At 42.9% G+C, this 57671-nt stretch carries 61 protein-coding genes and 1 pseudogene (1 of these 62 running past the window's edge); 48 read left to right on the top strand and 14 right to left on the bottom strand.

Annotation, left to right across the window (positions count from 1 at the left end; translation table 11 throughout):
* From rpsQ to rplQ, 18 genes are all read left to right on the top strand, one after another.
* Window positions 1-85: the end of a 30S ribosomal protein S17 gene (gene rpsQ / locus RCH20_RS10490; protein ID WP_209958606.1), read on the top strand. 191 nt of this gene lie to the left of the window's left edge; only the last 85 of its 276 coding nucleotides appear in the window; its start codon lies beyond the left edge, outside the window; it ends in the stop codon at window positions 83-85.
* Window positions 86-264: 179 nt separating this feature from the next.
* The gene (gene rplN, locus RCH20_RS10485; protein WP_010196702.1) at window positions 265-633 is read left to right on the top strand and encodes a 50S ribosomal protein L14; all 369 of its coding nucleotides are present in this window, start codon (window positions 265-267) and stop codon (window positions 631-633) included.
* Between the two features lie 8 nt (window positions 634-641).
* Window positions 642-959 carry a 50S ribosomal protein L24 gene (gene rplX, locus RCH20_RS10480; RefSeq protein ID WP_209958604.1) on the top strand — a complete coding sequence of 106 codons (318 nt, stop codon included), beginning with the start codon at window positions 642-644 and terminating at the stop codon, window positions 957-959.
* Window positions 960-980: 21 nt separating this feature from the next.
* Window positions 981-1517 (top strand): 50S ribosomal protein L5, encoded by a 537-nt coding sequence (rplE, locus tag RCH20_RS10475; RefSeq protein ID WP_209958602.1) that lies wholly within the window; start codon window positions 981-983, stop codon window positions 1515-1517.
* A 12-nt stretch (window positions 1518-1529) separates the two neighbouring features.
* A complete protein-coding gene (gene rpsN, locus RCH20_RS10470; protein ID WP_209958599.1) occupies window positions 1530-1835 on the top strand; it encodes a 30S ribosomal protein S14 in 306 nt (101 codons plus the stop codon).
* Between the two features lie 11 nt (window positions 1836-1846).
* Complete coding sequence (rpsH, locus tag RCH20_RS10465) at window positions 1847-2245, top strand: 30S ribosomal protein S8 (RefSeq protein ID WP_209958597.1); 399 nt, start codon at window positions 1847-1849, stop codon at window positions 2243-2245.
* 220 nt (window positions 2246-2465) lie between these two features.
* Window positions 2466-2999, top strand: coding sequence for a 50S ribosomal protein L6 (rplF, locus tag RCH20_RS10460; protein ID WP_209958595.1), 534 nt, complete (start codon window positions 2466-2468; stop codon window positions 2997-2999).
* Window positions 3000-3010: 11 nt separating this feature from the next.
* Window positions 3011-3361 carry a 50S ribosomal protein L18 gene (gene rplR / locus RCH20_RS10455; protein ID WP_209958592.1) on the top strand — a complete coding sequence of 117 codons (351 nt, stop codon included), beginning with the start codon at window positions 3011-3013 and terminating at the stop codon, window positions 3359-3361.
* 2 nt (window positions 3362-3363) lie between these two features.
* Window positions 3364-3879, top strand: coding sequence for a 30S ribosomal protein S5 (gene rpsE / locus RCH20_RS10450; RefSeq protein WP_010196711.1), 516 nt, complete (start codon window positions 3364-3366; stop codon window positions 3877-3879).
* Between the two features lie 20 nt (window positions 3880-3899).
* On the top strand, window positions 3900-4079 hold the full coding sequence (rpmD, locus tag RCH20_RS10445) for a 50S ribosomal protein L30 (protein ID WP_209958590.1): 180 nt from the start codon (window positions 3900-3902) through the stop codon (window positions 4077-4079).
* Entirely contained in the window at window positions 4079-4519 is a 441-nt protein-coding gene (gene rplO / locus RCH20_RS10440; protein WP_209958588.1) for a 50S ribosomal protein L15, read from the top strand. The genes rpmD and rplO overlap by 1 nt, the downstream gene beginning before the upstream one ends.
* A gap of 19 nt (window positions 4520-4538) precedes the next feature.
* Window positions 4539-5870: a preprotein translocase subunit SecY gene (gene secY, locus RCH20_RS10435; RefSeq protein ID WP_209959234.1), complete on the top strand. Its 1332-nt coding sequence runs from the start codon at window positions 4539-4541 to the stop codon at window positions 5868-5870.
* Between the two features lie 45 nt (window positions 5871-5915).
* The gene (rpmJ, locus tag RCH20_RS10430) at window positions 5916-6032 is read left to right on the top strand and encodes a 50S ribosomal protein L36 (RefSeq protein WP_010196721.1); all 117 of its coding nucleotides are present in this window, start codon (window positions 5916-5918) and stop codon (window positions 6030-6032) included.
* A gap of 262 nt (window positions 6033-6294) precedes the next feature.
* Window positions 6295-6651, top strand: a complete 357-nt coding sequence (rpsM, locus tag RCH20_RS10425) for a 30S ribosomal protein S13 (RefSeq protein WP_209958586.1) — start codon at window positions 6295-6297, stop codon at window positions 6649-6651.
* Window positions 6652-6671: 20 nt separating this feature from the next.
* The gene (rpsK, locus tag RCH20_RS10420) at window positions 6672-7061 is read left to right on the top strand and encodes a 30S ribosomal protein S11 (RefSeq protein ID WP_192518015.1); all 390 of its coding nucleotides are present in this window, start codon (window positions 6672-6674) and stop codon (window positions 7059-7061) included.
* Between the two features lie 48 nt (window positions 7062-7109).
* Complete coding sequence (gene rpsD, locus RCH20_RS10415) at window positions 7110-7751, top strand: 30S ribosomal protein S4 (RefSeq protein ID WP_058025563.1); 642 nt, start codon at window positions 7110-7112, stop codon at window positions 7749-7751.
* Between the two features lie 113 nt (window positions 7752-7864).
* Window positions 7865-8872, top strand: a complete 1008-nt coding sequence (locus RCH20_RS10410; RefSeq protein ID WP_087040762.1) for a DNA-directed RNA polymerase subunit alpha — start codon at window positions 7865-7867, stop codon at window positions 8870-8872.
* Between the two features lie 19 nt (window positions 8873-8891).
* Complete coding sequence (gene rplQ, locus RCH20_RS10405) at window positions 8892-9251, top strand: 50S ribosomal protein L17 (RefSeq protein WP_209958584.1); 360 nt, start codon at window positions 8892-8894, stop codon at window positions 9249-9251.
* 116 nt (window positions 9252-9367) lie between these two features.
* Here the strand turns inward: rplQ and RCH20_RS10400 are convergent, their stop codons facing one another.
* The gene (locus RCH20_RS10400) at window positions 9368-9988 is read right to left on the bottom strand and encodes an L-threonylcarbamoyladenylate synthase (RefSeq protein ID WP_209958582.1); all 621 of its coding nucleotides are present in this window, start codon (window positions 9986-9988) and stop codon (window positions 9368-9370) included.
* Window positions 9989-10313: 325 nt separating this feature from the next.
* A complete protein-coding gene (locus RCH20_RS10395) occupies window positions 10314-11075 on the bottom strand; it encodes an elongation factor P hydroxylase (protein WP_327193547.1) in 762 nt (253 codons plus the stop codon).
* A gap of 180 nt (window positions 11076-11255) precedes the next feature.
* Here RCH20_RS10395 and RCH20_RS10390 point away from each other — a divergent pair, with 180 nt between their 5' ends.
* From RCH20_RS10390 to lysM, 6 genes and pseudogenes are all read left to right on the top strand, one after another.
* Window positions 11256-11846, top strand: coding sequence for a YceD family protein (locus RCH20_RS10390; protein WP_327193546.1), 591 nt, complete (start codon window positions 11256-11258; stop codon window positions 11844-11846).
* A gap of 336 nt (window positions 11847-12182) precedes the next feature.
* Window positions 12183-12365 (top strand): 50S ribosomal protein L32, encoded by a 183-nt coding sequence (gene rpmF, locus RCH20_RS10385; protein ID WP_209958576.1) that lies wholly within the window; start codon window positions 12183-12185, stop codon window positions 12363-12365.
* Window positions 12366-12808: 443 nt separating this feature from the next.
* A complete protein-coding gene (gene fabD / locus RCH20_RS10380; protein WP_327193545.1) occupies window positions 12809-13777 on the top strand; it encodes an ACP S-malonyltransferase in 969 nt (322 codons plus the stop codon).
* Window positions 13774-14502, top strand: a complete 729-nt coding sequence (fabG, locus tag RCH20_RS10375; protein WP_209958572.1) for a 3-oxoacyl-ACP reductase FabG — start codon at window positions 13774-13776, stop codon at window positions 14500-14502. Before fabD ends, fabG begins: the two co-directional genes overlap by 4 nt.
* A 274-nt stretch (window positions 14503-14776) precedes the next feature.
* Window positions 14777-15013 carry an acyl carrier protein gene (gene acpP / locus RCH20_RS10370; RefSeq protein ID WP_025652201.1) on the top strand — a complete coding sequence of 79 codons (237 nt, stop codon included), beginning with the start codon at window positions 14777-14779 and terminating at the stop codon, window positions 15011-15013.
* A 304-nt stretch (window positions 15014-15317) separates the two neighbouring features.
* Window positions 15318-15822: pseudogene (gene lysM, locus RCH20_RS10365) on the top strand (peptidoglycan-binding protein LysM).
* A gap of 166 nt (window positions 15823-15988) precedes the next feature.
* Here the strand turns inward: lysM and queG are convergent.
* Window positions 15989-17203 (bottom strand): tRNA epoxyqueuosine(34) reductase QueG, encoded by a 1215-nt coding sequence (queG, locus tag RCH20_RS10360; RefSeq protein ID WP_327193544.1) that lies wholly within the window; start codon window positions 17201-17203, stop codon window positions 15989-15991.
* 210 nt (window positions 17204-17413) lie between these two features.
* On the opposite strand from queG, the gene RCH20_RS10355 reads away from it, so the two are divergent.
* Window positions 17414-19258: an NAD(P)H-hydrate dehydratase gene (locus RCH20_RS10355; protein ID WP_327193543.1), complete on the top strand. Its 1845-nt coding sequence runs from the start codon at window positions 17414-17416 to the stop codon at window positions 19256-19258.
* Between the two features lie 177 nt (window positions 19259-19435).
* On the opposite strand, the gene RCH20_RS10350 is transcribed toward RCH20_RS10355, so the two are convergent.
* Window positions 19436-19954 carry a DUF4124 domain-containing protein gene (locus RCH20_RS10350; protein WP_327193542.1) on the bottom strand — a complete coding sequence of 173 codons (519 nt, stop codon included), beginning with the start codon at window positions 19952-19954 and terminating at the stop codon, window positions 19436-19438.
* A gap of 967 nt (window positions 19955-20921) precedes the next feature.
* Here RCH20_RS10350 and RCH20_RS10345 point away from each other — a divergent pair.
* From RCH20_RS10345 to RCH20_RS10315, 7 genes are all read left to right on the top strand, one after another.
* Complete coding sequence (locus tag RCH20_RS10345; RefSeq protein WP_209959232.1) at window positions 20922-22634, top strand: acetolactate synthase 3 large subunit; 1713 nt, start codon at window positions 20922-20924, stop codon at window positions 22632-22634.
* Window positions 22634-23131 (top strand): acetolactate synthase small subunit, encoded by a 498-nt coding sequence (ilvN, locus tag RCH20_RS10340; protein WP_209958560.1) that lies wholly within the window; start codon window positions 22634-22636, stop codon window positions 23129-23131. The genes RCH20_RS10345 and ilvN overlap by 1 nt, the downstream gene beginning before the upstream one ends.
* A 179-nt stretch (window positions 23132-23310) precedes the next feature.
* Window positions 23311-24327: a ketol-acid reductoisomerase gene (ilvC, locus tag RCH20_RS10335; RefSeq protein ID WP_327193541.1), complete on the top strand. Its 1017-nt coding sequence runs from the start codon at window positions 23311-23313 to the stop codon at window positions 24325-24327.
* A gap of 258 nt (window positions 24328-24585) precedes the next feature.
* Window positions 24586-25011: a hypothetical protein gene (locus tag RCH20_RS10330; protein WP_209958556.1), complete on the top strand. Its 426-nt coding sequence runs from the start codon at window positions 24586-24588 to the stop codon at window positions 25009-25011.
* Between the two features lie 416 nt (window positions 25012-25427).
* Entirely contained in the window at window positions 25428-25640 is a 213-nt protein-coding gene (locus RCH20_RS10325; protein ID WP_010196799.1) for a cold-shock protein, read from the top strand.
* 640 nt (window positions 25641-26280) lie between these two features.
* A complete protein-coding gene (locus RCH20_RS10320; protein WP_327193540.1) occupies window positions 26281-27030 on the top strand; it encodes an electron transfer flavoprotein subunit beta/FixA family protein in 750 nt (249 codons plus the stop codon).
* Window positions 27031-27157: 127 nt separating this feature from the next.
* The gene (locus tag RCH20_RS10315) at window positions 27158-28090 is read left to right on the top strand and encodes an electron transfer flavoprotein subunit alpha/FixB family protein (RefSeq protein WP_327193539.1); all 933 of its coding nucleotides are present in this window, start codon (window positions 27158-27160) and stop codon (window positions 28088-28090) included.
* Between the two features lie 188 nt (window positions 28091-28278).
* Here the strand turns inward: RCH20_RS10315 and RCH20_RS10310 are convergent, their stop codons facing one another.
* Complete coding sequence (locus RCH20_RS10310; protein WP_327193538.1) at window positions 28279-29082, bottom strand: TrmH family RNA methyltransferase; 804 nt, start codon at window positions 29080-29082, stop codon at window positions 28279-28281.
* Window positions 29083-29137: 55 nt separating this feature from the next.
* Entirely contained in the window at window positions 29138-30121 is a 984-nt protein-coding gene (locus RCH20_RS10305; protein ID WP_327193537.1) for a class 1 fructose-bisphosphatase, read from the bottom strand.
* Window positions 30122-30535: 414 nt separating this feature from the next.
* On the opposite strand from RCH20_RS10305, the gene RCH20_RS10300 reads away from it, so the two are divergent.
* The 3 genes from RCH20_RS10300 (at window position 30536) to RCH20_RS10290 (ending at window position 33516) form a co-directional block, all read left to right on the top strand.
* Window positions 30536-31612 (top strand): aspartate carbamoyltransferase catalytic subunit, encoded by a 1077-nt coding sequence (locus tag RCH20_RS10300; protein ID WP_327193536.1) that lies wholly within the window; start codon window positions 30536-30538, stop codon window positions 31610-31612.
* 133 nt (window positions 31613-31745) lie between these two features.
* The gene (locus tag RCH20_RS10295; protein ID WP_327193535.1) at window positions 31746-32957 is read left to right on the top strand and encodes a dihydroorotase; all 1212 of its coding nucleotides are present in this window, start codon (window positions 31746-31748) and stop codon (window positions 32955-32957) included.
* Window positions 32950-33516, top strand: coding sequence for a DUF2127 domain-containing protein (locus RCH20_RS10290; RefSeq protein ID WP_327193534.1), 567 nt, complete (start codon window positions 32950-32952; stop codon window positions 33514-33516). The genes RCH20_RS10295 and RCH20_RS10290 overlap by 8 nt, the downstream gene beginning before the upstream one ends.
* 174 nt (window positions 33517-33690) lie before the next feature.
* On the opposite strand, the gene RCH20_RS10285 is transcribed toward RCH20_RS10290, so the two are convergent.
* The 3 genes from RCH20_RS10285 to RCH20_RS10275 form a co-directional block, all read right to left on the bottom strand.
* Window positions 33691-34974, bottom strand: coding sequence for a cation:proton antiporter (locus tag RCH20_RS10285; RefSeq protein WP_327193533.1), 1284 nt, complete (start codon window positions 34972-34974; stop codon window positions 33691-33693).
* A 118-nt stretch (window positions 34975-35092) separates the two neighbouring features.
* Window positions 35093-36703 carry a DUF2254 domain-containing protein gene (locus RCH20_RS10280; RefSeq protein WP_327193532.1) on the bottom strand — a complete coding sequence of 537 codons (1611 nt, stop codon included), beginning with the start codon at window positions 36701-36703 and terminating at the stop codon, window positions 35093-35095.
* Between the two features lie 75 nt (window positions 36704-36778).
* Window positions 36779-38332: a YihY/virulence factor BrkB family protein gene (locus RCH20_RS10275; RefSeq protein ID WP_327193531.1), complete on the bottom strand. Its 1554-nt coding sequence runs from the start codon at window positions 38330-38332 to the stop codon at window positions 36779-36781.
* 269 nt (window positions 38333-38601) lie between these two features.
* On the opposite strand from RCH20_RS10275, the gene wrbA reads away from it, so the two are divergent.
* A complete protein-coding gene (gene wrbA / locus RCH20_RS10270; RefSeq protein WP_209958535.1) occupies window positions 38602-39219 on the top strand; it encodes an NAD(P)H:quinone oxidoreductase in 618 nt (205 codons plus the stop codon).
* Between the two features lie 258 nt (window positions 39220-39477).
* Window positions 39478-39951, top strand: a complete 474-nt coding sequence (locus RCH20_RS10265) for a hypothetical protein (protein WP_327193530.1) — start codon at window positions 39478-39480, stop codon at window positions 39949-39951.
* 163 nt (window positions 39952-40114) lie between these two features.
* Here the strand turns inward: RCH20_RS10265 and RCH20_RS10260 are convergent, their stop codons facing one another.
* Window positions 40115-40885 carry a DUF3108 domain-containing protein gene (locus RCH20_RS10260; protein WP_442793132.1) on the bottom strand — a complete coding sequence of 257 codons (771 nt, stop codon included), beginning with the start codon at window positions 40883-40885 and terminating at the stop codon, window positions 40115-40117.
* A 570-nt stretch (window positions 40886-41455) separates the two neighbouring features.
* On the opposite strand from RCH20_RS10260, the gene RCH20_RS10255 reads away from it, so the two are divergent.
* Window positions 41456-41746, top strand: a complete 291-nt coding sequence (locus RCH20_RS10255) for a co-chaperone GroES (RefSeq protein WP_021812726.1) — start codon at window positions 41456-41458, stop codon at window positions 41744-41746.
* Window positions 41747-41885: 139 nt separating this feature from the next.
* Window positions 41886-43526 carry a chaperonin GroEL gene (gene groL, locus RCH20_RS10250; RefSeq protein ID WP_209958527.1) on the top strand — a complete coding sequence of 547 codons (1641 nt, stop codon included), beginning with the start codon at window positions 41886-41888 and terminating at the stop codon, window positions 43524-43526.
* 194 nt (window positions 43527-43720) lie between these two features.
* Here the strand turns inward: groL and yaaA are convergent, their stop codons facing one another.
* Entirely contained in the window at window positions 43721-44521 is an 801-nt protein-coding gene (gene yaaA / locus RCH20_RS10245; RefSeq protein ID WP_209958520.1) for a peroxide stress protein YaaA, read from the bottom strand.
* 412 nt (window positions 44522-44933) lie between these two features.
* Here yaaA and RCH20_RS10240 point away from each other — a divergent pair, with 412 nt between their 5' ends.
* The 6 genes from RCH20_RS10240 to RCH20_RS10215 all read left to right on the top strand — a co-directional run bounded on the left by RCH20_RS10240 (window position 44934) and on the right by RCH20_RS10215 (window position 49736).
* Window positions 44934-46121, top strand: a complete 1188-nt coding sequence (locus RCH20_RS10240) for an NAD(P) transhydrogenase subunit alpha (RefSeq protein WP_327193529.1) — start codon at window positions 44934-44936, stop codon at window positions 46119-46121.
* A 117-nt stretch (window positions 46122-46238) separates the two neighbouring features.
* Window positions 46239-46574, top strand: a complete 336-nt coding sequence (locus RCH20_RS10235; protein ID WP_209959228.1) for a proton-translocating transhydrogenase family protein — start codon at window positions 46239-46241, stop codon at window positions 46572-46574.
* Entirely contained in the window at window positions 46571-47971 is a 1401-nt protein-coding gene (locus tag RCH20_RS10230; protein WP_209958515.1) for an NAD(P)(+) transhydrogenase (Re/Si-specific) subunit beta, read from the top strand. Before RCH20_RS10235 ends, RCH20_RS10230 begins: the two co-directional genes overlap by 4 nt.
* A gap of 260 nt (window positions 47972-48231) precedes the next feature.
* Entirely contained in the window at window positions 48232-48783 is a 552-nt protein-coding gene (locus RCH20_RS10225; RefSeq protein ID WP_327193528.1) for an acyl-CoA thioesterase, read from the top strand.
* Window positions 48784-48941: 158 nt separating this feature from the next.
* Entirely contained in the window at window positions 48942-49154 is a 213-nt protein-coding gene (gene iscX, locus RCH20_RS10220) for a Fe-S cluster assembly protein IscX (RefSeq protein WP_209958510.1), read from the top strand.
* Window positions 49155-49226: 72 nt separating this feature from the next.
* Complete coding sequence (locus RCH20_RS10215; RefSeq protein WP_209958498.1) at window positions 49227-49736, top strand: GyrI-like domain-containing protein; 510 nt, start codon at window positions 49227-49229, stop codon at window positions 49734-49736.
* A 166-nt stretch (window positions 49737-49902) separates the two neighbouring features.
* Here RCH20_RS10215 and RCH20_RS10210 read toward each other — a convergent pair whose 3' ends face one another.
* Complete coding sequence (locus RCH20_RS10210; RefSeq protein WP_327193527.1) at window positions 49903-52080, bottom strand: TonB-dependent receptor family protein; 2178 nt, start codon at window positions 52078-52080, stop codon at window positions 49903-49905.
* A 380-nt stretch (window positions 52081-52460) separates the two neighbouring features.
* Here RCH20_RS10210 and RCH20_RS10205 point away from each other — a divergent pair, with 380 nt between their 5' ends.
* Window positions 52461-52925 (top strand): GNAT family N-acetyltransferase, encoded by a 465-nt coding sequence (locus RCH20_RS10205; RefSeq protein ID WP_327193526.1) that lies wholly within the window; start codon window positions 52461-52463, stop codon window positions 52923-52925.
* Between the two features lie 219 nt (window positions 52926-53144).
* On the opposite strand, the gene dapE is transcribed toward RCH20_RS10205, so the two are convergent.
* Together dapE and RCH20_RS10195 are read right to left on the bottom strand one after the other, a co-directional pair.
* Window positions 53145-54341 carry a succinyl-diaminopimelate desuccinylase gene (gene dapE, locus RCH20_RS10200; RefSeq protein WP_327193555.1) on the bottom strand — a complete coding sequence of 399 codons (1197 nt, stop codon included), beginning with the start codon at window positions 54339-54341 and terminating at the stop codon, window positions 53145-53147.
* Between the two features lie 91 nt (window positions 54342-54432).
* A complete protein-coding gene (locus tag RCH20_RS10195) occupies window positions 54433-55200 on the bottom strand; it encodes a 2OG-Fe(II) oxygenase (protein ID WP_209958484.1) in 768 nt (255 codons plus the stop codon).
* Window positions 55201-55319: 119 nt separating this feature from the next.
* On the opposite strand from RCH20_RS10195, the gene RCH20_RS10190 reads away from it, so the two are divergent.
* Both RCH20_RS10190 and pssA read left to right on the top strand, forming a co-directional pair.
* Complete coding sequence (locus RCH20_RS10190) at window positions 55320-56195, top strand: 23S rRNA (adenine(2030)-N(6))-methyltransferase RlmJ (RefSeq protein ID WP_209958481.1); 876 nt, start codon at window positions 55320-55322, stop codon at window positions 56193-56195.
* Window positions 56196-56205: 10 nt separating this feature from the next.
* Window positions 56206-57147 (top strand): CDP-diacylglycerol--serine O-phosphatidyltransferase, encoded by a 942-nt coding sequence (gene pssA / locus RCH20_RS10185; protein WP_209958479.1) that lies wholly within the window; start codon window positions 56206-56208, stop codon window positions 57145-57147.
* The last annotated feature ends 524 nt before the right edge of the window (window positions 57148-57671 follow it).

Raw genomic sequence — 57671 nt, 5'->3', positions numbered from 1 at the left:
TGTCCAAATCAAAGAAACGCGTCCAATCTCAAAAACTAAGTCGTGGACTTTAGTAAATGTGGTTGAAAAAGTAGAGAAAATCTAAGTAAATTGCATTATTAACCAGAAGCTGTTAAAATGTCCGCCTTTTTAAGGATGCTGATTGCGCCGAGCGTATATCACTCATATTAAGAGTAATGCGGTCATTTACATTAAATGCCGTCTACTCATACTGTGCTAGCGGCAGCAACTGGTTTTTATTGCTCATACGTGCGGAGTAACGCTATGATTCAGGTTGAGTCAATGCTGGAAGTTGCAGATAATAGCGGTGCAAGACGAGTTCAGTGCATTAAAGTACTGGGTGGCTCTCATCGTCGTTATGCATCAGTCGGCGATATCATCAAAGTAACGGTTAAAGAAGCCATTCCTCGCGGTCGTGTTAAAAAAGGCGATGTGATGAATGCGGTAGTTGTACGTACCAAAAAAGGCGTTCGTCGCCCCGATGGTTCTGTGCTACGTTTTGACGACAATGCTGCGGTATTGTTGAACCAAAACAAAGCGCCGATTGCAACTCGTATTTTTGGACCGGTAACTCGTGAACTACGTGGTGATCAGTTTATGAAAATTGTATCCCTAGCACCAGAAGTATTGTGAGGTAACCCATGGCTAAATTACGAAAAGGCGATACAGTTATTGTTATTGCTGGTAAAGACAAAGGCAAACAAGGTACTGTACAAGCTGTAAAAAACGATCGTATTAAAGTTGAAGGCATTAATATTGTCACTAAACATCAGAAGCCAAATCAGGCAACTGGCGTTGAAGGCGGTATCATTAAGCAAGAAGCTTTTCTGCATCTCTCAAATGTCGCAATTTTAAATGCGCAAACCCAAAAAGCAGACCGTATTACTTACCAATTTAACGAAGACGGCAAAAAACAGCGCGTTTATCGTTCAAATGGTGAAGTCGTGGCGACTGCGTAAGACACTAAGGGTGTAATGGTAATGGCAAGATTAAAAGCTTTATATAACAATGAACTAAAGCAGCAGATCAAAGAAGATCTTGGTTTAGCTAACGTGATGCAAGTGCCTAAAATCACTAAAATCACACTTAATATGGGTGTAGGCGGCGCGTCTCAAGACAAGAAATTGCTTGAAGGTGCAGTAGCTGATATGACGGCGATTGCTGGTCAAAAACCTGTAGTCACCAAAGCGCGTAAATCAATCGCTGGCTTCAAAATTCGTGAAGAATGGCCAATTGGTTGTAAAGTAACGCTACGCGGTGAGCAAATGTACGAATTTTTAGATCGTCTCATTGCCGTTGCAATTCCTCGTGTTCGTGACTTCCGCGGTTTTTCACCTAAAGCTTTCGATGGTCGTGGTAACTACTCATTGGGTATCAAAGAACAAATCGTATTCCCAGAAGTAGACTTTGACAAGATTGATCGTATCCGTGGTATGGATGTGACAATTACCACGTCAGCTGCTACTGATGATGAAGGTCGTGCGCTGCTTAAAGCATTCGGCTTCCCATTTAAATAAGGTAAAGACGTTATGGCAAAGAAGAGCATGATCAACCGCGAATTAAAGCGCGAAAAAATGGTTGCTAAGTACGCTGATAAGCGTATCAAGCTAAAAGAGACTATCGGTGATATCAACGCAAGTGATGAACAGCGTATGGAAGCAATGCTAGAGCTACAAGCTCTACCACGTAATTCATCGCCAGTACGTCTGCGTAATCGTTGTGCTATCACAGGTCGTCCTCATGGCTACTTCCGTAAGTTTGGCTTATCACGCAATATGCTGCGTGAGCGAGTCATGCAAGGCGATGTGCCTGGTGTTCGTAAAGCAAGCTGGTAAGGAGTAACTACATGAGTATGCAAGATACCGTTGGGGATATGCTAACCCGTATTCGTAACGCCCAAATGGCTAATAAAGTATCCGTAGCCATGCCAAGTTCAAAACTACGTAAATCAATCGCTGACCTATTAGTTAGTGAAGGTTATGTGGCTAATGCTGTTGTTACTGCAGAAGATAACAACAAAGCAACTCTATCTATCGAACTAAAATACTTCGAAGGCAAAGCTGTCATCGAAACTATTCAGCGCTTTAGCCGTCCTGGTTTACGCCAGCATCGTGGTAAAGACGCTATCCCTACTGTTAAGCAAGGTATGGGTGTTGCTATCGTATCTACTAGCCAAGGTATCATGAGTGATCGTGCTGCCCGCGCTGCTGGTATCGGTGGTGAAGTTGTCGCATTTGTAGCGTAAGCTACCCGACGATGAAGTCTATTTGCATCTCGTTAGAACTATATTAATCTTATGATAATGCATTATAAGGTTGATATAAAATCAGCCTCATTAATTATTTAAAATTGATAGGTGTCTAACGGGGTCAATTATGCTAAGCTAACACGCTTTTTAGCCTGTTAGTTTTTTCGCTATTATTTATTGCTAACAGAAGCTGTTAATTTTTTTAAGGAATATTCCTATGTCTCGTGTGGCTAAAGCCCCAGTGACGCTGCCAAACGGCGTAAGCGTCACTCTGAACGATCGGCAGGTCGAAGTGAAAGGCAAGAACGGCAATTTGTCTTTACGCCTGCATGAATTGGTCGAGCTGAAACAGGAAGATGATGTTGTTACTCTCTCACCTACAGTCGATTCAAAAGAAGCCATGATGCATACTGGCACCATCCGCGCCCTACTTAACAACTATGTTATAGGCGTGAACGAAGGCTTTGTAAAACGCCTCCAATTGATCGGTGTTGGTTATCGCGCGCAAGCTACTGGCAATAAAGTAACCCTAAACGTTGGTTACTCGCATCCAGTAGAATATACGTTACCTGAAGGTGTGTCAGCTGAAACCCCAACGCAAACTGAAATTGTTTTAAAATCAAACAATAAGCAGCAGCTTGGTCAAGCAGCGGCTAAAATCCGTGGTTTCCGTCCACCAGAGCCTTATAAAGGCAAAGGTATTCGTTATAGCGACGAACATGTGGTTCGTAAAGAAGCTAAGAAAAAATAAGGTGAGATGAAATGTTTGATAAAAAAGCAGCTCGTCTGCGTCGATCTAAAAAAACCCGTGCGCATATTCGCTTCTTAGGTGTTCATCGCCTAACAGTTAATCGCACACCAAAGCATATCTATGCCCAGATTATCTCTCCGAACGGTGGTGAAGTGATCGCTCAGGCATCTACCTTAGACGGCAGCTTGCGCTCAGGCGCGACTGGTAACGTTGATGCAGCGACGTCTGTAGGCCAAATGATCGCAGAACGCGCAAAAGCAGCTGGTATTACTAAAGTTGCCTTTGACCGTAGTGGTTTTAAATATCATGGTCGAGTTAAAGCTTTAGCTGAAGCCGCTCGTGAAAATGGATTGGAGTTTTAATCATGGCTAGAAATGATAAAAATGATAAAAATGAACAAACAGACGGTTTAGTAGAGCGTTTGGTTACTGTTGACCGCGTTGCAAAAGTGGTCAAAGGTGGTCGCATTTTCTCTTTCACTGCTTTGACAGTAGTGGGCGACGGCAATGGCCGTGTTGGTTTTGGTCGCGGTAAAGCACGTGAAGTGCCAGCTGCTATTCAAAAAGCACTAGAAGCTGCCAAACGTAATATGATTACTGTTGAGCTAAATGATGCAACCTTGTATCATCCGATCAAAGCACGTCACGGTGCTAGTAAAGTCTATATGCAACCTGCATCTGAAGGTACTGGCGTAATCGCTGGTGGCGCAATGCGTGCGGTATTAGAAGTTGCTGGTGTCAAAGATGTTTTGACTAAATGTTATGGTTCTACCAATACTGCTAACGTTGTACGTGCAACGTTTAATGGTTTACGTGATATGTCAACTCCAGAAAAGATGGCAGCTAAACGTGGTAAATCTGTAGACGAAATTTTGGGCTAACTTAGACTAGGCGAGTTACGATGAAAACAATGAAAGTCACTCAATTAAAATCAGGTGCCCATCGCCTCAAGAGCCACAAAGCGAGCTTGAAAGGATTGGGTTTACGCCGTATTAATCATACTGTTGAAGTTGAAGATACTCCTTCAAACCGTGGTATGGTCAATCGCGTTAACTACATGGTAAAAGTGGAGGAAGCGTAATGGGACTTAGATTAAATGAATTATCACCAGGTGTTGGCGCGAAAAAAACCGCCCAACGTCGTGGTCGTGGTATCGGCTCAGGCCTTGGTAAAACTGGTGGTCGTGGTGTAAAAGGTCAGAAGTCACGTTCAGGTTCTGGTATTCGCAGAGGGTTTGAAGGTGGTCAAATGCCACTATTCCGCCGTCTACCAAAATTCGGTTTTACCAGTAAAATGGCAATGACGACTGCAGAAGTCCGTTTGTCTGAACTGAATAAAGTTGAAGGCGATATCGTTAACGTTATTACTCTTAAAGCGGCTAACCTTATTCGTCACGATATGAAACGTGCCCGTATTATCTTGTCAGGTGACGTCACTAAAGCTTATACCTTCCAAGGTGTAAAAGTGACTAAAGGTGCCAAGCAAGCAATCGAAGCTGCTGGTGGTAGCATCGAGGAGTAGCAACGTGTCAAAACAATCAATGTCATCATCTGGTATACCGCTCAATCCTTTTGCGTTTATACGTAAGTATGACGAGCTATGGACGCGTTTACTGTTCTTAATTGGCGCATTGATTGTTTATCGTTTAGGGTCGCACATTCCAGTACCCGGTATTAATCCAGTCAATTTGGCAGACCTGTTCTCTCGCAATGAAAACACCATCTTGAGCATGTTTAATATGTTCTCAGGTGGTGCGCTTGAGCGGATGTCTATCATGGCGCTTGGCATCATGCCGTATATTTCAGCGTCGATTATTGTACAGATGATGTCAGCGGTACTGCCGTCGCTTGAAGCCCTCAAAAAAGAGGGTGAAGCAGGTCGACGTAAGCTTAACAAGTATACCCGACAAGGGACACTTGCTTTAGCGTTGGTACAGTCATTAGGAATGTGCGCTGGCCTTATTAGCCAGAATCTAACTCTGTCGTCCGGACTTACCTTTTATATCCCAGCGGTTACTTCTTTAGTAGCTGGCGCTATGTTCTTAATGTGGCTTGGTGAGCAGATTACAGAACGCGGTGTGGGTAATGGTATTTCAATGCTGATCTTTGCTAGTATTGTTGCCGGTACGCCAGGTATGATTTCGCAATCTATCGAACAGGTCAATCAAGGGCAGATGAACTTGATTGTACTCTTTATCTTTGTAGTGCTCGGAGTCGCGGTCACCGCGGGTATCGTTTATATTGAACGTGCTCAACGTCGTGTGCCGGTAAACTATGCGCAAAAGCAACAACAAGGTCGTAAAATTTATGCTCAGCAGCAATCACATTTGCCACTGAAGCTTAATATGGCAGGGGTTATCCCTGCTATTTTTGCCAGCTCATTGTTGTTATTTCCAGCAAGTTTAGGGCAATGGGTTGGTCAATCAACCGATCCCACCTTTGTGCAAAAGATACTACAAAATATGGCTTTGGTATTGTCTCCTGGACAGCCGCTATATCTAGTCCTGTTTGGTGCGATGATTATTTTCTTCTGCTACTTTTATACAGCATTGGTCTTTAGTCCGCGCGAAGTTGCCGAAAACCTTAAACGTAGTGGTGCGTATATTCCAGGTATTCGTCCTGGACAACAAACTCAACGATATCTCGATCATGTATTAAATCGACTGACCTTTATTGGCGCGATGTATATGACGGTTATTTGTTTAATGCCGATGGTCGTCCAGTCGTCATTTGGTGTACCGTTTCAACTCGGTGGTACATCATTACTGATTATGGTGGTTGTGGTAATGGACTTCATCTCGCAGATCCAAGCGCATTTGATGACCCATCAATATCATGATCAGACGTTAATTCAGTCGCCCACGCAACCTTAAATACTTTGTATTAAGTAAGCGGTGCGATATTTCAAGGAGCATGCGATGAAAGTCCAAGCATCAGTTAAGAAGATTTGTGGTAGCTGTAAAGTTGTACGCCGTAAAGGCCGTGTGCATATTATTTGCACAGCAGAACCACGCCACAAACAACGTCAAGGTTAATCAAATAAGTAGAATACGGCATTGTGCCTATGCTACCAATTGAATTAACACTTGAAAAATAACGGCGGATGCGATATCATCCGCCACTTGCCGTAGTTTGTACCGATATCTTTTATAGCTTGACGCTATTTGGCCAGTCTGCCTAGCAGATTAGTGCGATAGTGATAACTGTGAAAGGCTAGGTATCAACAGCAATAAATCTGAAAAGCAATGCGCTATTTATAATGAATAATGCTTGTTTTTCTTTAATGGGGAGAAATCGATGGCTCGTATTGCCGGCGTCAACATTCCGGATAATAAGCATGCTGTTATTTCGCTAACTTACATTTTTGGTGTAGGTCGTACCACTGCTAAGAAAATTTTAGAAGCAGTTGGCATTGCACCGACCACTAAAATCAGTCAGTTAGATGATTCACAGTTAGACGCTATCCGTGCACAGATTACAAATTTTACGACTGAAGGTGATCTTCGTCGCGAAGTATCAATGAATATCAAGCGTTTGGTTGATCTAGGCTGCTACCGTGGTATTCGTCATCGTCGTAACTTGCCTGTAAATGGCCAACGTACGAAAACGAATGCGCGTACTCGTAAGGGTCCACGTAGAGCAATTAAAAGATAATTAACTTAGGAAGCTAAAAGATGGCAAAAGACACTCGTAGTCGCAAGAAAGTGGCTCGTCGTTCAGTATCGGAGGGCGTCGCCCATATCCATGCGTCTTTTAATAACACCATTGTTACGATTACCGATCGTCAAGGTAATGCATTGGCTTGGGCCACTTCAGGTGGACAAGGCTTCCGTGGTTCACGTAAATCTACACCATTTGCAGCTCAGGTTGCAGCTGAAGTCGCTGGTAAAGCGGCTCAAGAATATGGTGTTAAGAATATCGATGTTTTGGTCAAAGGACCAGGACCGGGTCGTGAGTCTGCGGTAAGAGCACTAGGTGCATTGGGTTATAAAGTTAACAGTATTTCTGATGTAACCCCAATCCCACACAATGGTTGCCGTGCGCCGAAAAAGCGCCGCGTCTAATATTAAAGACGAAGCTTTTTATTAAAAAAGCTTACAGGAGACATGAATATGGCCCGCTATATTGGACCAAAACTTAAATTATCACGTCGTGAAGGGACAGACTTAGGTCTTAAGTCTGGCGTTAAACCTTACGATGTGAAAACGAAAAAAGCTGGCCGTCCGCCTGGTCAACACGGCGTCAGCCGTAATAAAACCTCGGAATATGCATTACAGTTACGTGAAAAACAAAAAGTTAAACGTATCTATGGTGTGTTAGAGCGTCAGTTTGCAAACTATTATAAAGAAGCGGCTCGTAAGCGCGGTGCTACTGGTGAAAACTTGTTAGCCATGCTAGAAAGTCGTCTAGATAATGTGGTTTATCGCATGGGCTTTGGCTCAACTCGCGCCGAAGCACGTCAGCTAGTCAGCCATCGCACAGTGATGGTAAAAAAAGCCGGTCGTGATGAGTTTGTTCGTGTGAACATTCCTTCAATTCAGCTGCAAGATGGTGATGTCATCGCTATCCAAGAGAAATCTCGCGAACAATTGCGTATTAAAAACGCGATTGAACTGGCTACCCAACGTGGTATCCCAGAATGGCTAGATGTTGATCACAGCAAATTACAAGGCACGTTCAAAAAAGCGCCTGATCGTATTGATCTACCTGCTGAAATCAACGAAAGCTTGATCGTTGAGCTATACTCTAAATAACTGACGTTGCGACTGATGTTAATACTGACATCAATGAATGTTGATGTCAGTAAATAATTCCAGTAAACATAAGTAACGTTAATTAAACCAGTTAAATAAATCGAGGTGACATCATGATGCTAAATGCAACTGAGTTTCTAACGCCGAATGCCATTAACGTGGACACGGTTAATGAAACGATTGCGAAAGTCACGCTCGAACCGTTAGAACGCGGCTTTGGGCATACCCTAGGGAATGCCTTACGTCGTATCTTGTTATCTTCATTACCTGGCGCTGCTGTCATTGAAGCTGAGATTGATGGTGTTGACCATGAATACTCAACGCTTGAAGGCTTGCAAGAAGACGTACTTGACCTTCTTTTGAACTTAAAAGGCTTGGCCATTACTCTTCATGACCAAAATGAAGTATTTTTGACCTTGGATAAACAAGGTCCAGGCACCATTACTGCTGCAGATATTGCCCTGCCGCATAATGTCGATATTATCAATCCAGAATTGGTATTGGGTACATTAAGCGACCGTGGTCATCTTAAGATGCGTCTGCGCGTAGTCATGGGTCGTGGATATGAGCCAGCAAATCAGCGCCGTGAAGATGGCGATACCAAAGCAATTGGTCGTTTAAAGCTTGATGCAAGCTTTAGCCCAGTGCTGCGAGTCGCTTATCAGGTTGAGAACGCACGTGTAGAACAACGTACCGATCTTGACCGTCTTATCGTCGAGCTTGAAACTAATGGCACTATTGATCCAGAAGAAGCAATTCGTAAAGCAGCAACTATCTTGCAACAACAGATTTCTATCTTTGTTGACTTAGAAGCTGAAGAAGCGCCTGAGCCTGTGAAAGAAAAAGAAGAGGTTGATCCAGTGCTATTACGCCCTGTGGACGACCTTGAACTAACGGTTCGCTCAGCCAACTGCTTGAAAGCTGAAAACATTTACTATATCGGTGATTTGGTCCAGCGTTCAGAGACTGAACTACTTAAAACCCCAAATCTTGGTAAGAAATCATTAACGGAAATCAAAGACGTACTAGCGTCTAAAGATTTAGAGCTCGGTATGCGCCTAGATAACTGGCCACCCGCTGACTTACGTGTTGATGATCGTTTCTCTTATCGTAGCCGTTAAACTTTAAGGATATTTGACCATGCGCCATCGTAAGAGTGGAGTCAAGCTGGGTCGTACCGGCAGTCATCGCAAAGCAATGTTCCAGAACATGACCAACTCGTTATTTGAGCATGAACTGATTAAAACAACATTACCAAAAGCTAAAGAATTACGCCGCGTTGCTGAGCCATTAATCACTATGGCAAAAGACGATAGCGTCGCTAATCGTCGTCTAGCATTCAGCCGTATGCGTAGCAAAGCTATGGTAGGCAAACTATTTGGCACGTTAGGTCCTCGTTACCAAACGCGTCCAGGTGGTTATCTGCGTATCGTAAAATGCGGTAATCGTGATGGTGACAATGCACCAATGGCCTATGTAGAATTAGTTGATCGCGACTAAATCTATACGCTATCTGTATATTTTATAAAAAAGCCCCAATAATATGGGGCTTTTTTTTGCGTTGATATTTTTAAATGTTTATTAGCGCTTATTTATTTCTTATAACCACCGCTTATTCATAATAATAGCGAGCTGACGTCGGCGGCACCTTGTCTAATGATTTCAGGTTGGCCGCTGGTCATATCTACGATGGTAGTGAGCTTAGTCGTTTTTATACCAGCGTTGATTAGGCCGTCTATCTGATTGCCTAATAAGTCCTCGATATCGAAAGGATCATCCAAAACATGGTCATGGGTAGGTAATATCAATGAACTGGTCAAGATGGGCTCACCCATTGCTGTTAGCAATGCTTGAGCGATAGGATTGCTAGGAACACGAATACCAATTGTTTTTTTCTTAGCATGCGCCAGTTTTTTAGGTACATCTTTAGTGGCGTTTAAAATAAAAGTAATCGGCGCTGGCGTATGAGCCTTAAGTTGCTTAAATTGCACATTATCTACTGCCGCATAAGTGGCAATCTCACTTAAATCACGGCACAGTAGAGTAAATTGATGCTTATCGTCGAGTTCGCGAATTTGCTTAAGCTTATCAAGTGCATCTTTAGCCCCTAGTCGGCAACCAAAAGCATAGCTGGTATCAGTAGGGTAGATCAGCAATTGATCAGCGCGTAGTAAGTCAGCAGCTTGCTCAATCAGGCGTGGTTGTGGGTTGTCAGGATGAATATAGAATATTTGCATGAGAGCTCCTATTTAATAATATTACAGGTCTTATAGTTTTGGCTTTGTGTCGTTATGATTATTAATATGCTGATTAATTGGACGTCACTATTGATTCGGTGCGTCTGATGTAAGTATGTATTATCTTCTCTTACGTTTAGATAAATTATATCAGTTACATCATTAGTATAGTACCAAAGCAAATATGGATTATAGAGGTAAGGCGTTACCAGTTGTAGGTACTTGTTTAACAGCTTGTTTGATAGCATGTCTGGTAGGTGACGGGCAAATAAAACAGCTGATATCTAATACAATAGATAACGCAAAGCGCGGTTAGTAATTTAAGCTATTTGATAATACAGATCGTTAATAATGCTCGCAGTAATGTTTTCGCATCACGAGGTAGGTTTTTTGGTGCGGCAAGATATTGGGCAGCCTGTCGATAAACATCAGCAGTAAAGGTGCTAGCGCTAGTATCAAAATCGGCAAACAGGTTGTCTTGTGAGACTTGAAAAGGCCGTCTACAGGCAAGAGTAAATAAACACTCTAAGGCCTGGGGCTTTATTTCTAGGCACTCAAATGCGTGCTGTTGTGCTGCTGAGCGTCCATCTGGTGCATACCAATAGCCAAAGTCTGGCAGTTGCCTACGCTTTTCGCCGGCAATACACCAGTGACTGACTTCATGCAAAGCACTAGCAAAAAAACCATGAGCAAATTCAATACGCGCAGGATTGGTGTTATCAGCAGGGATATACTCAGGCTCACTACCACTGCGAACTAATTTTACTTGTTGGCTAGCAAACAGCCTATCAAACAGGGTCATTAAGCTGCTAGTAGCTAACTGTTCGTCATAGTTATTTAGAATACCCGTATCATCACTAACACTAGTACCAATACTAGCATCACTATTTTCTTTTCTATCGAGCGCCTCAATATTGCACAGCGATTGCCGTGCCAGATAGCTCAAATGCTCATCTATGTGAGTTTGTATTGGGCCACTAGCGTCTGCTATCTCATTTTCTAACGCTACCAAATGTTGCAATAAGACCTCGGCGTCAACAGTGTTTAACAAGGTGGAAAAATCAGGATTGGCGGTGTGAGAGATCATAAGTAAATAATTAGCCGAATGAAGGGTCAGATAGTAAAAAACGTATTTTCGACCTTGCCCGCTAAGCTATTATCGCGTCAAATGTCAAAAATCGTAACATACTAGCGCTAGCGTCGTCTTGAGCTTTCGGTTAGTATGGCAGGCAATATTATACACCGTTTTTGACTAATGAGGCCGCGCATGTCAAGTACTCCAGCGAACAAACCATCAGCAGTTCACACCGGTGCTACTCAAGCGTCTATCTTAGTAGATATGCCTGAACATATTTCTTTAGATAAGTGGGCTGATAGCGGTTTTGAGTGGCAAGGCGAAGTAGTGCCGACGACTTTTTCGCGTCTGGCTGCGCAATTAACCACAGAGCACGAGCAACCAAAATTACAAATAGACGCTAAATTATATCGTCGTAGTAATGTTTTGCACCTTGCTTTTAAAACGACTGGTGAGGTATGGCTAAACTGTCAACGCTGTTTGCAACCGGTGGCAATTGATATCACAGATGATTGTGATATTGCGTTATTAGATGATGAAAGCCAAGTACGTATAGTAAATGAGGAACAAGACTACTTGTTATTAAATGAGGTGATTAGCGATCAGACACCTGAGCGTTTATTGCTACTTAAGAATTTAGTTGAAGATGAAATACTGCTCAAAATTCCAATGGCAGCAAAGCATGATGACTGTGAGATGGCTGTTGAGCAAGTGGGAGATATACCTGAAGAGGAAACAGAAAACCCCTTTGCAGCACTGGCTGCATTAAAAGGTAAACTATAAGCCAAACCCTTAATCACCGCGCTTAATTATCTTGCATTAACCTAGCTGTCTCGCCTTTTAGTATTTTTATACATAACAGCGCAAGGCAGGGCTTTATTAATCGGTTAAACATGCGTATAATATCCCGTTTATTGCTTTCTAGCAACGTGCTGTTGGTAGACAGAAACTAACTGAGCGAATTATCCATAGATTTTAGACTTAGTTAGCCTCTCAATGCACGTGGCAAACCCTTTATTAATGATGCTTAAGACTTAGGTTGTTGTGATTACATAGCCTCTGTCAGTATCGATTAAAGCTGAATTTCAAGCTTATCCCTTTAAGTATAGGAGCTATATCATGGCCGTTCAAAAAAGCCGCAAAAGCCGTTCACGTCGTGACATGCGCCGTTCACATCACCGTATGACTGTCGCTGAACTCAGCGTAGACGCCACCACTGGTGAAAAACATCAGCGTCATCATATGACCAAAGATGGTTTCTATCGTGGTCGTCAGCTGTTCAAAGTCAGTCAAGACGCTTAAGTTATTGGCTATATAATAGTTGATGCAAGAATACAATAGCGGCCGTAGTAGCTACGATATTCAAGTACAACTATTATTAAGCAATAAACATTGAGCTAATAAAAGCCAAGTTATTTCGCCATCAACTATTAGATGGCTGGATAATTTGGCTTTTTGTTATGCGTTATCTGCTGAACATTTTGTTTACGATGCATGGCAATTATATACAGCGTGCTATAGCCACAAAACTTAGTTACAGCAGAAGTAGCGCTTTGTTACCCAAGGTCAGCCTGCTCAGTAGCTATGATAATAGTATCCAGCAGTGTATAGTTCGCTAACAATCAGCTATGATTGATGGTTCGTTAAAACATTATTTTAGAATAAATTCCCCAAATAGCCTCTAATTTAGAATACCATCCTTATTTATTTTAGGGATATTTCCAATTATATAAGGAATATTGTCTATGGCATCCGCACCAGATATGACAAAAAAACAGCCCTCTCGTATTGCAGTCATTTTTCCTGGACAGGGCTCGCAAGTAGTTGGTATGACTACCGATCTGGCTGAATTTTATCCTCAAATTCACGACACCTTTACTGAAGCTAGTGCCGCTCTGGGCGAAGACTTGTGGGCAATCTGTCAAGATGAAAACCGACTCAACCAAACTCAGTATACTCAGCCGGCATTATTGACGGCCAGCATCGCAATTTGGCGTGTTTTGCAAACTAAAATGGACAAAGCGCCTTGTTATCTAGCCGGTCACTCTTTGGGCGAATATAGCGCTCTTTGTGCCGCTGGTGTGATTCCTTTTGCCGATGCGGTAAGACTGGTACATAAGCGTGGCCAATTGATGAAACAGGCAGTCGAAGGTATTGATACGGCTATGGCAGCGGTATTAGGATTAGAAGATCATCGAGTCGAAACCCTATGCGAACAGGCAACTGAGCATGTCGATGGTGCCATCGTCGGAGCGGCGAATTTTAATAGTCCAGGACAGGTGGTGGTATCGGGTAACGCTGCTGGTGTTAACGCGGTAATCGATAAAGTGCAGAACACTGGCAAAAAAGCCATTGCTCTAAAAGTTAGCGTGCCGTCACATTGTGCGTTGATGCAGCCGGCGAGCAGTGCGCTAGCTGAAGCCTTAGCAGCAATACCATTTAACCAAGCCAATATTCCGGTTATTCAAAATCGCAATGCTCGAGTTGAGACCAGTGCTCAAGGTATCAAGCAAGCTCTAACTGAGCAGCTCAGTGAGCCGGTGTTATGGTCACAGACCATGCAGGAGTTAGCGGACAAACAAATTAATGTCTTAATTGAATGCGGTAGTGGCAACGTATTGAGCAATTTAGCCAAACGTCAAGCGCAGCCTATTGCCAGTTATCCGGTAGACAAGCCTGTTCGCCTAGATAAACTTATGGAGATTTTAGTATGAGCCGAACGATTACTTTAGTTACCGGTGCAAGCCGTGGTATTGGTAAAGCGGTTGCCAAACGCTTTGCTAAAGAAGGACATTTTGTTATTGGTACTGCAACCACAGAAAAAGGTGCCGCACTTATTGACACTTATTTGCATGATTCAGGTGGCATTGGACGAGTGTTAGATGTCCGTGATAGTGCGCAGATCGATAAGTTGTTCGAAGAGATTGAAAGTGTGTATGGTGCGGTACAAGTACTAGTGAACAATGCCGGTATCACTCAAGATGGCTTGTTGATGCGCATGAAAGATGATGACTGGGACAATGTGGTTGATACTAACCTGTCATCAGTGTACCGAATGAGCAAACGCGCTGTTCGAGGTATGATGAAAGCGCGCCGTGGCCGTATTATCAATATCAGCTCTGTCGTTGCGCAGATGGGTAACGCTGGACAATCTAACTACGCCGCTACCAAAGCTGGGGTCGAAGGTTTCAGTCGTACGCTTGCGCGTGAAATTGGTTCACGGCAAGTAACCATCAACTGTGTTGCTCCAGGCTTAATCGAAACGGATATGACTGACGAGCTCGACGAGCGCCTGCTCAATTCTATGTTGGATGCTGTACCGATTAGCCGTCTTGGCCAACCAGAAGACATCGCCGCTGCGGTACTGTTTTTGGCAAGTGACGAGGCCAGCTATATCACTGGAGCTGTTATTCCAGTCAATGGCGGCATGTATATGTAGTCTGAAAAATAGACGTTACACATTGATAATAAAAATTTGCGTGAACGAGTGTAAACTCTAATAAATGGTGCTACAATAGCGGATACTTTTGTGTCAAAGACCTGTATGATAGCAAGTCTTAATCAGACATTAGATAAGAACGTACAGTAGGTTATAGGGTACTGAATCGGCAACGCTGATTTGATAATCACCATCTTATATGAAATGCTGTCGGCGTGAAAAACAGCGCTATAGCAATTTATCAAAAATAATAGATGAACAAGGAGAGATCTACATGAGTAATGATACCGAGTTAAGAGTAAAAGCCGCAGTAGCTGAACAATTGGGCATGAATGTTGAAGACATCAACAATGATGCTTCATTTATGGAAGACCTAGGTGCGGATTCATTGGACCTAGTTGAATTGGTCATGTCATTTGAAAGTGATTTTGGCATTACTATTCCTGATGAAGATTCAGCAGAATTGACCACTGTTCAAAAAGCAATTGACTACGTACAGGCTCAACTATAAGTAACCACCGTTACCCATTATAGTTCGTTCTTTGAACCGCTTATCCGCAAAGGTAGGCGGTTTTTTTATGGATGTAATTAAATATTTTATAATCATATAAAAATCCAAAAAACTACTTACATACGTGACGTGTATTTAACATTAATCGACACACTTTTACGATGCAAAACTATCCAAATCTAAGGCCTTTGTTATACTCATAATCGGTGACAACAACAATGTTTTCTATAATCCATTACTGTCATTTATATAAATAACAAGATTAATAATTAATAACAACTTAACAAGGAGTTTATATAGGGGAATGTTTAGCTTCGCAAAAGACATTGGTGACAAGATTTTTAACCGTGATGATGACCAGCATGATGCTAAAGTAGAAACTAACGCTGATGCTAACACGCCAGCAGCCCAGTGGCGAGCCCTCTGCTCAGTCGGTAGCAAGCCTTCTTCTACGTCGTATCCAGCAGCAAAATCTGAATATTAGTAATTTAAAAGTTAAATATAACGGTTCAACAGATACGGCAGAGATTAGTGGCTCAGCTAAAACTCAAGCTGACCGCGAAAAGGCTATTATTGCTATCGGCAACGTACAGAATGTCGCAAAAGTTATTGATAATATCGACATTGAAGAAGATGCCCCTGAATCTACGATGTATACGGTCAAGTCTGGTGATAGTTTGTCCAAGATTGCTCAGGACGTTTATGGCTCATCTAGCGATTATTTGAAGATATTTGAAGCCAACAAGCCCATGCTTGCCGATCCAGATAAAATATACCCCGGTCAAGTATTGCGTATTCCTAAGCCATAGATTTTTAATCTATAATCTATAATCTATAATCTATAATCTATAATCTGTAATCTATAGTTTTGTTGGCTATTCCTTCTTAGACTAGAATACCAAGTACAAAAAACGCCTTTTAATTGTTAAAAGGCGTTTCTTATTGTCTATATTTTTATCAATATATAAATCCTATCTAAAGTAGCGATAGTTTATGACGCTGTTCGTTAATTGCCCACTCAATATGCTCATCTAGCATGTCACTGTGAACACCCAACTTAGACTGTAATTGCGTGATGATATCTATACTGGCATTAGCATTACCCAAACCAATAGTGATATTGCGTAAAAAGTTAACGTAGCCTGTGCGCCTGAGCGGGCTGCCTTCCGTGTATCGCAAAAACTCTGTCTCCTGCCATTGCCACAATTCAACTAAGCTACTGTTATCAAGTTTATGCCTGGGGGTAAAGTCATCTACTGGCGTTAATTGGGCATAGCGGTTCCACGGACAGACTAGCTGACAATCATCGCAGCCGAAGACACGATTGCCAATGGCACGGCGGTACTTAGTGTCAATTGACCCTTTGTGCTCGATAGTCAAATAAGAGATACAGGCCGATGCATTGAGCTCGTAGGGCGCGACAATTGCTTGGGTAGGGCAGATATCGATACAGGCGCTACAACTGCCACAGTGGGCCTCAACGGGCTCATCATCAGGCAATTCGAGACTCATAAACAGCTCGCCCAGCACAAAGAACGAGCCAGCTTGCTTATTAAGTAATAAAGTATGCTTGCCTGTCCAACCCAGTCCAGCCGCATCGGCTATGGGACGCTCAAAAATAGGAGCAGAGTCGCTAAACGGTCGAAAAATAAACTCAGTCTCAGCGCCAATATCTAAATGCCGCCACTCAGGCAGCATGCCTTCAATCTTTAGTGCCAATTGTTTTAGACGACCCCGCATGGTTTTATGATAATCACGCCCACGGGCATACCGGGCAATGATGCCCTGATTAGGCCGAGCATTATCGGCGACCGTTCGTGGTGTTGGCGCTTGGGTCAGATAATCCATGCGGACACTGATGATGGTTTTTGCCCCTTCTACCAGCTGTTCAGGATGTGCACGTAGATCGTGGTTATTATGCATGAACTGTAATTGGCCTTCATAACCCTTAGCCAGCCAACGTTGTAGCTGTTCCATTTGTGCAATAAATAACGGATGGTGCACCGACAAAAAACCACAATCAGCAAATCCCAAAGCTTGTGCCTGAGTTTTAATCCATTGTTTTACTTCGGCTGTCGTCGCAAAGCTCGTTAGGTTATTGACCGTGATATTATCTTGCGCCTCACTACTGCCTGCTGATGGCTGTGTGGATTTTTTAGATGGCAGAACCATTTGAGATTTTGTATTCATAAATAATGATAAATGATAGCGTGAATACCGTTATGATAAGCCAGTTAGCGAAGAGCGCAAGGGCAAAGATGCATAAATCTGCATGAGTATTGATATATAAGAGTAATACATAAGGATAAGGACGCTTTTGCTAAGCTTGTATGAGTTAATACCGTTCAGGTTGATAGAAATTAAGTCATAAATTATTAGGATAATAATTGAGGATCAGCTATGTCAATGCAAGCGACTTTACTCTCGCCACAGACAACGATGCCTATTGCGTTATATAACAGCCAGCAACTTTATACGATAGAGCAGGCATGGTTTGCACAAGGTCATGATAGTTTTGGATTGATGCACCAAGCGGCTTGGCAGATGGCACAGCATATCAAACAGCTGAGTGCTCTAAAGTCTTCTGCCTCTCGTTCAGCAGGCATGAGTCCGAGTTACCCGCGTGATAGTCGTCAGCAACGAGCTAGTATTTGGGTGGGACAAGGTAATAATGGTGGAGACGGCTGGCTGATTGCTTATTATTTACAGCAAGCGGGCTGGCAGGTACAAGTCATAGTCGTTGGTGGTGATAAAAGCAATAAAGTTAAGGTCAGTGATAATAAGACTAATAATAAGGCTGCTAACAATAAAGGTGAACAAGCCTCTATAGCTGATGCGATCAAGGCAAAACAACTGGCGTTGTCTATTAACTGCCATTATCAATATTTTGAAGATAGCGTGTATAGCCAAATTAATACTACTCAAAGTCATACAGATAATAACGCTCGACCATGTGAAGCTCCTTTTATAGATATTCCCTTTGTTAATGTGTATGTCGACGCGCTGTTTGGTATTGGATTGGACCGCATACCCACAGGAGTCTACAAGCAAGCAATCACTAGCTTTAACTGGGCTGCTAAGCACGCTACTGCCACTGAGTCTTTGGTGGTGGCCGTTGACATTCCGAGTGGTCTGGTGGCATCCACGGGTCAAGTATTTGAGCGCATAGCGATACAGGCTGATGTGACCTTATGTCTGATTGCTCGTAAATTTGGTCTTCATACTAAAGACGGTAACGATTATAGCGGAGAAGTGCTTGATATACCGCTGATACCTTATCAAACGACTGATCAAGCATTGACGCCAGTCGCGACTTTGCTTAATACCGCACACGACCTATCTGCACGCCGACAAAACAGCTATAAAGGCAGCTATGGTCAGGTACTAATAATCGGTGGCAATCGAGTTGATGGCTCACAAGGTATGGGCGGGGCGGCAATATTAGCAGCTTCCAGCGCGATGGCGACCGGAGCGGGTAAAATCACTGTCGCTTGCCATGAAGCCTTTCACGGCGCGTTATTAACCTCGCTACCAGATGCGATGACTATCAGCTTGCATGATGAGGATGGGGTCAAACGCTTAATTGCAGATGCTAGGGTGGTGGCTATTGGCATGGGGCTCGGTCGTGATAAAAAAGCACAACATTTATTTATAACTTATATCCAAGCTGCAATCGCACAGGGCAAGCCTATAGTAATAGACGCCGATGGTCTTTATCATTTAGCCTCATTGCATGTCGATAACCATGAACTAGTAGCACAGCTGCGACAGTACAGTACTGAATACTCAGTTTGTTTGACCCCACACAGTGGTGAAGCAGCGAAACTGCTTGATAGAGAGGTAAGTGACGTAGAAAGCGATAGATTAGCTGCAATAAAACAGTGTGCGGCGATTTATGGCGGTGCTTGGGTACTCAAAGGGGTAGGTTCCTTAGTATTAGAGCCGGTATTAGAGCCGGTATTAGAGCAACACAAAGTATATGTCTGTGGCACCGGTAACGCGGGTATGGCAACGGCGGGTATGGGGGATATATTATCTGGAGTGACCGCCGGTTTATTAGCCCAACAAGATTTAGAGGGTGAATTACACAGTTTACATCAAGCCGTTCTTATTCATGGGCTGGCAGGAGATAGGCTGGTGAATAGTGATAACAATGCATCGTTATTGATTGGACAGCGAGGTCTACAGGCACAGGATATGCCTGCGGCCATCCGCCATGTGATGCAATTACTGATCATTCATTGACTGATTAATCCTAACCTATAGTCAATGAAAAGTAATATCGATACATAACCTACTGCTGGCATAAGTTGTTCTTGTTTGCTGTGCCTACGCAGACAGAGGCTGCAAAAAGCGTATACCAGCAGTACCGTCGCGTTTTTAAGGTATTTTAACTATATTATCGATAAAATAGCCTTAAAACTAGGTGGTCGAGCCGTTACAGTATTGACTGATTGCTTGTTGAACCCGTTCACGCTTTAGCTCAATTTCACGGCCATCTAAATACTGGCGCTTACCGCTAGCGTCCATTTCATAAATACGGCCACCCACGTTGAGGTTGGTTAAGTTATTACGTAATGATTGACAGCGCTGAGCATTCGCATTTGCCTCTTGATCTCTAATACGCGCCTCTAATTGTGCAACGCGCTGATCCTCTGCATTTTGGGTGTTATTATTTTGGTTGGTTTCAGTTTTGCCCGCCAGTTGGCCGGTATTGGTTTGTCTGCCATCACTACGAAACTCAATGACTTCAATGTTTTTACCATTTTTCGGCGCATGCTGACTGTATTTAACTTCACTATGGCTGCCGATAGATTTATACACCTGGATGGCATGACTGGCATTCATAGTTAGTGCCAGCATACAGGTGGTGCTAAGCGTAACCAGCAGCTTAGTAGCGGTACTTATGGTAGGCGCATATGTAGTAGGCGCATATGGCATAATGGCAATCCTTTCAAATAATAATAAAAACATGCGCAGTCATATAAAAACATCGTATCGGTCTGTTGATAACCTTGCCAGTACAGTAGCATTTGATTCTAGCAAAGAACTATTATGAATGCATACTATTTAATAACCAATAGTTAGGGGTGGGCGTTAGAAGTTTTCCTTGACAATAGCGCCCAAACCATCGAATATAATGGGTGTTGGTTGGTCAGTGAGCGGCTTTTATTATATTGTCGTGGCACTTGGAAATAATAACGACAGGTTACTTATCGGTAGCTCATGTGGTTCTATTTTCTTTGTGACAATGATGCAGCAAAGATAGCAGTTATCGTAACTACTATTAATGATTGCATTTATTGTCTCCGGACTTATCTGTCTACAATGACTAAGATGAACTTATTATTTTAAATCTGTTAAATGCAATCTATGCGGTAAGTAGGCATTGATAGAAAGCATCATATAGCGTGCTGACGCTATGGTAACTTCTTGATAAGTGCGCAATACGATTTAGCATTAAATGTGATAGATGCTCTATTGTTATATATCAAGGTATATAATGAACCATAGTTCGCATCGATAACAAATAATAAACTTCCTTTATAGATGCCCACGCATCTTGTCACGGTACATCGATAATTTCTTGTCACAAAACTGACCCTATAAAGTGCTGTATTTGAGTCGCATACTGTCTTACAACACAGTGGTACTTGGATATAATGGACACACATTCTTGATATGGACAAGGGCTAGTGACTGTTCTCATAAGTATAAGACAACCACGTTTTGGCGTCGCTGTTTACTACTGTGAAAAACTGCTAGTTTGCGCCGCAAAATAAAGGTGATGACAGTGACACAGACTACACAAAGTCCGAATATGACCGGACACACTCAAACGGCTAACGCCGCCAAAAACTTCCCTGAAAAGCAACGAAAACTCGCTGAAGGTAGTGATCAACCAGTAATGCTATCAGGTGCTGAAATGTTGGTGCAAGCGTTGACCGATGAGGGTGTCAAATATATTTTTGGCTATCCAGGCGGTGCGGTCCTGCATATTTATGACGCCTTGTTTCAGCAGGAACAAATTGAGCATATTTTAGTACGTCATGAGCAAGCAGCGGGCCATATGGCTGATGCCTACTCACGGGTCACCGGTAATACGGGTGTGGTGCTAGCGACTTCTGGTCCGGGTGCGACTAACACAGTTACTGCTATTGCTACTGCCTTTATGGATTCAGTACCGATGGTAGTGATTGCCGGTCAGGTACCGAGTAGCTTAATCGGTGAAGACGCTTTTCAAGAAACCGATATGATTGGGGTATCACGTCCTATCGTCAAGCACAGCTTTCAAGTGCGTCATGCCAGCGAAATTCCGATGATTGTCAAAAAAGCCTTCCATATTGCCAAGGCTGGTCGTCCGGGTCCCGTGGTCATTGACGTTCCTAAAGATATGACTGCGCCTAGCGAAAAATATGCTTATGAATACCCAGCAGAAGTGTTCGTACGTTCTTATCAGCCTTCGATTAAAGGCCATAGCGGCCAAATAAAAAAAGCCGTTGAGACCTTACTCGCTGCAAAACGCCCGGTCGTTTATGCGGGTGGTGGTGTCATTTGGAGTAAAGCTCATAAAGAGTTGACTGAGCTTGGTCATCGCTTAAATTTACCTGTGACCAACACCTTGATGGGGCTAGGTACATTCCCAGGTTCTGATCCGCAGTTTCTTGGTATGCTTGGTATGCATGGCACCTATGAGGCCAATATGAGCATGCATCATGCGGACGTCATTTTGGCAGTCGGCGCACGTTTTGATGATCGTGTGACTAACAATGTCAAAAAATTCTGTCCTAATGCGACCATCATTCATATCGATATTGACCCCACTTCTATTTCAAAGACTGTCTTTGCCCACATTCCTATTGTTGGTGACGTAAAATCGGTACTGACGGACATGTTAGGAATCATTGGCGAAGATAAAGAATTAGAGCAGCATGCATTACTAGACTGGTGGTCACAGATCAATGAATGGCGTAAACGTCATGGTTTGCGTTATGACACTAGCACAGACAATGGTATCAAGCCGCAAAGCGCCGTACAAACCTTATGCAAAGTGACTAATGGTAATGCCATTATCACCAGTGACGTTGGTCAGCACCAAATGTTCGCCGCACTTTATTACACCTATAAAGAGCCAGGTCAATGGCTTAACTCGGGTGGTCTTGGTACTATGGGTGTTGGCCTGCCGTATGCTATGGCGGCCAAACTTGCCTATCCTGATCGCGATGTGGTTTGTGTCACCGGTGAAGGCTCTATTCAGATGAATATTCAAGAGCTGTCAACCTGCTTACAATACAATCTACCGGTCAAAATCTTTAATATAAACAACGCGCAGCTAGGTATGGTAAAGCAGTGGCAGGACATGGTGTATGAAGGCCGTCACGCGCAGTCTTATATGAACTCGCTACCAGACTTTGTAAAATTAGCCGAAAGTTATGGTCACGTCGGGATCAAAATTACCGACCCTGAGACTATGGAAGCACAAATTGCTGAAGCAATGGCCATGACAGACAAGCTAGTATTTATTGATGTTCATGTTGATCGCAATGAGCATGTGTATCCGATGCACGTTGCTGGGCAAACGATGCGTGACATGTGGTTATCAAAAGGGGAGCGTACTTAATGCAACAACAACATCTGATTTCGGTATTAATGGAAAACGAAGCGGGGTCGTTGTCGCGGTTAGTCGGCTTATTCTCTCAGCGCGGTTACAACATTGAGACTCTGAACGTCGCACCGACCGACGATCCGACGATCTCACGCTTGACCTTGACCACCACCACCTCCCCTGAAAAAATTGAGCAAGTGACCAAGCAATTGCATAAGCTGATTGAAGTGGTTAAGGTGCTTAACTTATCAGATACTGTACACGTTGAGCGCGAACTAATGCTGATTAAAGTTCGCGCTACTGGTAACGTGCGTGAAGAGATTAAGCGCAGTGCTGATGTCTTTCGAGCACAGATTGTTGACGTCAATGCCAATTTATATACCATTCAAATCGTTGGTGATACTGCCAAGCTTGATGGCTTTATTGAGGTCATCGGTCGCGAACGTATCTTAGAAGTGGTACGCTCGGGTACGATTGGCATTGCCCGTGGTGAAAAAACGCTGAGTATATAACATCATTCTTGTCATTTTATCTAATTGAAAGTATTTAGACTGTTGCAGCTTATCTTAGATAAAATTATTTATTCGAAATTTAAAATCATGCTTATATATTAAGCCATCTTAAGCTAAAGGTGGCGATATAAGCGTTTACTATCCATGGCTATCCATGATTGAGGAAAAGGACTCTACTTATGAACGTTTTTTATGATAAAGACTGTGATCTATCTATTATCCAAGGCAAAAAAGTTGCCATTATTGGTTACGGTTCACAAGGTCACGCCCACGCCTTAAACCTACAAGAATCTGGCGTAGATGTGACTGTTGGCTTACGTGCTAACTCAAGCTCATGGAAAAAAGCTGAAAATGCCGGCCTAAAAGTCGCCGAAGCACAAGATGCCGTAAAAGGCGCTGACGTGGTCATGATTTTGACCCCTGATGAGTTCCAAAAGCAGCTATACAATGACGTGATTGAGCCTAATATTAAACAAGGTGCTACTCTAGCCTTTGCTCATGGTTTTGCCATTCATTATAACCAAGTTGAGCCACGTAGCGATCTTGACGTTATTATGGTTGCCCCTAAAGCGCCAGGTCATACGGTACGCTCTGAGTTCGAAAAAGGCCGTGGTATTCCTGATCTTATCGCCATCTATCAAGATGCCTCAGGTCAAGCCAAGCAATTAGCCTTGTCGTACGCTGCTGGTGTGGGTGGCGGTCGTTCCGGTATTATTGAAACTACCTTTAAAGATGAAACTGAAACTGATCTCTTTGGTGAGCAAGCAGTACTGTGTGGCGGCGCCGTTGAGCTGGTCAAAATGGGCTTTGAAACCCTAACTGAAGCCGGTTATGCACCAGAAATGGCCTACTTTGAGTGCTTACATGAGTTAAAGCTGATTGTTGACTTGATGTATGAAGGCGGTATTGCTGATATGAACTACTCAATCAGTAACAATGCCGAATATGGCGAATATGTGACTGGTCCTGAAGTTATCAATGAGCAATCACGTGAAGCCATGCGTAACGCGCTAAAACGTATCCAGTCTGGCGAATACGCTAAAATGTTCATCACTGAAGGGGCGACTAATTACCCATCAATGACCGCTCGTCGTCGTAACAATGCTGAGCATGAAATTGAACTTACTGGTGCTAAATTGCGCGGTATGATGCCTTGGATTGGTAGTAACAAAATTATCGATAAAGACAAAAACTAAGTGGTTACTTAACAGCTTTTAACCAGCTGTGGAGTCAATACACTCCAAAACAGTTATTACCCGTGCGATCAAGTTGATTGTACGGGTTTTTTTATGAGTTTTCTTCGGACTGGTTTGTGAGGGGTAATTTGATGGATATCCAGTATTCGGCTTGAAAACCTATGTTGGCTGCCTAATATAAGAGTCCGGCATAGTTGTTAATCAGTTAACGACCGCCGCATTTATTTTTCCTTATTCTCAGATTATAGGTTGTGTGTTGTGCAAATACCTTTTCCAGACTGGCTGACGCCGCAGTTCGCATATATTGTCCTCAGCGCCATAGTTGCCGTTCTCATTTGGACAGAAGGGGAGATGCTCAAGCGCACTGATGGCAAGCTGCCTAAATCATTATTATTTCAAATCAGCTCTCTATTAGATACAGCCTGGTTTTTTGTCTCAGTAGTCATGCTATATGTGATAGATTTAACACCTCTAGCTACTGCTGTTCCTGCTGCCTATGGGATTTACACTATCTTTGGCTGGGTTTATGGCACTCGCTTAATCAAACGCAAAGGTATTCCAGACTCGCCCAAAGATTTAGTCGTACCCCCTAAATACATTGCCTACAGCCAGTCATTTTCGTTGATATTCTTTGCCCTTTGTTTATTGGTATTGACCTCTCCATGGTTACCGCTATCTAACTAACCAGTAGCCTAGGGTATGACCTATGACCTATGACCTATGACTTATGACTGGTACTAGCGAGTAATCAATGATTTATTATGTGTCATAAAGTCCAAAGCGACAATAAATAATAATTATTAGACAATTATGCTCTCGAGCTAAAAACCTGAAATATATAAGCGAATAGGCTATAAGAATGCCATAAAAGTCTCGTTAGATAGCTAGTTGATCATTTACAAAAAGACCTAATTTAAACTTCTACCGTTAAGAAAAGCTGTTATAATAAATTTGTACTCATAGGATTTAAGACGAAAGTGAGCTATCTTAAAGATATACCACCTTCGACTTCGAGCATCTGCTCACAAATCAGACGAGTATATATCAATTAATCGGTGACGACACACGTCTCGCCAACAGTTAAAGAGTTAGGAAAATTTATGTCAGATAAAGTTGAAGGCACTGTAAAGTGGTTTAATGAAGCTAAAGGTTTTGGTTTTATCGCTCAAGACAATGGCGGACAAGACGTATTCGCTCACTACAGCGCTATCCAAGGTGGCGGTTTCAAAACCCTAGCCGAAGGACAAAAAGTGTCTTTCATCTTAGGTGATGGCAAAAAAGGCCCACAAGCTGAGCAAATCGAAGCTATCTAATCTAACTGACGACTAGTTTCGGTTGATTTATCAGTCATTACTACAGTCACCAGTTAATAGATACTTATAGATTACTATGTCGTTAACACGACAAAAATACTGTTTAGATTGTATATTAAGAGCAACCTCTCATCAGGTTGCTCTTTTTTGTTATAAAAATGCTTTTAATGACGTTCGTGATAGTGAGCTGTAAATAAGCCGGGTTAAGTAATCGTCGGAAAATAAATTGGTATTATAAATGACAACAAAATATCAAGCATGTTGAGGGCGAGTAATGCTATAAAGGTAGAGAAACCCAAACTATTAAATAAAAAAAGGGACGATTTTATAGATTTAAAGGCTATTTTCTAGAGAATGGTGACAAATTTATGACGCATTATTCACGCCCTTGTCTTGACCTTATCGGCATGCTCACGCAAGATAGTTGAGTATAATAAATAACGATGAACTTAGGTTTTGTATCACTTGTCAACAATCTTGCTAAGCAAGTACATTTTATTTCGGTATTCCCTTGCAGGGGTTTTATTGATTAGTGACCCCTGGCTAAGTCATAATATCTGATTGAAATTTTGAACGACAATAAACCAGTGGTTTTTAATTTATAATTTTTTAATTCATAACATTAATAAACGAGGAACGTATGAAAGCATTAGTAGCGGTCAAGCGTGTCATTGATTATAACGTCAAAGTTCGTGTAAAAGCTGATAACTCTGGTGTGGATCTATCCAACACCAAAATGTCTATTAACCCCTTTGATGAAATCGCGGTTGAAGAAGCGGTGCGCCTAAAAGAAGCGGGTGTGATCGACGAAATCATTGTGGCCTCAATTGGGCCAAAAGAATCACAAGAACAGATCCGTGCTGCCTTAGCACTGGGTGCTGATCGCGGTGTACTGGTAGTATCTGATGACAAGCCTTATCCGCTACAAGTAGCTAAAATCTTGAAAAGCATTGCTGAGCAAGAAGGCACCGACATCATTTTATTGGGTAAACAGGCCATCGATGATGATAACAACCAAACTGGTCAGATGCTTGCTGCGCTAATGGGTGCTGGTCAGGGTACATTTGCCTCAGAAGTTAAAGTCGAAGGCGATAAGGTAAATGTCACTCGTGAAGTTGATGGTGGCTTACAAACTGTTGAACTTGCACTACCAGCAGTCATTACCACTGATTTGCGTTTAAATGAGCCACGCTACGCGAAGTTACCAAATATCATGAAAGCGAAAAAGAAACCGCTTGATGAGAAAACACCGGCAGATTTTGGTGTAGAAATGGCTTCTAAGCAAGAAATTATTAAAGTCATGCCACCTGCTGAGCGTAAAGCTGGTATCAAGGTGGGTTCAGTTGATGAGTTGGTCGATAAGTTGCGCAATGAAGCACAGGTAATTTAATCTTTGCTTTGGTATCTACATAGTAGTTATATGTTTGCCGTCGTACTCTGAAAGCTAGGCCTATAAATAACTATGTGTATAACTGACTGTACAAATCGACGATACGAATAAATAAGGGACAAAAATAATGGCAATTTTGGTATATGCAGAACATGACAATGCCAGTCTAAAAAAGGCAACCTTGAATACTATCACTGCTGCTAAGCAAATCGGCGATGACATTCATGTATTGGTCGCAGGTAGTGGTAATCAAGCGGTAGCTGACGAAGCTGCAAAAGCAGAAGGCGTGAGCAAAGTACTTCTTGTCGATAATGCTGCCTATGAGCACCAAATGGCAGAAACTATTGCGCTATTGGTAGTTGATCTTGCTGGCGATTACAGCCACATCATCGCTCCAGCAACTACAACTGGCAAGAACTTTATGCCACGTGTTGCTGCTTTACTTGATGTGAGTATGCTATCAGACGTGACTGCTGTCATTGATGCGCAGACATTTGAGCGTCCTATCTACGCGGGTAATGCGACAGCAACCGTTAAAACCACAGAAAGTAAAATCGTCCTAACGGTACGTACTACTGGTTTTGACGCTGCTGCAGCTGAAGGTGGTTCAGCGACTGTTGAAACTATCGATAATGTGCAACAGTCTGACAAATCAAGTTTTGTTAATGAAGAGATGGCCACCTCCGACCGTCCTGAATTGACTTCGGCCAGCATTGTAGTTTCTGGTGGTCGCGCGTTAGCAAATGGTGAGAACTTCACTAAATACATTGAGCCATTGGCTGATAAATTGGGCGCTGCTGTTGGCGCATCACGTGCGGCTGTCGATGCAGGTTATGTTCCAAACGATATGCAAGTGGGTCAAACGGGTAAAATCGTAGCTCCAGACTTGTACATTGCTGCCGGTATTTCAGGTGCTATCCAACATTTAGCGGGTATGAAAGATTCTAAAATCATCGTGGCGATTAATAATGATCCAGAGTCACCAATCGCTAGTGTGGCTGATTATTTCTTAGAAGCTGATTTGTTTGATGCGTTACCTGAGCTTACTAGCAAGGTTTAATAGCCAGAGTCAACAAATTACTCACTTACTATGATGTCAAACATGCTCGATGTGATAGAGATACAATTGCTATTCGTATTCCTCTTATTAATTTGCGCCTGACGTGTTGATAGTAAGCGACCAGACAAGCATAAAAAAATCCCGCCATAATGATGGCGGGATTTTTTTATACTCAAAAGAGAGGCTATTTAGGAGTAGTGGCGTTGACGTAAGGTTTCATACAAACAAAGTGCGCCTGCAATGGCGACATTGAGACTTTCTTGACCATTAGGTTGCGGCAATGCAATAGGGGTAGCACATTGCATTAAGTCGGCACAAACACCCTGACCTTCATGGCCCATGATCCAAGCGATTGGCGCCTGGAGATCATGCTCGTAAATTAAAGTATCGGTATGCGAGCTGGTTGCCAATAGCGGGACTTGTACATGATCTAGAATCTCTGTGCTGCTCAGTCCTTCATAAATATTTAATGCAAACTGCGCGCCCATGCCGGCACGCAAGGTTTTGGGTGACCATGCTTGGGCAGTCGCGCTGGTGCACAATACAGTGTTGATACCGACTGCTGCTGCGGTTCGCAGCAGGGTACCGACATTACCGCTGTCCTGTACATCATTGAGAATCAGGCAGTCATCATTAATCATTGGCAAGTTTGGGGTCGGTATATCAATAATCGCCATGATATCAATGCCAACACCTAAGCTACGAATGCTTTGATATAAGGGGTCAGACACGGTTAAAATAGCAGTATAGGTTGGCAAACGGGTCAAAATCTGCTGCACCTCGATATCTGCCTGTGCTGATTCTGCTAGTAATATTTGTACAAATGGATAATCACTACGCAGCGCCGCATCGATTAGATGTACGCCTTCAAGTATGGTCTGCCCCTGTTTTTTGCGCTGGCGTGCCTGTGACAAAAGCGCGCCTGCCAGTTTTACCGTCTGGTTTTTATCTGAGGTAACTAAGATAGTGGGCTCATTTAGATTCGATGTCATAATAGACCGTTTAAAAGTAAACATTAAATTAAAAATGACTTATAACAAGTCTGTCTTATTTTTCGCTATGCTGTACATGTAATTCTTTCACATAATCAACTTCGTTTTTGCTGCCGAGTACCACTGGGACACGCTGATGAATATCAGTGGGATCTATATCAAGAATACGATTGACGGCGTCAGTTGCCGCGCCGCCAGCACGTTCAATCAACAGGCTCATGGGATTGGCCTCATACATTAAACGTAATTTGCCCGCTTTATGCGCATACTTAGTATCAAAAGGATACGCGAATAAGCCACCACGACATAAGATACGATGCACGTCACCGACCATTGCTGCTACCCAGCGAGTATTAAAGTCGCGACCGCGTACTCCAGTCTCGCCAGCAATGAGCTCATCGATATATTGTTGCATGGGTGCGCGCCAGTAGCGATAGTTTGAACCATTGATAGCATATTCGCTAGTGTCAGCAGCGATTTGCACATTATCTTCTATCAGCACATAATCATCGCTATCTGGATCTAGACTAAACATAACGACATTATCGGCGACAGTCAGTGCCAACATAGTAGAGGTGCCGTATAATAAATAACCCGCTGCTAGCTGCTGATTGCCGGGCTGCAAAAAATCACTATTTTCACTGATGTGACCTTGGCGTTGATAAGGTAGAATAGAAAAAATTGTCCCTACTGCCATGTTAATATCAATATTTGAAGAGCCATCCAGTGGATCGAATAACACTAACAAGCTACCATCCGCATTGGCAGGAGTGGCATTATCAAGCTCTTCTGAAGCCACGCCAGCACAATGTGTGTTTTGCTCCAAAGCATTTAAGAGTAAATCATTGGCCAGTACATCCAGCTTTTTTTGCTCTTCGCCTTGAATGTTTTGATTGCCTACTTCGCCTAAAATATCTGCTAATGCGCCTTTTCTAAGTAACTGTGAAATAGTTTTGCCAACGTCAGTGATGGTCATAATTACATCGCTAACCACAGGATTGGCTGCATGGTTGTTTAGGTATTGCGCTAGGGTCGTCATAAGGCTTCCTGATAAATGGGATTAAAGGGTACAGAGTGTTAGAGGTGTTATTTATTAGGTGAGGCTACACTTATAAAAAATATAAAATAAGCCAAAATAGGCCGTTAAGTGGGCAAATATTTAAATAGCCGATACCGTATCTTTGTCCTGACCACAAAATCAGCTACACTATATCCATTATTATTCATAAGTTGAGCAAAAGTATTGTTTGTGACGGTCAACAGCCGTCTATTTGCAGCATCGCTAGCAGTGTTATTGAGATTATTGGTGCCAGTAGCTACCACTGCGGTAAATTGTAGCAAATAAGCGTCAAAATGTCCTTGTATCTGTACTCATCGCTATAAATGAATAGAAAGTTATGAATGAAGCCATATAAGCCAAATCAATATAAACCGACAATAAAGACTTGCCATTATGTCAAATTTTATAAATAACAGTTCAATAAATATGGTATCGCCGTCTGATGATGCCAAGTTCGATCCTGATAACATTCATCAAAGGCTCAATAAATCGTTAAGCCGCCCGCAGCTGAACGTCGATGGTAGCCTTCGGCATTTCTTAGGCGTAGAAGGCCTGAATAAAGCACAACTGCAAGCTATTATCGCTAAAGCGGAAACGTTTTTCGATGATAATGGCCAGCTTATAAACAGCCCAGAGCTTAGAGGCTGTACCGTGATGAATCTATTTTTTGAGCCATCAACGCGTACTCGAACCACCTTTGAGGTGGCAGAAAAGCGTTTGGGTGCTAACGTATTAAACATTGATATCGAACGCTCTAGCACCAAAAAAGGTGAGAGTCTGCGTGATACGCTCTGGAACTTGCAGGCGATGACCGCTGATATCTTTGTGGTACGGCACTCTGCATCAGGCGCCGCTCATTTTATGGCTACTGAGGTGACACCAGACATCGCTATTATTAATGGCGGTGATGGCTGGCATGCGCATCCGACCCAAGGAATGCTCGATATGTTGACCATTCACCGTGAAGCGCCGCGTCCGTTTGAGGCGTTATCAGTCGCTATCATTGGTGATATCAAGCATTCACGAGTGGCGCGTTCAGATATTAGTGCTTTGCAAACGCTGGGGGTAAAAGACATCCGGGTTATTGCACCACGCACTTTATTACCTAAGGGTATTGAGCGCTTTGGGGTACAAGTATACGAAGATATGAACAGCTGTGTGACCGATTGCGATGTCATCATGGGTCTGAGAATACAAAATGAGCGTATTGGCTCGCCTTTACTGGCCTCATCTAGCGAGTATTATAAGCATTATGGCATTACTCCTGAGCGGGTAGCATTGGCTAAACCTGATGCCTTAATCATGCATCCAGGGCCGATGAATCGCGGGGTAGAGATTGCCTCAAGTGTCGCTGATGGTGCGCAGTCAGTGATCTTAAAGCAAGTCAATAACGGCGTCGCTATTCGTATGGCAGTGTTGGCAATGGCAATGGAAGGGCAACGTGCGCATCAAGCGGCTAGAAAATACTAGCCAGTTCTACCAAGATGAAGATGCTGGTTATACTCGCCAGTTTATCTTGGAGGCGAAAAAATTATATTGATTTTAGTTTATCCTGCTTTGCTATCTTATTTATCTAATGTTTATTAATACGGTAATAACCTCTATGACCAATGTTATAACCCCTCATGTACAGATGCTCGACTTACTGCCTAAAACCTTTAGAAACTCGCTACCAAGCGCTGCTATAGATCAGCTGGCAAACTTTACAGCTGAGCGTGAAACTTGGCTGCTACCGCCATTGGTTGATCTATGCGCACGCCTGCGTGAGCCTGGACAACAGCAACACGGAACCCTCGCTTCAGAAGGGCGTGCTGCACGTGCTAATGGTTTTTTGCATGTGGTTATTCCACCTGATACCAGTCCTATTTTAGAAAATGGCTCGTTACTTAAAGGTCTACGTGAGCGCGCACTTGAAGATGGTGGTATTTATTTGCATATTCTGGGCGCCTTAAGCGCTGGTCTTAAAGGCGAGCGCCCTTCTAATATCGCTGGCCTAAAAAAAGGTGGCTGTATTGCAGTTTCTAACGCTCGGCGGCCCTTTAGCAATGATTTAGTACTACTGCGGACCCTGGAATACGCAGCAACTTTTGCCATGAAAGTATTCTTTTATCCTGATGAGCCTAGCTTGTCTAATGATGGGGTGGCGCATGAAGGCTATATTGCCTCATACCATGGTTTGCAAGGTATTCCGTGGATTGCTGAAACTGTGGCATTATCAACCCAGTTATTGATGGTTGAAGAGACCGGAATAGCGGCACACTTTAGTCAGCTGTCCTGCAAGTCTTCGGTAGAACTGATGCGCTGGGCCAAAAGTAAAAAATTGCCAGTGACTTGTGATGTGGCCATGCATCAGCTGTACCTAACAGATGATAATTTAGAAGGGTTTAATGCGATGGCCTATGTATTACCACCACTGCGTAGTAATACCGATCAAAAGGCGCTACGTCGTGGTTTAACAGACGGCACTATTGACGCGATTTGTAGTCATCATGAGCCATTAAATGCCACTGCAAAAAAAGCCCCGTTTGAAGAGAGCACGCCCGGCATTTCAAACTTTGATACTTTTATGGCGCTAGCCTGCCAATTGGTACGTGATGAGGTGCTCACCTTAGAGCAACTGGTCGATAAAATCTGCCTGAATCCTGCAAAAATTGCGGGCATTGATACACAATATCAAGATATTGGTGGTGCCATAGTGGTTGATCCTAATCTCGAATGGCAGGTGACCGCAGAAACGATGCATTCCAGTGGTAAAAACACCCCCTTCTTTACTCAACGGTTACAAGGGCGCGTTGTGGAGACTTTCTTTGGCTAACTTGCCCCCTCAGGACGACAGTCAGCAGCTGCCCCCGATGGGTCAACAGCATAAGCCAACAGACAATAACAACCCTAGGAAGAGACCGCGACCCAAAGCAAGTAAGTCTAGCGAGTCTATTAAAGCAGTCGCAATTTATGAACTGGTAAAAGGTATTGGCGCGCTGATAGGCGCCGTTGCGTTATGGCTGTGGCATAAAGATATGGAGCGCTGGCTGTCAACAGCAACACACTCTTGGCAACAGAGTTTTGGCCGCCTGCTTGCCCCGCAAGTCGAGAGCGCGGTACAGATTGCGCAGCAGGCCGGCAAAAACTGGACGTTATTCTTGTTATTAATATTTTCTTATGCGAGCCTGCGCTTTATTGAGGCTTATGGACTATGGCAAGATAGAACTTGGGCCTATTGGTTTGGAGTGGTGGGTTACGGCATATTTATTCCCATCGAGCTGTATTATTTGCTCACGAGCCCCTTTGACTGGTTTAAACTAAGCATTTTAGTCTTAAATATTGTGATTGTTATTATTGTTTATCGCAATATGAAACGCAAAGGTCTGATATAGAGTCTCACTATCTACGCTATGATTGGCATTGAATATGACTGGCTCTAAACATAATTAGTATTGAATATGAATGGCACCAAAACCTTGAGCCCAGCAAAAGAAAATTTCCTTGGGTGGGCTTATTGCTTTGGAAGCTTAACGATACTTCCGCAGAAATGTTCAATCAGCAAGGTGTTAAGAAGCATTGTCCACTGACTTCTCTTCAGTAGGACAAATAGTTTTGGCCACTTTACCGACACTTAAACCCTGCACTAAGATAGAAAACACCACCACCGCATAAGTCAGGGCTAATAAAATATCGCGCTCAGATCCTATTGGCAGCTGTAATACTAACGCCACTGAGATACCGCCGCGCAGTCCGCCCCAAGTTAATACTTTCCACGCACCGTCCGGCAGATTGAGCTGACGGCTAAAGGTCTTGGTAGTCATACCTACTACGATAAGGCGAGCCAGTAGGGCGATAATAATAGTTAAGCCAGCAGCAATAAACAAGTTACCGGAGTAGGCAATCATCACTACTTCAAGACCAATCAAAACAAACAAGATCGCGTTTAGTATCTCATCAATCAATTCCCAGAATAGATCAATGTAGTGGCGGGTCTTATCACTCATCGCCAGCTCACGCCCGCGATTACCAACCATTAGCCCCATCATTACCATAGCTAACGGTCCTGACAAATGCCAATGACTGGCCAGCGCATAACCGCCTATTACGCCTGCCAGTGTTAATAGCACCTCTTCTTGATAACTGTCGATACTTTTGATGAGGTAATATAGAATTGCCCCTAATACAATACCGAATACGATACCGCCGCCAGCCTCAACTGCTAGCGTGTGCGCCACATAATTGGCGGTTGGAATATCACCACTAGATAATATCCCAAGTAGTATTACGAAAATAACGACACCGATGCCGTCATTAAATAACGACTCGCCTGCAATGACAGTTTCGATGCTCTTAGGTGCGCCTGCCGAAGCCAAAATACCCATTACAGCGATTGGGTCAGTAGGCGATATCAAAGCACCAAATAACAAACACCAAATAAAAGGTAGCCCAAAGCCGAACAGTGGCAGCATAAAATAAAGTGCAGTAGCGATTAGCACTGCCGATACTACCGTACCGATACAGGCTAAAATACCAATCGGCAGTTTGTAACGTCTTAAATCACCAATATTGACATGTAATGCACCTGCGAATAGCAGCATAGATAACATGCCATCAAGTAATACCTCGGTAAAATCAAGTTGATCCAATAAGCTAACCTCATAATCAATCAGCTGATCAAAGCCTAAAAATCCTAAAAATATGGCTACAATAGATAACAGGATAGAGATAACCATGACACCGATGGTCGTTGGTAGACCGATAAAACGGTGATTTATATAGGTCAGTGAGGCAGTAATCGATAAAAAAATGGCGCTGATTTCAAGTACGGTTAGGTCAGTTGCAGATGCCATGAAGAGAGTCTCAAATTAATATAAAAACCTGTTTTAAGCCCAAATGTGGTCAGGGTTATGTGCAGGGTGAATCTTATGGTTTTACTGATGTTCACAAAAATCAATCTTTTATAAGAGCTTAGCTCGACTGCGTCTGTAGCGCTTGATGAATATGAGTTGAAAACGCGCTGACATATTCAAAGTGTTGGTGGTTGGCATCATCGTTATGGATAAACTGTCGTGCTTGATGGCACATTGCCTTCAGATCAACGACCAACTCGTTATAACTTAGATTTTCTTCTCCTGCTCTTTCAATTAGAGACAGCTCGTGTAGTAGCGTTTGTCGTTGAGCGCTGTTGACACGGGCATAGTTAAGATCGGTCATTGCCTGACACAAAGCTTTTAAAACCATTAAGTCAGCAGTGGCATAGCGACGTATTTCTCCAAGAGACACATCAATAAAGTCGGATATTCTAGGAGTTTTAGTAATGACCGATAATATCGCTACTCGTGATTGGTTGACGATGACTTCAGGCGAGTCCTCATTATGTGGAAGAGTATAAAAATGATAGGAATTAGGCGGTTGCCGACGCATCATCAAACTCAGACAGGCAGTCAACGACTGTACGCAATTAACAGCGGTTTTAGGGTCGTTAATACCAGGAGATAGAGCCCGTACTGCAATTTCGGTCATTTGTCCCAAGCTGTAAGCAATATCATTAGAGTGTACCGGTCGGCGTTCAAGATGAATGCCTGTCGCAAAACGTTGCCAAAACAGGCCATCAGGTGTGCGCGGCATAATAGCAAGATTGGCAGTTTGGGTTTTTTGTAGGTTGCTGGCATGATCGGTGGGACGCTGATAAAAATATCCCATGACATTTTTGTCAGTGACAAAGTGCCCTAGATTGGTATGCAACTGCAGTACGCCGCCATAATCTTGCGCCAAAGTGACCAGCGATTCAGTATAAATTTGCTGGAGATAGCCTGAGCTTGGCGCATAAATGGCGGTCGCTGGCCAGTCAGAAAACTGTGTCACATCTTCATGTGTTAAATCGCGCTGGTACTGAATTTCACAGTTATCACTGTACCAATAATTAATATTTTCAATGGCATCATCGCTGGCATCTTTAATGACATGAGAGGCTTGAATAGCATGCACCATGTGTTGCACAAAATAGACCAACAATAAGGCGCAGACAATAGCCATGATAATAGCAAAGGTCACAGCCAACTGCGGCACACCAAATTCAACATCGTATTTATGAATAGATTTTAAGACCAATAAGCTGTAGCTAAAAGTACCGATAAATGCCCCAAGTACGAACTGGTTTGGGGTATCAGTCAAAAAATTACGTAATAATCGTGGCCCAAATTGAGAAGAGGCCATCGATAGCACAGCAATAGTGATTGAGAACGTCGTGCCTGCTACCCCAAGTACTGCTCCTGCAATCGCTGTCATGATAGCGCGCGCTGCTTGATCATCACCAGTAAAAGCAAAACTAATTTCCTTGACAGTTTCACGATCAAACTGCTGATCAATAGTGACTAAGATGGGTGCCAGAATTATGCCAAGTAACACACAAGCCGTTGGGATAAACCAGTAGGAGCCAAGCAGCTGCTGCCATAGATTTCTCAAGCGCTCAGGTAAGTTAGTTAAGGTCTGTATTGACCACAGATGTAGAAATTTCCTCACCCACTGTAAGCTGATAGTAATAATGTTATTAGGCAGTTTATATTTAGTATTATTCACCCCCACGATCTCCAGAATTTATATATTCTTAATTTTTTATAGTGGTTACTCGATATTTCGTAGTAGTAAGGTCGTTTAGTGATGACTTTCTGGATTATCATCTTCAGTAATAATATGGCCCTTACTCTCGTTAGCCTCATTGGTAGAAGATTGCCATTTTTCACTATCGCTATCAGGTATTAAAATTTCACGATCATGGTTATCGCACTCTACCTCGCTGTCTTTATCATAAGCTGCTGGCTCAAATTTTGGTGTGTCATTATTATCGGAGCCCTTAGTAGAGGACTTGCCAAAATTTTCATCGACAGACTTTCTAACCGTTTTATGATCACCGCTGCTATGTGCAGTCTCTTTATCAGTTGATGATTTCTGGCGTGGCTGACTGTGGGCAAAAATAGCAGATAAGGGTAAATTAAGTTGCTCTTTAGCACAGGCTTCAGTATTTTCAAAACGATTGACCAACAAGCTGAGCCATGGCTTTTGCTGATCTTGTTTCATTTCATCAAGCTCATCTTTAATCGGTAGCGGATAAGGCAAGGTGCGATAAAAATCCCACAGTGTCATATTACTAAGGTCTTTTTTGAGCACATAATCATCGTCTTCGGTCATCGCAATTAAATTGCTGTCTTGCAGGTAGTTGATATAGGTATACCATTTCGGCAGCTCTTTGCGACCCAGCACATTGCGCAGCTCTTGTTCGCTTACCGCATCACCTGTTAAATGATGAGTATAAACTAGATTAAGCATATCCAGTAAGCTCAGCAGTGGATGACGCGGATAGACTTCTTTGGTCTCAAAAATTGTCAAGGTATAACTAATTTCAACGCCCAACAGAATCAAATTCCATGACAAAAAGATCCATAATAAAAAAATCGGTAATGCAGCGAATGCGCCATAAATGGCTTCATAGCTGGTAAAGTTGGTCATTACCGTACCAAAGACATACTTAAGTAGCTCAAATACAATGGCTACAAAGACACCAGCAATAGCCGCATTTTTCACAGGTACGCGTGCTTTTGGAATAAACCAATACATAGCAATGAAACCTGCCATGGTTACTCCAATGGATACGACCTGTACCCAAAATGACCAGTCAATACCATAACCTGCAATTTGGCGATTCAAAAAGCCTAGACTTTGTACCGTACTTGAGGCGATAAATGCAGTGCCGAGTACCAGTGGGCCCAGGGTAACAATGGTCCAATAACGTAACATGCTCTTCATGCCGCCGGAACGATTTTCTACGCGCCAAATCTGATTAAAGGCGCGCTCAATAGTAGTCAGGGTTAAGATAGTCGTCACAAATAATACCATCGCCCCGATAGCGGTTAAATTAGAGGACTTTTCAGCGAAACTATTAATGTATTTACTAACTTGCAATCCTGATTGTGGCAGCAAGTTACTATAGATGACTTCATAAATTTGTGCTCTGACTGAAGCGAGTGCTGGTACAGAAGATAAAATCATCAGCAATACAGTCAACATAGGAACAATGGACAGCATAGTGGTATAAGTAAGAGAGGCGGCTTTTTGTTGGCAATTGTCTTCGAAGAAGTGCCGCGTTAAAAATCGCAAAAACTGAAACCAGGGTTGCTGTAAAAATGGGATTTTTTTTAGTAAGTTTTCCATGTCGACCATTTAGAGCGGTTAAAAGTAAGAATAGTGTAACAAAAATATGCTACCAGAATCTGCCACTTATTTGTGTCAAAATGCTCAAGGTCGTAACAGTACTAATAACAGTGCTACCAATAATAAATCTGCTAAAAATAGCACTGAACGATACGTTTGCATCTGGGCTTATGAGTCGGGCATAATATACATATACGCTTATACTTATGCGCTTATAATAGTAATGACTTTAAAAGAGTCACTCATCATTTTAAAAGGAAGCTTTGCTAATGAGTCAGACCACCCCTTATGTTTTGGTACTCTATTACTCTAATTATGGGACTACTAAGACTTTGGCTTATTCGATTGCTCAAGGTATTGAAGATGCTGGCATGACGGCGCGTATTCGTACTGTACCAACGGTCGCGCCTGAAACCACGTCAAGTAAGCCTGCGATTCCTGACGAGGGTGATCTCTACTGTACGATGGATGATCTAAAAGACTGTATAGGTCTAGCCATGGGTAGTCCGACCCATTTTGGTAATATGGCCGCACCCCTGAAATATTTTTGGGACACTACGGTTACCGTTTGGCTGGCAGGTGATTTACAAAATAAGCCCGCTTCAGTATTTACTGCCACAGGCTCGATGCATGGTGGACAGGAAACGACCTTGCTAACTATGATGTTGCCACTGATCCATCATGGCATGATGATTATTGGTATTCCATATGCTGAGCCGGCGCTAAATCGTACCAGTCGTGGTGGCACGCCTTATGGGGTGAGTCATGTTAGTGGTGCTGCCCACGACCAACCAGTAACAGCAGACGAGCTTGAATTAGCGATAGCCCAAGGTCGCCGCCTAGCTATTAGCGCGACCGCTTTAGCGCAAGCGAATTGGAAACGTTAAACTAATTTAGTTTGACGGGCCAGTCTGTTAGTGTTGACCAATCGGCTGGTTTTAAAAGGGTAACAATGGTTTAATGAGTTAGCCACTATTTATGTAATAGCTGTAATCATTAGTGGTCGCAAATGAATACACCAGCATTCTCAGAAACACTTCCAGCATTTTAAGTAACACTCTAAGTAACACTCTAAGTAACACTCTAAGTAACATTGTTCTGTGTAAGAATGAATGATGTCATCAATTAGGAAGCACATATATCTAATGCCGAATCATTCCAACCCTGCTAAACGTCCAACGCCGACTAAACAGTCCGCTAAAGCCAACAAGCCTATTGCCCCAATGCGTCAGCGCTTAGTATTGACCTGGTTAGCTTGGCTAGTCTATCGCTTGCTAGGACTGCCTATTTTAATCAGTATTTTTAACCCAATGAATCCTGATATCATTGGTGGTATTGCTTGGCAAGCATTGTGGCTGGTGCCAGCCCTGGTTTTAACGCCGTCGATATTACGCGGACGCTCGCCTTATGCGCTATTGATAGACAGCATGGTGACCTTGGTTTATCTAGGGGCCAGTGGGGTTGTGCTGTTCACTCGCATTTATGGCAGTAGTTGGGCAGAGTTGGCAGTCTATTTACTTGATTTTGTATTAATACTTTTGATTAATACCTGGTTGTTCTTGCTATTAAAACGTCTACCCTCAATGAATAATGTAGAAAAAAAACCCAGACAACACTAAGTTTATCAACGGTTATGGGTTTAAGGGTACACAATAAAGTCATAAAAAAGCGGCGCTCTAATAGTTAGAGCGCCGCTTTTTTATGATAAGACTTTTTTATAACAACTAGCTGGACGTTAAGCTAAAGTGCCCAAAGCTAAAGTACCCAAAGCTAAAGTACTTGTTAATTTACTTTAGTTAACTCTAAGTCCATTTTTTTACCATCGTTCACTTGGCTTACTTTAACGGGTAGATAATCTAAACTTGGCGCCAACCAAAAGCTGGTAGAGCGACTGTTATCCTCATGAATGCGATCAACGCGGACGGTATCAAAAGTACCAGCAGGGACTGTGATTTTAGTATTGCCGGACTTTTTGAATGGCGTTTTTTCAATCTCGTTTTTTTTGGCCATATAGTAATTGCCTGAAAATTTACCATTCAGTAAATCTTGGCGAATTTGTACTTCAAGGCTCAAGTCATCAAAAGCTTGTTGGGCCATTTTAAGGTTAACCGTTTTACCTTTATAGGTACTGGCCACCTGTTTTTTGCCAGCATTAAAATTGAGATTATGAGTGCGACCAAAGCCAAAGAGTTTATAAGTGGTACTGGCTTGGGTAGGGTTAACATTATTGCCAACAATGGTAAAAGCACTGTTTTGCGAGGCGGTCGCAATACCCGCAACGCGTGCATTAACCTCATATTTCCAGAGATTGCCTGATTTGCTTAAGTTGCGAGTGGCGCTGCCTTTATACTTATCTTCTATTGTAAAGTTATAATCGGCACTGGAGGCCTGAATGGTCTTCGCGTTAGCAAGGGTGGGGGTGGTCATACTAAGTGCTCCAACAGCAGCAATGCTCGCACCCATGGTCAATGCTGACAGCAGTTTGTGTTTACTGCGCTTTGTGTGAGTAGAATGGTTTTCTGTAGATGGCTTATTTATTAATGAAGCGCTCATGGATATTCCTCAATTAGTGTACATCCTTTAATACAGGACTTTTCTTTAACATACGACTTTTATCGCTATTATTGGTCTCTAGGCACCGTCTTGTCTCTAGGATTTTTCTGTAGGTGCTATAACTCTAGCCATCATAATGAGTATATCTTGTTACATTTTCAAGGGCAGGCGTTGCTATTGGCGTTTGGGTTTTGTTGTTAGTGTTACGCAAATGACTTGGCTATTACTAGAAGTAACGCGCTGTTAGTAACGTTACTGACTGCGGATGTTTATGACTATTACTAGAGCAATGACTGGGCTAGTTTTAGAAAAAATTTAGCTTTCATGTGAGCCGCCAGAGTCTTATATCAGGTTTTTAAAGTCTTTAGGCAGTAATACCGCTTTATCTCTACCAATCATGCAGCATTCTTGTAAAATTTATTAGCTTTACACTTGAAGATATTTGATATTGCCCCCACTTTTGGGGACAAGCTCAAGGCTTATCTTAAAGATTGTTTTGCGATTAGCGCTTGGGTCTCTTAAACTAAATAATTTATTAATTCAAATAACCTACATTTTGGAGTCATATCGATGAATATCCGTCCTTTACATGACCGTATTGTCGTCCGCCGCATAGAAGAAGAAACAAAAACTGCTGGTGGTATCTTATTACCGGGTTCTGCACAAGAAAAGCCGTCACAAGGCGAAGTATTAGCCACTGGTAATGGTCAGATTCGTGACAATGGTGATACTCGTGCGCTAGATGTAAAAACTGGCGACAAAGTACTATTTGGTCAATATGCGGGTCAAACTGTCAAAGTTGACGGCGAAGAACTACTCATTATGAAAGAGTCTGATGTATTGGGTGTGCTAGAAGGTTAATAGAAAAATAGTAAGGGTTTAAAATTAAAGCTGTGCCCTTATAACAACAAGTAACCTATTCAAGAGCACTCTTAATAATATAAGAGTATTTTTAATAATCTCATCAGATTATTTAACCAAATTATTGGAGCAGTTTATCATGGCAAAAGACGTAAAATTTGGCAGTGATGCCCGTAAACAAATGATGGATGGCGTAAACATCCTAGCAAACGCGGTAAAAGTTACTTTAGGCCCTAAAGGTCGTAACGTGGTTATCGATAAGTCATTCGGCGCGCCGACCATCACTAAAGATGGTGTGTCAGTAGCGAAAGAAATCGAACTTGAAAACAAATTTGAAAACATGGGCGCTCAATTGGTCCGTGAAGTTGCTAGCCGTACTAATGACGTGGCTGGTGATGGTACAACGACTGCGACTGTACTTGCCCAATCAATTTTACAAGAAGGCATGAAATCAGTAGCCGCTGGCATGAACCCAATGGATCTTAAACGCGGTATCGATAAAGCGGTACGTGAAGCGGTTAAGCAAATTCATTTGCTAGCTACTCCCGCTGACGACGAAAAAGCCATTGCTCAAGTGGGTTCTATCTCTGCTAACTCAGACACCAAAATTGGTGAATTGATTTCGCAAGCAATGCAAAAAGTCGGCAAGCAAGGCGTTATCACCGTTGAAGAAGGTTCAAGCTTTGAAGATACCTTAGAAGTGGTTGAAGGTATGCAGTTTGACCGTGGTTATATCAGCCCATATTTTGCTAATAAGCAAGACAGCTTAACCGCTGAATTTGAAAACCCTTATATCTTGCTCGTTGACAAAAAAATCAGCAATATTCGTGAAATCGTGCCATTACTTGAGCAAGTAATGCAGCAAAGCAAACCATTGCTAATCATCGCTGAAGACGTTGAAAATGAAGCATTGGCAACGTTGGTTGTGAACAACATGCGTGGCGGCTTAAAAACTTGTGCGGTAAAAGCACCCGGTTTTGGCGATCGTCGTAAAGCAATGCTACAAGATATCGCTACCCTAACTGGCGGTACAGTTATCTCAGAAGAAATTGGTCTGAGTTTAGAAACGGCTACTCTTGAGCAGCTTGGTACCGCGAAAAAAGTCACGGTCGGAAAAGAAAACACCGTTATCGTTGATGGCGCTGGTAACAAAGCTGACATCGATGCACGCGTCGAATCTATCCTTCGTCAATCTGAAGAATCAACTTCTGACTACGACAAAGAAAAGCTTCAAGAGCGTATGGCCAAACTAGCTGGCGGCGTTGCCGTTATCAAAGTTGGCGCAGCGACTGAAACCGAAATGAAAGAGAAGAAAGATCGCGTTGATGATGCCTTGCATGCGACTCGTGCTGCGGTTGAAGAAGGCGTTGTTCCTGGCGGCGGTGTTGCATTAGTTCGTGCCATGAACGCTATGTCTGAGCTTAAAGGCGATAATGACGACCAAGACGCCGGTATTAATATCCTACGTCGCGCTATGGAATCACCATTACGTCAAATCGTGACTAACTCAGGTGAAGAAGCCTCAGTTGTGGTCAACGAAGTGAAAAATGGCACTGGTAACTACGGTTATAACGCAGCTACTGGCCAATATGGCGATATGCTTGAAATGGGTATTCTTGACCCAGCAAAAGTGGCACGCTCAGCACTAGAAAATGCGGCGTCTATTGCTGGTTTGATGCTGACTACTGAAGCTATGATTACTGACCTACCAGAAAGCGATGATGGTATGGCTAGTATGGGCGGCGGCGGCGGTATGGGTGGTATGGGCGGCATGATGTAATTTTTGCCTCGACTAAATCTGTACGACCTTGTTAACCCTGTTCGATGTACGCTAGGTACATTTTAACTCGGTTGCTTAATCGTACTGCTCTAGTCAAACCATAAAACGCTTGTTAAACCCAGTTAGATAAAAACCCCGATAAGTTAAACTTATCGGGGTTTTTTATTACCAATTTAATAAGTTTGTTGACTTTACTACTGGTCATTCTCATTACGTCTAAAAGTCCAAGTATTACCATCCGACGCTTCTGCACAATAATAATATCCCGCTAGGTTAAAGTCCTTTAGCTGTTCTGCGTGGGTAAGTTTATTATCAGCGGCATACTTCACCATCAGCCCTCGCGCTTTTTTGGCATAAAAGCTAATGACTTTATATTGGCCGTTTTTTTGATCTTCAAAGCGTGGGGTAATTATTTCCGCTTGCAGTGCTTTTTTCTTGACGGCTTTAAAGTATTCATTCGAGGCTAGGTTGACTAATACCGGCAATTCACCGTCTGACTGGGTATCTTTAATCCGCTGATTGAGCAGATCGGTAATCTGCTCACCCCAAAACTCGTACAAATTCTCACCGCGCTCGTTCTTAAGTTTAGTGCCCATCTCTAACCGATAAGGCTGCATTAAATCTAATGGCTTAAGTAAACCATATAAGCCTGATAATATTCCCAAATGTTCATTTAAATATAGTATTGTTTGTTTATCCATGGCATAACTATCAAGTCCAGTATAAACATCACCATCGAACAAATAGCTGGCTGGTTTGGCGTTATCAGTGGTAAAGGGCAGTTGCCAAGCATGATTACGAACGGCATTCAAAGTAGCAAGCTCGGATGAAATGTTCATTAGCTCCTGTAAATCCATTGGGTCTTTGTTTTTAAGTCCCTTTATGAGTTGTGCTGATTCGTCAACAAACACTGGTTGGCTATAATAATTGTCAAGATTGAGGGGTATAGCATCGCTCTCGTTCAAAGATTTCGCAGGGGAAAGTACAAAATACATAATTATTCCTTATATAGTAGACTAATGACAAACCTGTGACAGGCTCAGGGTCGCTTAGTATGCAACGTTTACTGCTTTGATTGGTCTTTCTTATCGCTGTTTTAGGGTGTTTTTCTTGAAAGCCGGAGTTCGTTGGAAAAATAAAACTTCCAAATATAACAATAAAATTTATGGAAATGGTGTAAATACCTAACTTTTTATTATACTTACGGGTCATCAATAACCAATGAAAGTTGGTTCTTGATGTCTTTATAATAAAAAGGCGTGATGGCAACGTAGCTATCAATTTATTAAATTGATAATCTTTAGTTATTGTTCTTAGTTTAAGCAGTGCTCAATTTTTTTGTCCCTTGTACTCTGTAAATGTGAATTGAGAGTATCCAAGGTAAGTTATTCGACGTAAGGAGATGGTATGAAAATCGGTGTAATCAGTGCAGATGTCGCCCATGAGAGCCGGGTGGCGCTAACTCCAGACGCAGTCAAAAAACTGCGCAAGCTTGGCTTTGAGGTAATCATACAGTCTGGTGCAGGTCAGGCGGCCTATTATTCTGATGACAGCTATCAAGCTGCCGGTGCTAGCATTGCTGCTAGCAATGCTGAGGTTACTGCTGATGCTCGTATAGTCACCACGGTAGATGACTTGCCAGCGACTATAGCTGCGAGTTTAACATCGGGACAGATTGTCATTGGTATGCTAGATCCTTACCGCAATACCCAGCTTGACGCTTATGCTGAACAAGGTGTCACTGCTTTTGCCATGGAGCTACTGCCCCGCACCTTGTCACGAGCACAAAACATGGATGTCCTGTCATCACAGGCCAACCTTGCCGGCTATAAAGCAGTACTGCTCGCTGCCAATGAGTTTTCGCGTCCTTTCCCTATGTTCATGACCTCAGCAGGAACGGTCAAGCCCGCTAAAGTAGTTATTCTGGGCGTTGGAGTCGCAGGCTTGCAAGCGATTGCCACTGCTAAGCGTTTAGGGGCAGTGGTTGAGGCCAGTGATTTACGTCCTGCCGCCAAAGAGCAAGTCGAATCGCTCGGTGGTAAATGGCTTGATGTACCGATGAGTGAAGATGAAGCGCAAAAGGCTAAAGGCACAGGCGGCTATGCATGGACGCCCTCAGAACAGTATATCAAAGACCAAGCAGCAGTAGTGGACAAAGCATTAAGTGCCGCTGATATTGTGATTACTACCGCGCAAATTCCTGGTCGACAAGCCCCACGCTTAGTGCACCAAGCCACGCTTGCCAAAATGAAAGCGGGTGCGGTACTGATTGATATGGCCGCTGGTACTGGCGGTAATGTTGAAGGCTGCGTGGCCAATGAAACCATCACTACCGAGAATGGCGTGCGGATCGTTGGCGCCGCTAATATTCCTTCGATGTTGGCTGCGCAATCTTCAGATTTTTATGCCAATAACTTGGTTCATTTTATCACCACCTTAATTGCTTCTGAATCGACACCTGAAGCCGTAGCCGACAATGATGGCTCAGGCAATGCATCACCCAATGAATTGACCCTGTGCTTAAATATGGAAGATGAGATTCAAGGTGCATTGGCAGTCACGCATGATGGTCAGGTACGTCTCGCTCAACGTTAATAATATAAATGACCACCGCCAAACGCCAGTAAAACCCATGAATAGTAATAAATAGATTTTTAGGAGGATAAGATGATTGCGACTATTTTAGCCGCGGCACCAGCTGGTGAAGCTATGATGAGTACGCCTTTTGTAGCGATTTTCACGATATTTGTGCTCGCTATTCTTGTAGGGTATTACGTTGTTTGGGGCGTAACACCAGCGCTACACACGCCATTGATGGCAGTGACCAATGCCCTATCGAGTATTGTCATCGTCGGTGCGATGCTCCAGACCGTTACCATTGACGGTAGCATGTTTACCGCGACCAGCTTACTGGGTACTTTTGCCGTATTTTTAGCCAGTGTCAATATCTTTGGTGGTTTTGCTGTGACGGAACGTATGCTTGCAATGTTTAAACCAAAACCTAAAAAAGCCCCGGTTGTAACCACTGATAGTGGAGGTGACGCATGAACGACTTAACTAATACGATTGCTACCAATGCTGATTGGTTTTATTTAGTTGGTGCGATATTATTTGTCTTGACCTTACGTGGTTTATCCAGCCCAAAAACGGCTATTCGTGGCAACCGGTTAGGTATGGTGGCGATGGCCATTGCGGTCATCACGACGTTTTTCTTAGCCGAAGGCCCAGTGCTATGGCTAATCATCGGCGCGATGGTTTTAGGCGCAATCGTTGGACTGTGGAAAGCCAAAACGGTTGCAATGACCCAGATGCCAGAAACGGTGGCGCTGATGCATTCCTTCGTTGGTTTAGCGGCTGTAGCCATTGCTTTAGCAACGGTGCTACATACTGAGGAAGCGTACAGTACCATTACCCGTCTAGAATTATTTATAGGTTGCTTTATTGGTGCGATTACCTTTTCAGCTTCATTTTTTGCCTTTGGTAAATTAGCTGCTAAGAGTTGGGCAAAAACTCTAGTAGGCGGCTGGGTTAAACCGGTACAGGCCATTTTGTTTATCGCTATGGTTAGTTTTGGCGCGGTTTACTTTTTGACCGATTCGCTGCCTGCATTTTATGCGATGACGGTATTGGCGGTAGTGTTTGGTTGGATGTGGATTGCCCCGATTGGTGGCGGTGATATGCCGGTAGTGGTGTCTCTACTAAACTCATTCTCAGGTTGGGCAGCAGCGGGTATTGGTTTTACGCTCGGTAACTCGATGCTGATTATTGCCGGTTCCTTAGTTGGGTCATCTGGTGCTATTTTGTCCTACATCATGTGTAAAGCGATGAATCGCTCATTATTAAACGTCTTATTTGGCGGTATAGGTACAGTAGCCGTCGCTGCAGGCGGAGATGATGGCGCGCCAAAAAATTATAAATCAGGCTCGGCAGAAGATGCTGGATTCCTAATGGCCAACGCTAACGATGTGATTATTGTACCTGGTTATGGCATGGCGCAAGGTCGCGCACAAAATGCGGTCAAAGAGTTATATGAATTATTGAAAGCAGAAGGTGTTAACGTACGCTTTGCTATCCATCCGGTTGCTGGTCGTATGCCCGGACATATGAACGTCTTACTGGCTGAAGCCGATGTGCCTTATGATGATATTCTTGAGATGGATGAGATTAACTCCGACTTTTCAAGTACTGATGTAGTAGTCGTCATTGGCGCTAATGACGTGGTGAACCCTTCTGCGAAGGACGATCCTACCTCGCCAATATTTGGTATGCCTATCTTGGAGGTCAGCAAAGCCCGAACAGTCATGGTTATTAAGCGTTCGATGAGTACCGGTTACGCCGGCTTAGACAACAGCTTGTTCTATATGGACAAAACCATGATGATATTTGGTGATGCTAAAAAAGTGGTCGAAGAGATGGTTCGTAGTATCAATGGCGCGGGTCATTAAGCTGCTAATTTAATCAGCCATTAGGTTAAGAGACTAGGCGTCACTAATCTGATTTTGCAATCACTGTCAGCGTCTAGCTTGTGCACTACTAAAAATGAGCAGTGTTGCTAAAATAGATTAAATTAGTCTTTAACTTGACGGTCTTGAATACTAACGATAATCGCTAAAAGTCACTGAGGTGGCTTTTTTTGCGTCAAACCAATTTACCTTTTTTCTGCTATAACCTTCAGCAGTTTATATACTTAATAAGAGAGTTGCTCGTGAATATGTTACTGCGGTTTTTTATTATGATTGGCTTGCTTAAGCAGCAACTGAAACAGCAGGCGGTTAATGGTCAGCTCAGTATCGAAACCCTCACTACACCTGTGTTACGCCACTATCGAGTATTGCCGCACGACATGGGCTTTCGTAATCACTTGCCCAACTATCGTTATTTATCTTTTATTGAGCTAAACGTCACTCACTGGCTGCTGGCCTGTAGTCACCAAAAAGGTATCAAGTCATTGCAATGGATTATCGCCATGCAAGAGGTCATCTATCTTAAAGAAATTAAGTTTTTGGATAAAATGACGGTTAGTAGCACTCTGGCCGGCTGGGACCATAAATATATCTACTTTGAGCATCGTTTCTTCGTAAAAAATCAGCTGATGGCAGTGGCAATGACTAAGTTTGTATTGATGGATAAGCGAGGTAAGTGTAAACCCAGCTGCCTTGATATGGTGGGTGAGCGACTGACCGAGGTCATCACTTCTTGGAACAAGCATCAGATAGCAGTGAAGTCTGCGCCAACGCCATCAATAGAGGGTCATTAATTTAGACGGTTGTTAATAATTGTGAGGCTTGGCTATACATCATCAGGCGAAGTTTGCTAGGATAGAGCACATTGATTGGGTATCCCATTAATTAATGATAGCGTTAATGAGTGATGCCGCTAATTATAAACATTGTAATTTAATTTTAAGGAGCCGTTATGATCCCGCAGTCATTAAAATGGACAGATAGCTTGGATATCGCTATTGAGCTTTACGAAAAATTTCCTGAAACTGACCCACAACAAGTACGTTTTACCGATTTACATCGTTGGATAACAGAGCTTGAGGGCTTTGATGATGATCCCAAAAAATCGAACGAAGGTATATTAGAATCTATTCAAATGAATTGGATTGATGAAGCTGCTGACTAGTTCGATTTTACTGCTTTACGTATGACCTCAAATAACCAGGCTCTTAAACAAAAGAACAGGACAGGCAGTATCATGACTTCACAAATTAAAGAGCTAACCGAAGCGGTAGCTTGTAAAGGTATCAGTGTTCGCACCACCAACATTGCTGAAATCAGCCACGACACTGCCAAATTAGGTAGATTATGGCAAAAGTTTTATCAAGGTCATGTGAGTCATCTCGAAAAGGGTGAGGATATTTATGGTATTTATCACAACTATGAGAGCAATGATGAAGTCGGCGCTTTTGATGTCGTAGCCAGTTGGAAGGTAGGCAGTCAGCAAGGCGAGCAAGAGCAGCCAGGCAAAGACGCTACTCTCAATGCTGGCAGTGTGATGACAGTGACTATTCCTGCAGGAAAGTATTTAGTATTCTCTGAGCATGGCAACATGCCTAATACGGTGATGAATGCGTGGGAGAAGGTCTGGGAATATTTTAATGACCCAAGCTGCGAACACACGCGAGTTTACGATGTCGATTTTGAGTGTTATGTCGATGGCAATCTAGAATACGGTCAAGTTGATGTCTACATTGGTATCGAGTGAATTCAGTCATGTGATGAGCCCCAAAAGGACAGTCTGTGACGACGCATCAGGTAACCTATCAAATCAACAGCTCGATAAAAAAGCCCCATCTGTCATTATAGATGGGGCTTTTTATATTACGAATAACCGTACTAAGTATGACTATTCAAGATCATTTTAAGTCCACTTAAAACGTTTTAGTAACGCCAAGGGTAAAAGTACGCGGTAGATTTGGCCTAGCACCGTACGGTGTACGGCTCACAATCACCTGTTTATCTGCGATATTCTCCACTTTACCAAATAGTTTTGCACCATAACCAATAGGGTAGTGGGTGATGGCATCAATAGTGAATAGTGACTCGGTTTCGCTACGCGGGGCATTGGTACGACTGCAGCCAACCTCTTCACAAATACCGCCGGTATATACGGCCGTCACATACGTATCCCATCCTGAATCCATCTCAATACCTGCGCGCAAGCTGGCCTGATTTTTGGGCACTAGAGTGAGGCGGTCACCTTTGAGTGTGTTCTCATAATTTTCAGTCAGCTCAGCTTGGGTGTGAGTATAAGTGGCATTAAGTGGGATACGGTAGCCTGACATCTCAAAGCTTGTCCCTGCTGACAGCTCAAGTCCGGAGATAGCCGCCGAGCCGCTCTCTTTTTCTATACCTGAAGTCCTTGGGCCACAAGGTGCATTTTCCGTACAATTTTTTAGTACTGAGTCAAAGTCGCTATAGAATCCGACTGCTTCGATATAATTATTGCCAGCAATATAGCGCGTGCCGAGCTCATAGTTGATACTGACTTCAGGGTCAGTGTTATCACTCTCAGACACGCCAGCTCCTAGTGGACTAAAGCCTTTATGAACACCAGCGATTAACTGCACGTTATCGTTGAGCTGATAGCTGCCGGACAAACCGGGTAAAAAGATAGATTGGGTGTTACTGACTCGTGCTTGCTGATCGGTATTAAGACCGCGGGTCTCCTCTGTATCTATGTGCTCGTAGCGCATGGCAAGATTTAAGGTTAATGGGTCAGTGACCTGCCATGTATCGGTCAGCCAAAGACTGGTCGCATCTGCTTTTTCTTCGCGGTTATTACTACCACTAGGCGCTTCGGTACTTTGATAAATCAAATCGCCATCAACCTGATTAAAAATATCACTGGGCTGATAGCGCTCGACCTTATCACGGTGGTAGCGCGCGCCGACATCAATATTGTGGTCGCCATAGCGGGTCAAAACATCGGTATTAAAGTTAGTTTGAATACCAGTGCTATCATAGTCACGATCATTGGCTTTAATCTTAATACTGTCGAGGTTTTCAGTACCCTCTAATTGTCCTTGAGTGACATCCCCTTTATAAAACTTCTCGACCATATTGCCATTGAGCTTGTACCAGTTACGATGGGTTTTATTATAATAGGCAGTTGTACGCAGCTCAGCGTTATTGTCCAGCAGCCAGTTATGGGTCAAATTCAAACCGGTGTGTTCATTCTGCATATTATCAAGACGCGACATAGGGTAGCGTCTATTAGGGTCTTTATTGAAGTCATCATCCGTTAAGCCTAAATAAGTCTCATCACTGGATTTTTCTGAATATTGAGCTTTAGCAAATAGACTATGAGCAGGATTGAGCTGATAGCGACCTTTTAGTACATAATCTTGGTTATCATAGTCGCCTATGTCTTGACCATTGATTTGCTTAAAGCCTTGACCTTGTTGTTGTACCGTCTCAATAGAACCTGCAAAGTCGCCTGAGCGTCCGCCCGCATAAGCATGGACATCAACGCCGCCACGGTCATTAACCGCTGTGGTCACTTGTCCACCGTTTTGATTGGGAATAGGGGTTGATAGATAGTTAATCACGCCGCCAGTTGTTTGCGGGCCATAACGTAGTAGCGGGGCACCTTTGATAATCTCAACTCCTGATAACCGTAGGGCAGTCGGATGGTAATAGGCGGCAGGGGCAGCATAAGGAGCTGGCGCGATGGGCACGCCATCTTCCATCAAATGAACCTTGCTACTACGCTCACCAATACCAGCACGGATACTAATGTTTGGACGCAGACCTAAGCCATCTTCTTCAGAGACGTAAACCCCAGGTACAGTTTGTAAGACTTGGTGAATATCTGTGATTTGCTCATTTTCTAGTTGTTCTTTATCCACATAATAGTTTGATCCCGTCATTAACGGCACATTATCTTTACTACCGATAATGGTAATTTCATCCAAGGTCACCGCAATTTCTTCTGCTACCGTGGTAGGGTTTGGCTGATTGTCTGGGTTTTGTGCATAAGCGGCCTGCATTGATAAAGCTAAGGTTGAAAGTAAAAACACAGTAAAAGACTGATAGTGATGAGACATCTTGTGGGCTCCGTTGCCAAGATATTTAGAAGTAAGTTATTTAGAAGCAAAGCATTCAAAAATAAGTTTGATTTAAGATTGAAAGCAACGAGACAGTTAAAAAAGATAACGTTATTACGACAATTTGAAACAGTGAATTTCAATAGCGTATGTTTGTGGAAACAGATATTATCAATAATGATTCTTATTTGCAACTAAATTCTCATTTATTAAAAAATTACTATTACTTACTTTTGCATTAGCTACCTATCCCGAAGGCGGTCTTTACTGCTTTATTAAGATATAAGTACTCTTTGTGCTAAGCTATTATCCAATGAGGATACAGGCAGTAAATATCAGCTTATACAATTTGGAATACTTAATATTGAGGATGGCATCAGGTGGCAGTTACCTATCAAATCAATACAGCTATTAGCCCTGAACAGTTCATCGAACTATTAAATAAGTGTGGCCTAGGCGCACGCCGACCAATAGATAACTACTATGTAATAAAAGGCATGCTTGATAATGCGGACTTATTAATCACGGCATGGTCGGATAAACGGACGGTTAAAGAAGTAGTCAGTGAGGCCACCGATGGTAATCCAAAAGAACTTATTGGGGTCGCACGCTGCGTGAGTGACTTTAGCTACTGCTGTTATTTGTCGGAATTAGCAGTAGCTGAAAATTACCATCGTCAAGGTATCGGCAAATTAATGATTAAAAAGATTGAGCAGCAATTACCGCCAAGCTGTCAGATTATCCTTTTATCTGCACCGCAAGCCAGTGATGCTGTTAATAAAACGAGCTATCCAAAGATTGGCTTTGCTAAGCATGATAACGCCTGGGTCAAAGTAGTCAGTTGATAACTATTTTAAAACGTAGCTAATTGTTTACTATTGACCTATTACTTGATATGACTGGCTATAGTTTGAAGCGCACAGCTAATGATTTGCAGCTCGTCATAATCCTTATTACACATAGCCTTTATCAAAAACAGTCCTGACTAAAAATAAAAAAAGCGCTACTTGTTTAGCAAGTAGCGCTTTTTTATGGATAAAATATAATCAGTCTCACTGAAGTTCTTAATCAAGCAATAAGTTCTCTAAAATCCCTTCATATATTTGCGCCAATCTTCCTAAATCATCAATCTCAATCTTTTCATCGACTTGATGAATGGTGGCATTGCGTACGCCAAGCTCTACCACTTGCGCACCCGTTGGGGCAATAAAGCGTCCGTCGGAGGTGCCACCAGAAGTGGATAAAGTAGTATCAGTATCGGTAACTGCTTTAATCGCTTGCTGGCATGCTGAGACTAGTTTGCCTTCAGGGGTCAAAAACGGTTCACCTGATAACTTCCAATTAATCTCATACTTAGCCTTACTATCTGAAAAATATTTGTCAAATATTGCGTGAGTTTTTGCTTTTAATTCATCTTCGGTAGTTTCAGTAGAAAAGCGAAAGTTAAAGACCACCTCTAACGTTGCAGGAATGACGTTGGTTGCGCCAGTGCCGCCGTTGATATTAGAGATTTGTAGTGAGGTGGCGGGGAAGTACTCATTACCTTTATCCCAAGTCGCCTCAGTCAATTCAGCTAGGGCTGGCAGGACCGCATGAATAGGGTTGGAAGCTAGATGTGGGTAGGCAACATGGCCTTGTTTACCAGTAACGGTTAAGACTGCACCCAATGAGCCACGGCGACCGTTTTTGATAATATCGCCGAGGGTGTCGGTACTCGATGGCTCACCAACGAGGCAATAAGTAATTTTTTCATTTCGTGCTTCTAGCGCTTCGATTACTTTGACTGTGCCATTAATTGATGGGCCTTCTTCGTCAGAAGTAATTAAGAATGCAATAGAGCCGTTATGTTTTGGATGGTTGAGGACAAAGCGTTCAGCAGCGACCGTAAAGGCGGCAATACCGGTTTTCATATCAGCCGCGCCGCGTCCCCATAGATAACCATTAGCAAGCGTTGGGGTAAATGGCGGATAGGTCCAATTGTTTTCATCGCCTGTCGGTACCACATCGGTATGACCTGCAAAGCAAATCACTGGCTCAGTGGTTCCGCGCCGCGCCCATAAGTTTTTGACTTCAGCATGTTCACCGCTTTGTTGTCTATCGCCGAAGTACATAAACTCGCAGTCAAATCCCGCTTGTTGAAGTCGCGCTGACAATATGTCTTGGCATCCGGTATCGTCAGGTGTCACCGAAGGACGCTCCATCAATGCCATACTTAAGGCTAAAGTTGCTTGCTGAGGAGTATCTGTTGTGGAGGTTTTCATGCTTTCGCTATGATTGCTAACAGTCTCTGCTGTTAAGTTATGATTTGACATTGGGAGCCTTTTCAAAGTTAATTATTAGTTGCTTTCAATATTAAGTGTTTTCAACGAAAGGAACTAAGCCATCACGGCGCATCCAGGTAGCAATAGAGTAACGTTGCCGGTGGGCTGTCTGTACTTGATGTTGTATATTACTATTAAAGATTACTAAGCGATTAGCCACTGGCATAACATTGTGATGCTTGCCATGATTATCGATCACTTCTAACGCACCGCCGTCACTGTTCGCCCATTCATCATTGAGATAAAACACCGCTGAGAGGACGCGCTCATCACGGTTCGTAGGATTATCTTTATGCCATTGGTAACCAAAGCCGACCGGATAGCAGGCATAATGCGCCTCGCTATGGCGGATACCAGTGAATAAACTGCGATTAAATACGGTAGCAAGTGCGTTAATGCTTTGTAGATAATAAAACCCAGCAAAAAAAACCTGCGTAATCCAGCGGATGTTATCACCGCGAATATCACTGACCTGAATACCGGCGGTGAGTTGTGCTGCTCGATAGTCAACAAAGCCACTTTCCGCCTGTAGCGCTAACAGAGCCTTACTGTTAAATACATCATCGATAATGATCCAACCCTCATTGACGAGTTTATCAAGCTGGGTATTAGTAAGCCTATCTCCCCAGTCAACTTCGAAATCAGACAGTTGTAGTTCATGTTGGGTAAGTGAAACATCGTTAATGCCATCGATATTCGGAGTAAGCAGCGGCGGATTATTATCCCCTATCGGATTATCGATGACCAACTCTGTTGAGCTTAAATCTGTCAAATGAAGGTTACTGCTAATCTCTATCATTTCATCACCACCTTGCTCTATCAACGGTCAATCAACACCTATTTACCAAAACCATCGTTATTTTTTGCGCTTCCTATGCTACCATAGATGCAATTTTTCTTACTTAAACTTTTAAACTTATGAATTATAAACATGCCTATCACGCCGGTAACTTTGCTGATGTGGTCAAACACATTTTATTGGTACAACTGCTTAATCAATTAAGCCAAAAAAACAAACCTTTTTATGTGCTTGACGCCTATGGTGGCCGTGGCCTGTATTCGCTTGCCAGTGAAGAGGCACGTAAGACAGGAGAGTTTAGAGGCGGTGTTCAAGCCTTGATGAAAGCTGATACCGAACAAGCGCCAACAGCGGTTAAAGATTACGTGGAAGGCGTTAAGCAAGCCCGTTTTACTTATGACAAAAAAGTCTATCCTGGCTCGCCGTGGTGGATTGCGCATCATGTCGAAAAAAGCACTGATGGTAGTGTTCGCGGTGAAGCGTTTGAAGCAAAAGCTAGCGAGTATGATGCCCTTAACTACCAGCTGCATAAATTGCCTATTGGTATTCATCATCGCAATGCGTTTGAAGGTATTGCTGCGGTCATCCCGCCACAAGAGAAACGTGGTCTAATTCTACTTGATCCGCCATATGAACAAGAACATAAAGATTTTACCCGTCTGATCAATTTATTAGTAGCGTCTTATAATAAGTGGCCACAAGGCACTTACGCGTTATGGTTCCCTATTAAGAACATTGAAGCGGTAGAGTTGTTTTATAAGAAACTGAAACGTACCGAGATGAGACGTCAGCTGGTTTGTGAGCTGAATATCTATCCCAATGATATTGCTGTTGGCCTAAATGGTACGGGTATGCTCATTATCAATCCACCGTGGCAGTTTGACAACCATGCACGTGAGATATTACGTTTCTTACAACCTGTATTTAAAGTAGCTGATGCGCCTAACCTAACCCCCGATAGCGCGACTAATGTGCGCTGGCTGGTTGGCGAATAAGGACCTTGTTATGACCACCGAGCAACCACCCAATAACTCAGGTAACACCAATAATTCAAGTAACAATCGTACAGATAGTAACCATCTGAACGCTGGGCTGCCAAAAGAACCTCTATTGCAGGACAGTGCGGCTACCCAGCCGCCCTTTGTAGATGAGCATGAGTCTAATATCCGTTTAGCGGATAATGATGACTATGACGGTCTGACTTTTGAGGTGATTGAATCAGAAGTCGCTGAAGGTAAGCAAGTGGTGAGTCGTGGTGTTTATTTAGCACCTAACTTAATTACCACTCTGTCATTACTGTCTGGTTTTTACTCAATTTTGGCCAGTACTGATGGACGATTTTATCAAGCGTCCTTAGCGATTTTCTTATCAGCTATTTTAGATGGTGCAGATGGTCGAGTTGCACGGATGCTCAATGCGCAAAGTCCATTTGGGGAGCAATATGACTCTCTGGCCGATATGTTGGCTTTTGGTATTGCCCCGGCAATTCTAATTTATAGCTTTGCGCTAGAGCCATTAGGTCGCATTGGTCTAGGTTGTGCATTTGTGTTCACTGCCTGCGGGGCTTTTCGTTTGGCACGCTTTAATGTACAGGTCGGTATAGTTGACAAAAAGTACTTTGTCGGCTTGGCCAGTCCACTGGCTGCTATTTTAGTAACATCTGCCGTCATGGTCGCGATTGATCATAACGAGTGGGTGGGGCAATATGATACGCTGGTGATAATGTTGTTCGCCGCTTGGGTGGTGATATGTGGTTTATTGATGGTCAGTAACGTAAAGTACTACAGCTTTAAAGAGTTCGACAAAAAGAAGGTACCCTTTGTGGTCTTGATCGTTGGCGTATTGGTTATGAGCATAGCGATATATGACATACCAGTTGGCATTCTAGCCATTGGTTTTATTTATGCGCTATCCGGCATCGTTACGACGTTAAAAAGTAAGGTTTAGAAACGATATCTACAATACAGTCTTAGACTTAGATAAAATTTCTAGTAGATAGAGCGTCAGTTTTGTATTGTGAAAAGAGCCACCCTGTCTAGGATGGCTCTTTTTTTATCTTTGACTCTATATCTGATTCAAAGACTATAATTAATTTAACCACCAAAACCCCTTGACCTGTATGTCAAACTGCGTATAATGCCACCCAGTCGGAAGGGAAGAGCTTCTTGAATAACATAGATTAAATCTACGTCATTAAGAAAGCTAATTAGAATAAAGTTTAAGTCTTACCAAGATAAAAACTTCAAACTAAATAAAATAACTTCTTGACACCACATTAAAAGCGTCTATAATACGCCCCTCAGCAAAGGAAGCTAGCAAGTTTAAGAGTAATTCATTACTTAATGACTACCGAGCTAACTTACTGAAACGAATTAGAACAAAGGCTTGACAGGTTATTTCAACATGATATACTAGTCAGCTCGCTAAACGAGATAAGCTAAATAGCTTACCTTAATTAGAGAAAACATTAT

This window comes from Psychrobacter sp. PL15, assembly GCF_035984995.1.
Lineage (GTDB): Bacteria > Pseudomonadota > Gammaproteobacteria > Pseudomonadales > Moraxellaceae > Psychrobacter.
This window is presented reverse-complemented; position numbering and strand designations above follow the sequence as displayed.

Bases quoted from the DNA above. Each gene is read 5' to 3' on its own strand.
- RCH20_RS10255 (WP_021812726.1), top strand. From the start codon at position 41,456: ATGAATATCCGTCCTTTACATGACCGTATTGTCGTCCGCCGCATAGAA.
- RCH20_RS10260 (WP_442793132.1), bottom strand. From the start codon at position 40,885: ATGAGCGCTTCATTAATAAATAAGCCATCTACAGAAAACCATTCTACT.
- rpsM (WP_209958586.1), top strand. From the start codon at position 6,295: ATGGCTCGTATTGCCGGCGTCAACATTCCGGATAATAAGCATGCTGTT.
- RCH20_RS10275 (WP_327193531.1), bottom strand. From the start codon at position 38,332: ATGGAAAACTTACTAAAAAAAATCCCATTTTTACAGCAACCCTGGTTT.
- rplO (WP_209958588.1), top strand. From the start codon at position 4,079: ATGGGACTTAGATTAAATGAATTATCACCAGGTGTTGGCGCGAAAAAA.
- RCH20_RS10350 (WP_327193542.1), bottom strand. From the start codon at position 19,954: ATGCCATATGCGCCTACTACATATGCGCCTACCATAAGTACCGCTACT.
- fabG (WP_209958572.1), top strand. From the start codon at position 13,774: ATGAGCCGAACGATTACTTTAGTTACCGGTGCAAGCCGTGGTATTGGT.
- RCH20_RS10345 (WP_209959232.1), top strand. From the start codon at position 20,922: ATGCTATCAGGTGCTGAAATGTTGGTGCAAGCGTTGACCGATGAGGGT.
- rpsH (WP_209958597.1), top strand. From the start codon at position 1,847: ATGAGTATGCAAGATACCGTTGGGGATATGCTAACCCGTATTCGTAAC.
- RCH20_RS10410 (WP_087040762.1), top strand. From the start codon at position 7,865: ATGATGCTAAATGCAACTGAGTTTCTAACGCCGAATGCCATTAACGTG.
- RCH20_RS10285 (WP_327193533.1), bottom strand. From the start codon at position 34,974: ATGGCATCTGCAACTGACCTAACCGTACTTGAAATCAGCGCCATTTTT.
- rpmF (WP_209958576.1), top strand. From the start codon at position 12,183: ATGGCCGTTCAAAAAAGCCGCAAAAGCCGTTCACGTCGTGACATGCGC.
- rpsD (WP_058025563.1), top strand. From the start codon at position 7,110: ATGGCCCGCTATATTGGACCAAAACTTAAATTATCACGTCGTGAAGGG.
- RCH20_RS10295 (WP_327193535.1), top strand. From the start codon at position 31,746: ATGACCAATGTTATAACCCCTCATGTACAGATGCTCGACTTACTGCCT.
- yaaA (WP_209958520.1), bottom strand. From the start codon at position 44,521: ATGTATTTTGTACTTTCCCCTGCGAAATCTTTGAACGAGAGCGATGCT.
- rpsK (WP_192518015.1), top strand. From the start codon at position 6,672: ATGGCAAAAGACACTCGTAGTCGCAAGAAAGTGGCTCGTCGTTCAGTA.
- rplE (WP_209958602.1), top strand. From the start codon at position 981: ATGGCAAGATTAAAAGCTTTATATAACAATGAACTAAAGCAGCAGATC.
- RCH20_RS10310 (WP_327193538.1), bottom strand. From the start codon at position 29,082: ATGACATCGAATCTAAATGAGCCCACTATCTTAGTTACCTCAGATAAA.
- RCH20_RS10320 (WP_327193540.1), top strand. From the start codon at position 26,281: ATGAAAGCATTAGTAGCGGTCAAGCGTGTCATTGATTATAACGTCAAA.
- iscX (WP_209958510.1), top strand. From the start codon at position 48,942: ATGATCCCGCAGTCATTAAAATGGACAGATAGCTTGGATATCGCTATT.
- RCH20_RS10315 (WP_327193539.1), top strand. From the start codon at position 27,158: ATGGCAATTTTGGTATATGCAGAACATGACAATGCCAGTCTAAAAAAG.
- rpmJ (WP_010196721.1), top strand. From the start codon at position 5,916: ATGAAAGTCCAAGCATCAGTTAAGAAGATTTGTGGTAGCTGTAAAGTT.
- RCH20_RS10230 (WP_209958515.1), top strand. From the start codon at position 46,571: ATGAACGACTTAACTAATACGATTGCTACCAATGCTGATTGGTTTTAT.
- RCH20_RS10325 (WP_010196799.1), top strand. From the start codon at position 25,428: ATGTCAGATAAAGTTGAAGGCACTGTAAAGTGGTTTAATGAAGCTAAA.
- RCH20_RS10355 (WP_327193543.1), top strand. From the start codon at position 17,414: ATGTCAATGCAAGCGACTTTACTCTCGCCACAGACAACGATGCCTATT.
- fabD (WP_327193545.1), top strand. From the start codon at position 12,809: ATGGCATCCGCACCAGATATGACAAAAAAACAGCCCTCTCGTATTGCA.
- rpmD (WP_209958590.1), top strand. From the start codon at position 3,900: ATGAAAACAATGAAAGTCACTCAATTAAAATCAGGTGCCCATCGCCTC.
- RCH20_RS10210 (WP_327193527.1), bottom strand. From the start codon at position 52,080: ATGTCTCATCACTATCAGTCTTTTACTGTGTTTTTACTTTCAACCTTA.
- ilvN (WP_209958560.1), top strand. From the start codon at position 22,634: ATGCAACAACAACATCTGATTTCGGTATTAATGGAAAACGAAGCGGGG.
- RCH20_RS10400 (WP_209958582.1), bottom strand. From the start codon at position 9,988: ATGCAAATATTCTATATTCATCCTGACAACCCACAACCACGCCTGATT.
- queG (WP_327193544.1), bottom strand. From the start codon at position 17,203: ATGAATACAAAATCTCAAATGGTTCTGCCATCTAAAAAATCCACACAG.
- RCH20_RS10390 (WP_327193546.1), top strand. From the start codon at position 11,256: ATGTCAAGTACTCCAGCGAACAAACCATCAGCAGTTCACACCGGTGCT.
- rplX (WP_209958604.1), top strand. From the start codon at position 642: ATGGCTAAATTACGAAAAGGCGATACAGTTATTGTTATTGCTGGTAAA.
- RCH20_RS10190 (WP_209958481.1), top strand. From the start codon at position 55,320: ATGAATTATAAACATGCCTATCACGCCGGTAACTTTGCTGATGTGGTC.
- RCH20_RS10235 (WP_209959228.1), top strand. From the start codon at position 46,239: ATGAGTACGCCTTTTGTAGCGATTTTCACGATATTTGTGCTCGCTATT.
- RCH20_RS10300 (WP_327193536.1), top strand. From the start codon at position 30,536: ATGTCAAATTTTATAAATAACAGTTCAATAAATATGGTATCGCCGTCT.
- dapE (WP_327193555.1), bottom strand. From the start codon at position 54,341: ATGAAAACCTCCACAACAGATACTCCTCAGCAAGCAACTTTAGCCTTA.
- wrbA (WP_209958535.1), top strand. From the start codon at position 38,602: ATGAGTCAGACCACCCCTTATGTTTTGGTACTCTATTACTCTAATTAT.
- rplQ (WP_209958584.1), top strand. From the start codon at position 8,892: ATGCGCCATCGTAAGAGTGGAGTCAAGCTGGGTCGTACCGGCAGTCAT.
- rpsE (WP_010196711.1), top strand. From the start codon at position 3,364: ATGGCTAGAAATGATAAAAATGATAAAAATGAACAAACAGACGGTTTA.
- rplN (WP_010196702.1), top strand. From the start codon at position 265: ATGATTCAGGTTGAGTCAATGCTGGAAGTTGCAGATAATAGCGGTGCA.
- pssA (WP_209958479.1), top strand. From the start codon at position 56,206: ATGACCACCGAGCAACCACCCAATAACTCAGGTAACACCAATAATTCA.
- RCH20_RS10305 (WP_327193537.1), bottom strand. From the start codon at position 30,121: ATGACGACCCTAGCGCAATACCTAAACAACCATGCAGCCAATCCTGTG.
- RCH20_RS10395 (WP_327193547.1), bottom strand. From the start codon at position 11,075: ATGATCTCTCACACCGCCAATCCTGATTTTTCCACCTTGTTAAACACT.
- acpP (WP_025652201.1), top strand. From the start codon at position 14,777: ATGAGTAATGATACCGAGTTAAGAGTAAAAGCCGCAGTAGCTGAACAA.
- secY (WP_209959234.1), top strand. From the start codon at position 4,539: ATGTCATCATCTGGTATACCGCTCAATCCTTTTGCGTTTATACGTAAG.
- rpsN (WP_209958599.1), top strand. From the start codon at position 1,530: ATGGCAAAGAAGAGCATGATCAACCGCGAATTAAAGCGCGAAAAAATG.
- rplR (WP_209958592.1), top strand. From the start codon at position 3,011: ATGTTTGATAAAAAAGCAGCTCGTCTGCGTCGATCTAAAAAAACCCGT.
- RCH20_RS10240 (WP_327193529.1), top strand. From the start codon at position 44,934: ATGAAAATCGGTGTAATCAGTGCAGATGTCGCCCATGAGAGCCGGGTG.
- ilvC (WP_327193541.1), top strand. From the start codon at position 23,311: ATGAACGTTTTTTATGATAAAGACTGTGATCTATCTATTATCCAAGGC.
- groL (WP_209958527.1), top strand. From the start codon at position 41,886: ATGGCAAAAGACGTAAAATTTGGCAGTGATGCCCGTAAACAAATGATG.
- RCH20_RS10265 (WP_327193530.1), top strand. From the start codon at position 39,478: ATGCCGAATCATTCCAACCCTGCTAAACGTCCAACGCCGACTAAACAG.
- rplF (WP_209958595.1), top strand. From the start codon at position 2,466: ATGTCTCGTGTGGCTAAAGCCCCAGTGACGCTGCCAAACGGCGTAAGC.
- RCH20_RS10215 (WP_209958498.1), top strand. From the start codon at position 49,227: ATGACTTCACAAATTAAAGAGCTAACCGAAGCGGTAGCTTGTAAAGGT.
- RCH20_RS10195 (WP_209958484.1), bottom strand. From the start codon at position 55,200: ATGATAGAGATTAGCAGTAACCTTCATTTGACAGATTTAAGCTCAACA.